General features: G+C 67.5%; 48 protein-coding genes and 1 pseudogene (2 of these 49 cut by a window edge). 23 read left to right on the top strand and 26 right to left on the bottom strand.

The features are described from left to right. From KEC55_RS29245 to KEC55_RS29265, 5 genes and pseudogenes are all read left to right on the top strand, one after another. Positions 1–1199, top strand: a pseudogene (locus KEC55_RS29245) (quaternary amine ABC transporter ATP-binding protein) (its annotated part extends 93 nt beyond the left edge of the window); the annotation flags it as partial. Continuing rightward, positions 1192–2088, top strand: coding sequence for a choline ABC transporter permease subunit (gene choW / locus KEC55_RS29250; protein ID WP_282508564.1), 897 nt, complete (start codon positions 1192–1194; stop codon positions 2086–2088). The pseudogene KEC55_RS29245 and the gene choW, both read left to right, overlap by 8 nt. Before the next feature lie 391 nt (positions 2089–2479). Further along, positions 2480–3478: a GlxA family transcriptional regulator gene (locus KEC55_RS29255; RefSeq protein ID WP_046549694.1), complete on the top strand. Its 999-nt coding sequence runs from the start codon at positions 2480–2482 to the stop codon at positions 3476–3478. Between the two features lie 104 nt (positions 3479–3582). Beyond that, positions 3583–4530, top strand: a complete 948-nt coding sequence (locus tag KEC55_RS29260; protein WP_176048455.1) for a choline ABC transporter substrate-binding protein — start codon at positions 3583–3585, stop codon at positions 4528–4530. Between the two features lie 306 nt (positions 4531–4836). Next, positions 4837–5463 carry a trimeric intracellular cation channel family protein gene (locus KEC55_RS29265; protein ID WP_282508565.1) on the top strand — a complete coding sequence of 209 codons (627 nt, stop codon included), beginning with the start codon at positions 4837–4839 and terminating at the stop codon, positions 5461–5463. A 9-nt stretch (positions 5464–5472) separates the two neighbouring features. On the opposite strand, the gene KEC55_RS29270 is transcribed toward KEC55_RS29265, so the two are convergent. After that, a complete protein-coding gene (locus KEC55_RS29270) occupies positions 5473–5898 on the bottom strand; it encodes a PACE efflux transporter (protein ID WP_282508566.1) in 426 nt (141 codons plus the stop codon). 147 nt (positions 5899–6045) lie between these two features. On the opposite strand from KEC55_RS29270, the gene KEC55_RS29275 reads away from it, so the two are divergent. Further along, on the top strand, positions 6046–6981 hold the full coding sequence (locus tag KEC55_RS29275) for a LysR substrate-binding domain-containing protein (protein ID WP_282508567.1): 936 nt from the start codon (positions 6046–6048) through the stop codon (positions 6979–6981). 74 nt (positions 6982–7055) lie between these two features. Here KEC55_RS29275 and KEC55_RS29280 read toward each other — a convergent pair whose 3' ends face one another. The 3 genes from KEC55_RS29280 to KEC55_RS29290 all read right to left on the bottom strand — a co-directional run bounded on the left by KEC55_RS29280 (position 7056) and on the right by KEC55_RS29290 (position 9321). Beyond that, entirely contained in the window at positions 7056–8204 is a 1149-nt protein-coding gene (locus KEC55_RS29280; RefSeq protein WP_282508568.1) for a WD40/YVTN/BNR-like repeat-containing protein, read from the bottom strand. A 66-nt stretch (positions 8205–8270) separates the two neighbouring features. Next, a complete protein-coding gene (locus tag KEC55_RS29285) occupies positions 8271–8540 on the bottom strand; it encodes a MoaD/ThiS family protein (protein ID WP_282508569.1) in 270 nt (89 codons plus the stop codon). 91 nt (positions 8541–8631) lie between these two features. Then, a complete protein-coding gene (locus KEC55_RS29290) occupies positions 8632–9321 on the bottom strand; it encodes an aspartyl/asparaginyl beta-hydroxylase domain-containing protein (protein WP_282508570.1) in 690 nt (229 codons plus the stop codon). Between the two features lie 210 nt (positions 9322–9531). Here KEC55_RS29290 and KEC55_RS29295 point away from each other — a divergent pair, with 210 nt between their 5' ends. After that, positions 9532–9876, top strand: a complete 345-nt coding sequence (locus KEC55_RS29295) for a DUF4148 domain-containing protein (RefSeq protein ID WP_282508571.1) — start codon at positions 9532–9534, stop codon at positions 9874–9876. A 71-nt stretch (positions 9877–9947) separates the two neighbouring features. Beyond that, the gene (locus KEC55_RS29300) at positions 9948–10223 is read left to right on the top strand and encodes a DUF4148 domain-containing protein (protein WP_282508572.1); all 276 of its coding nucleotides are present in this window, start codon (positions 9948–9950) and stop codon (positions 10221–10223) included. Positions 10224–10400: 177 nt separating this feature from the next. On the opposite strand, the gene KEC55_RS29305 is transcribed toward KEC55_RS29300, so the two are convergent. The 3 genes from KEC55_RS29305 to KEC55_RS29315 form a co-directional block, all read right to left on the bottom strand. Next, on the bottom strand, positions 10401–10928 hold the full coding sequence (locus KEC55_RS29305) for a cytochrome b (RefSeq protein WP_282508573.1): 528 nt from the start codon (positions 10926–10928) through the stop codon (positions 10401–10403). 68 nt (positions 10929–10996) lie between these two features. After that, the gene (locus KEC55_RS29310) at positions 10997–12412 is read right to left on the bottom strand and encodes an ATP-binding protein (RefSeq protein ID WP_282508574.1); all 1416 of its coding nucleotides are present in this window, start codon (positions 12410–12412) and stop codon (positions 10997–10999) included. Further along, a complete protein-coding gene (locus KEC55_RS29315) occupies positions 12409–13068 on the bottom strand; it encodes a response regulator (RefSeq protein WP_176048445.1) in 660 nt (219 codons plus the stop codon). Before KEC55_RS29315 ends, KEC55_RS29310 begins: the two co-directional genes overlap by 4 nt. Positions 13069–13363: 295 nt before the next feature. Here KEC55_RS29315 and KEC55_RS29320 point away from each other — a divergent pair, with 295 nt between their 5' ends. From KEC55_RS29320 to KEC55_RS29330, 3 genes are all read left to right on the top strand, one after another. Continuing rightward, positions 13364–13714, top strand: a complete 351-nt coding sequence (locus KEC55_RS29320) for a hypothetical protein (RefSeq protein WP_282508575.1) — start codon at positions 13364–13366, stop codon at positions 13712–13714. 62 nt (positions 13715–13776) lie between these two features. Next, the gene (hpnI, locus tag KEC55_RS29325; protein WP_282508576.1) at positions 13777–14946 is read left to right on the top strand and encodes a bacteriohopanetetrol glucosamine biosynthesis glycosyltransferase HpnI; all 1170 of its coding nucleotides are present in this window, start codon (positions 13777–13779) and stop codon (positions 14944–14946) included. Further along, complete coding sequence (locus KEC55_RS29330) at positions 14943–16031, top strand: lysylphosphatidylglycerol synthase domain-containing protein (protein ID WP_282508577.1); 1089 nt, start codon at positions 14943–14945, stop codon at positions 16029–16031. Before hpnI ends, KEC55_RS29330 begins: the two co-directional genes overlap by 4 nt. 28 nt (positions 16032–16059) lie before the next feature. Here the strand turns inward: KEC55_RS29330 and denD are convergent, their stop codons facing one another. From denD to KEC55_RS29375, 9 genes are all read right to left on the bottom strand, one after another. Further along, entirely contained in the window at positions 16060–17031 is a 972-nt protein-coding gene (gene denD, locus KEC55_RS29335; RefSeq protein WP_282508578.1) for a D-erythronate dehydrogenase, read from the bottom strand. Between the two features lie 28 nt (positions 17032–17059). Beyond that, entirely contained in the window at positions 17060–17836 is a 777-nt protein-coding gene (gene otnI, locus KEC55_RS29340; RefSeq protein ID WP_282508579.1) for a 2-oxo-tetronate isomerase, read from the bottom strand. Positions 17837–17906: 70 nt separating this feature from the next. Next, positions 17907–19232, bottom strand: coding sequence for an MFS transporter (locus KEC55_RS29345; RefSeq protein WP_059240909.1), 1326 nt, complete (start codon positions 19230–19232; stop codon positions 17907–17909). 119 nt (positions 19233–19351) lie between these two features. Next, the gene (locus tag KEC55_RS29350) at positions 19352–19990 is read right to left on the bottom strand and encodes an aldolase (protein ID WP_282508580.1); all 639 of its coding nucleotides are present in this window, start codon (positions 19988–19990) and stop codon (positions 19352–19354) included. Next, complete coding sequence (gene otnK / locus KEC55_RS29355) at positions 19987–21288, bottom strand: 3-oxo-tetronate kinase (protein WP_282508581.1); 1302 nt, start codon at positions 21286–21288, stop codon at positions 19987–19989. The genes KEC55_RS29350 and otnK overlap by 4 nt, the downstream gene beginning before the upstream one ends. A 19-nt stretch (positions 21289–21307) precedes the next feature. After that, entirely contained in the window at positions 21308–22198 is an 891-nt protein-coding gene (ltnD, locus tag KEC55_RS29360) for an L-threonate dehydrogenase (RefSeq protein WP_059239096.1), read from the bottom strand. Between the two features lie 70 nt (positions 22199–22268). Further along, positions 22269–22973: a FadR/GntR family transcriptional regulator gene (locus KEC55_RS29365; protein WP_282508582.1), complete on the bottom strand. Its 705-nt coding sequence runs from the start codon at positions 22971–22973 to the stop codon at positions 22269–22271. Positions 22974–23205: 232 nt separating this feature from the next. Continuing rightward, a complete protein-coding gene (locus KEC55_RS29370) occupies positions 23206–23991 on the bottom strand; it encodes an alpha/beta fold hydrolase (RefSeq protein ID WP_282508583.1) in 786 nt (261 codons plus the stop codon). Between the two features lie 87 nt (positions 23992–24078). After that, a complete protein-coding gene (locus KEC55_RS29375) occupies positions 24079–24810 on the bottom strand; it encodes an alpha/beta fold hydrolase (RefSeq protein WP_282508584.1) in 732 nt (243 codons plus the stop codon). 181 nt (positions 24811–24991) lie between these two features. Here KEC55_RS29375 and KEC55_RS29380 point away from each other — a divergent pair, with 181 nt between their 5' ends. Then, the gene (locus KEC55_RS29380) at positions 24992–26578 is read left to right on the top strand and encodes a winged helix-turn-helix domain-containing tetratricopeptide repeat protein (protein WP_282508585.1); all 1587 of its coding nucleotides are present in this window, start codon (positions 24992–24994) and stop codon (positions 26576–26578) included. Between the two features lie 47 nt (positions 26579–26625). On the opposite strand, the gene KEC55_RS29385 is transcribed toward KEC55_RS29380, so the two are convergent. After that, positions 26626–27681 carry a GlxA family transcriptional regulator gene (locus tag KEC55_RS29385; protein WP_282508586.1) on the bottom strand — a complete coding sequence of 352 codons (1056 nt, stop codon included), beginning with the start codon at positions 27679–27681 and terminating at the stop codon, positions 26626–26628. Positions 27682–27970: 289 nt separating this feature from the next. On the opposite strand from KEC55_RS29385, the gene KEC55_RS29390 reads away from it, so the two are divergent. The 6 genes from KEC55_RS29390 to KEC55_RS29415 are packed head-to-tail and all read left to right on the top strand — an operon-like array spanning position 27971 to position 35004. Then, positions 27971–29356 carry an L-serine ammonia-lyase gene (locus KEC55_RS29390; RefSeq protein ID WP_282508587.1) on the top strand — a complete coding sequence of 462 codons (1386 nt, stop codon included), beginning with the start codon at positions 27971–27973 and terminating at the stop codon, positions 29354–29356. A 14-nt stretch (positions 29357–29370) separates the two neighbouring features. Continuing rightward, on the top strand, positions 29371–30615 hold the full coding sequence (locus KEC55_RS29395) for a sarcosine oxidase subunit beta family protein (RefSeq protein WP_006480591.1): 1245 nt from the start codon (positions 29371–29373) through the stop codon (positions 30613–30615). A gap of 22 nt (positions 30616–30637) precedes the next feature. After that, positions 30638–30937, top strand: a complete 300-nt coding sequence (locus KEC55_RS29400) for a sarcosine oxidase subunit delta (protein ID WP_011354096.1) — start codon at positions 30638–30640, stop codon at positions 30935–30937. Next, the gene (locus tag KEC55_RS29405; protein ID WP_282508588.1) at positions 30934–33945 is read left to right on the top strand and encodes a sarcosine oxidase subunit alpha family protein; all 3012 of its coding nucleotides are present in this window, start codon (positions 30934–30936) and stop codon (positions 33943–33945) included. The genes KEC55_RS29400 and KEC55_RS29405 overlap by 4 nt, the downstream gene beginning before the upstream one ends. Continuing rightward, positions 33935–34567, top strand: a complete 633-nt coding sequence (locus KEC55_RS29410) for a sarcosine oxidase subunit gamma (RefSeq protein WP_282508589.1) — start codon at positions 33935–33937, stop codon at positions 34565–34567. Before KEC55_RS29405 ends, KEC55_RS29410 begins: the two co-directional genes overlap by 11 nt. Then, complete coding sequence (locus KEC55_RS29415; protein WP_282508590.1) at positions 34564–35004, top strand: dihydroneopterin aldolase; 441 nt, start codon at positions 34564–34566, stop codon at positions 35002–35004. The genes KEC55_RS29410 and KEC55_RS29415 overlap by 4 nt, the downstream gene beginning before the upstream one ends. Positions 35005–35466: 462 nt before the next feature. Here the strand turns inward: KEC55_RS29415 and KEC55_RS29420 are convergent, their stop codons facing one another. Further along, positions 35467–36579 (bottom strand): alkene reductase, encoded by a 1113-nt coding sequence (locus KEC55_RS29420; protein WP_282508591.1) that lies wholly within the window; start codon positions 36577–36579, stop codon positions 35467–35469. Positions 36580–36749: 170 nt separating this feature from the next. On the opposite strand from KEC55_RS29420, the gene KEC55_RS29425 reads away from it, so the two are divergent. After that, positions 36750–37625, top strand: coding sequence for a LysR family transcriptional regulator (locus KEC55_RS29425; RefSeq protein WP_282508592.1), 876 nt, complete (start codon positions 36750–36752; stop codon positions 37623–37625). An 87-nt stretch (positions 37626–37712) separates the two neighbouring features. On the opposite strand, the gene KEC55_RS29430 is transcribed toward KEC55_RS29425, so the two are convergent. From KEC55_RS29430 to osmF, 5 genes are all read right to left on the bottom strand, one after another. Continuing rightward, complete coding sequence (locus KEC55_RS29430; RefSeq protein WP_282508593.1) at positions 37713–38387, bottom strand: lytic transglycosylase domain-containing protein; 675 nt, start codon at positions 38385–38387, stop codon at positions 37713–37715. Between the two features lie 219 nt (positions 38388–38606). Further along, the gene (locus KEC55_RS29435; RefSeq protein ID WP_282508594.1) at positions 38607–39374 is read right to left on the bottom strand and encodes an ABC transporter permease; all 768 of its coding nucleotides are present in this window, start codon (positions 39372–39374) and stop codon (positions 38607–38609) included. Further along, positions 39371–40318: an ABC transporter ATP-binding protein gene (locus tag KEC55_RS29440; RefSeq protein ID WP_282508595.1), complete on the bottom strand. Its 948-nt coding sequence runs from the start codon at positions 40316–40318 to the stop codon at positions 39371–39373. The genes KEC55_RS29435 and KEC55_RS29440 overlap by 4 nt, the downstream gene beginning before the upstream one ends. After that, on the bottom strand, positions 40315–41493 hold the full coding sequence (locus KEC55_RS29445; RefSeq protein ID WP_282508596.1) for an ABC transporter permease: 1179 nt from the start codon (positions 41491–41493) through the stop codon (positions 40315–40317). The genes KEC55_RS29440 and KEC55_RS29445 overlap by 4 nt, the downstream gene beginning before the upstream one ends. Continuing rightward, complete coding sequence (gene osmF, locus KEC55_RS29450) at positions 41490–42413, bottom strand: glycine betaine ABC transporter substrate-binding protein OsmF (protein WP_176048421.1); 924 nt, start codon at positions 42411–42413, stop codon at positions 41490–41492. The genes KEC55_RS29445 and osmF overlap by 4 nt, the downstream gene beginning before the upstream one ends. Positions 42414–42579: 166 nt before the next feature. On the opposite strand from osmF, the gene KEC55_RS29455 reads away from it, so the two are divergent. Then, positions 42580–43509, top strand: a complete 930-nt coding sequence (locus tag KEC55_RS29455) for a 2-hydroxyacid dehydrogenase (protein ID WP_282508597.1) — start codon at positions 42580–42582, stop codon at positions 43507–43509. 21 nt (positions 43510–43530) lie between these two features. Here KEC55_RS29455 and KEC55_RS29460 read toward each other — a convergent pair whose 3' ends face one another. Together KEC55_RS29460 and KEC55_RS29465 are read right to left on the bottom strand one after the other, a co-directional pair. Next, positions 43531–43899, bottom strand: a complete 369-nt coding sequence (locus KEC55_RS29460; RefSeq protein ID WP_282508598.1) for an NUDIX domain-containing protein — start codon at positions 43897–43899, stop codon at positions 43531–43533. 329 nt (positions 43900–44228) lie between these two features. Then, positions 44229–46193 (bottom strand): Xaa-Pro dipeptidyl-peptidase, encoded by a 1965-nt coding sequence (locus KEC55_RS29465; RefSeq protein WP_282508599.1) that lies wholly within the window; start codon positions 46191–46193, stop codon positions 44229–44231. 494 nt (positions 46194–46687) lie between these two features. On the opposite strand from KEC55_RS29465, the gene KEC55_RS29470 reads away from it, so the two are divergent. Next, the gene (locus KEC55_RS29470; RefSeq protein ID WP_282508600.1) at positions 46688–47497 is read left to right on the top strand and encodes a hypothetical protein; all 810 of its coding nucleotides are present in this window, start codon (positions 46688–46690) and stop codon (positions 47495–47497) included. A gap of 8 nt (positions 47498–47505) precedes the next feature. Here KEC55_RS29470 and KEC55_RS29475 read toward each other — a convergent pair whose 3' ends face one another. Continuing rightward, positions 47506–48774 (bottom strand): lipoprotein-releasing ABC transporter permease subunit, encoded by a 1269-nt coding sequence (locus KEC55_RS29475; protein ID WP_282508601.1) that lies wholly within the window; start codon positions 48772–48774, stop codon positions 47506–47508. 282 nt (positions 48775–49056) lie between these two features. On the opposite strand from KEC55_RS29475, the gene KEC55_RS29480 reads away from it, so the two are divergent. Then, positions 49057–55059, top strand: a complete 6003-nt coding sequence (locus KEC55_RS29480) for an MG2 domain-containing protein (protein ID WP_282508602.1) — start codon at positions 49057–49059, stop codon at positions 55057–55059. Positions 55060–55113: 54 nt separating this feature from the next. Continuing rightward, a protein-coding gene (pbpC, locus tag KEC55_RS29485) for a penicillin-binding protein 1C (RefSeq protein ID WP_282508603.1) crosses the window boundary here: on the top strand, positions 55114–57308 show its 5' portion. 217 nt of this gene lie beyond the right edge of the window; only the first 2195 of its 2412 coding nucleotides appear in the window; its start codon is at positions 55114–55116; the stop codon falls past the right edge of the window.

Below are 57308 nucleotides of genomic sequence, written 5' to 3' on the forward strand. Positions count from 1 at the left end.
AGTCCCCGCTACACGAGGAGAAGGTTTCGATGGATGCCCCCAAGGTCGTGGTCGAAGGTCTGTGCAAGGTGTTTGGAAGTAACCCGCAGCAGGCGCTCGACATGCTCGCCGCCGGCGCGACGAAAGACGATGTGCTCAAGCGCACCGGTCAGGTCGTCGGCGTGCACAACGTCTCCTTCGAAGTGCAGGAAGGCGAAATTTTCGTGCTGATGGGCCTGTCCGGCTCCGGCAAGTCCACACTGATTCGCCTCGTGAACCGGCTGGTCGATCCGAGCGCCGGCAAGGTGATGATCGACGGGCTCGACGTCGCGTCGGCGCGCCGCTCGGCGTTGACCGCGCTGCGCCGCAAGGACATGAGCATGGTGTTCCAGTCGTTCGCGCTGATGCCGCATCGCAGCGTCGTGTCGAATGCCGCGTTCGGCCTCGAAGTCGCGGGCATGGGCAAGAAGGAACGCGAGCGCCGCGCGATGGAAGTGCTCGAGCAGGTTGGCCTCGCGCCGTTCTCGCACAAGCTGCCGTCGGAGTTGTCGGGCGGCATGCAGCAGCGCGTCGGCCTTGCCCGCGCGCTGGCCGTGAACCCGTCGCTGATGATCATGGACGAGGCGTTCTCCGCGCTCGATCCGCTCAAGCGCCGCGAAATGCAGGATGTGCTGCTGCAACTGCAGAAGGAACAGCGCCGCACGATCATGTTCGTATCGCACGATCTCGAGGAAGCGCTGCGCATCGGCAACCGCATCGCGATCATGGAAGGCGGCCGCCTCGTGCAGGTGGGCACGCCGCAGGACATCATCGCGAACCCGGCCGACGATTACGTGCGTGCGTTCTTCGACGGTATCGACACCAGCCGCTACCTCACTGCCGGTGACCTGATGCAGACGGGCGCCGTGCCGATCGTGTCGAAATGCGATGCGGCGAACGTCGCGGCGACGCTGAACGGCAGCGCCGAATACGCGTTCGTGCTCGACGCCCAGCGCAAGATCCGCGGCTTCGTCACGCGCGACGCGATCGGCCAGGACACGCCGTCGGTGCGGCCGATCGAAAGCATCCGGCACGATGCGTCGCTCGAACATGTCGTCGCGCGTGTGGTTGCGAGCCCGAATGCATTGCCCGTCGTCGACGACGACGGCTGCTACTGCGGCTCGGTCGATCGTGCGCTCATCCTGAAGGCCATCACGCGTTCGCGAGGCTCCCATGTCTGAAATGATTCCGCTCGGTACCTGGGTCGACCAGGGCGTTCACTACCTGCTCGACCATGACGCGAAGACGTTCGACGCGATTGGTCAGGCGATCGAGGGGCTCGCGGCATTCGTCGAGCACAGCCTGCAGGCGATCCCGATGTGGCTGATGATGGCGATCTTCATCGGCGTCGGACTGTGGCGGGTGGGCTGGCGCTTCGCGCTGTTTACCACCGCGTCGCTGCTGCTGATCTTCGCGACGGGCTTCTGGGATCAGACCGTCATCACGCTCGGCCTCACGCTGTCGTCGACGATCATCAGCCTCGTGCTCGGCATTCCGCTCGGCATCTGGGCCGCGAAGAGCAAGTGGGTCGCTGCGATCGTGCGCCCGATTCTCGACCTGATGCAGACGATGCCGGCCTTCGTCTACCTGATTCCGGCCGCGATGCTGTTCGGTCTCGGCCGCGTGCCGGGGATCCTGTCGACGGTGATCTTCGCGATGCCGCCTGCGGTGCGCCTGACGAGCCTCGGTATCCGCCACGTGAACCGCGAGATCGTCGAAGCCGGCCAGGCCTTCGGTTGCACGCCTTGGCAGCTGCTGTACAAGGTGCAGTTCCCGAATGCGCTGCCGTCGATCATGCAGGGCGTGAACCAGACGATCATGATGGCGCTGTCGATGGTGATCATCGCGTCGATGGTCGGCGCGGGCGGCCTCGGCAACGACGTGCTCGCGAGTATCCAGCGCCTCGACATCGGTCTCGGTTTCGAAAGCGGTCTGTCGGTCGTGCTGCTCGCGATCATTCTCGACCGCATCACCGAAAGCTTCGGCCGTGCGCCGGGCACCGTGAAGGCACCGCTGTTCTCGGGCCTCAAGCAACTGTTTCGCGTGAAGGCCGCACCCGCACAGGCCTGACCGACTGGCGGCCGGAACCCCCGGCCGCTCACCCTGACTGTAGAACACGACTTCCGCGGCTTCGGCCGCGGGGTTAGCTCCCTGCAACCTCCTCTAGGGTCTGTTTCCAGATGGAACGCACATGCGAATGCCCGAAATCGCTCGCAGGGCAAGAAGTGAGGAGCGCCGTTTGGCCGAGCCAAACAAGCGACGAGCGACGCCGCCATGCGGGCGATTTCGGGCATTCCCGCGGAATAAATTTTAAGTTTGGGGTTGCCACGAGAACGGCCGCTCGCTGCGTTGCGCTCCTTGCGAATACGCAGAGTATTCGCAGCGTCGCGCGCCTCGCGAGCGGCCGTTCTCGTGGCAACGCATGTGCGTTCCATCTGGAAACAGACCCTAGGAGACCGATGTGACGTCCGCCGTCGCTGTCGCGCCCGCCGCCTGCGTTTCACCGGTTTCGTCCCTCGCCCATTTCGGCTTCCTGACGCTGCCGAATTTCTCGATGATTGCGTTCTCGAGCGCGGTCGAGGTACTTCGGATGGCGAACTATGTCGGGCGTGCCGATCACTACAAGTGGTCGATCTACTCGCTCGACGGCGCGCCCGCACATGCCAGCAACGGCATTGCGGTGCGGCCCACGCAGGCGCTCGACTACACGAACCTGCCGGACGTGATGATCGTGTGCGGCGGCATCCGCATCCGCGACGTGGTCGACGAGGGCGCGCGCGATACGCTCGCGGCGCTCGCCGAACGCGGGCTGCCGCTCGGCGGCATCTGCACGGGCGCGTACGCGCTGATGTCGAGCGGGCTGCTCGACGGCTATCGCTGCACCGTGCACTGGGAAAACCTGTCCGCGCTGCATTCCGAGTTTCCGCAGGTCGGCTTCGCCGACGAGCTGTTCGTCGTCGACCGCGACCGGCTGACCTGCACGGGCGGCACCGCGCCGCTCGACCTGATGCTGAACCTCGTTGGCATGCGCTTCGGCCAGCAGCTGGCCGCGCAGGTGTCCGAACAGTTCATCCTGGAGCGCATTCGCAGCTCGACCGATACGCAGCCGATTCCGGTCGATGCGCGCGTCGGCTTCTCGCGCGCCGAGCTGATCGAGGTCGTGCGGCTGATGGAGGCGAACATCGAGGAGCCGCTGTCGCTCGAGGAACTCGCACGGCTCGTGCGGTTGTCGCAGCGGCATCTGCAGCGGATGTTCAAGGTGTATCTGAACGTGTCGCCGACCCACTATTACCTGACGCTGCGCCTGAAACGCGCGCGCGACCTGCTGCGCACGACCGACGCGTCGATCGCGCGTGTGACGACGGTCTGCGGCTTTCATTCGCCGTGTCATTTCAGCAAGGCTTACCGCGCGCAGTTCGGCCATGCGCCGAGCTACGAGCGCCGGTTGCCGGGGCGCTGAATCGAAAGGATGATTCGGTCCGCGACGTCGCCGGGATCGCGGCGCGCGGCTTCAATAAACGATCCCGCATTCAAGCAAACGACATCACTTTGAGGAGAAGCAAGATGAAGCGCCTATTGATCGCAGCGGTGTGCGGGATCGGGATAACCGCGCCGATGTCGGCCGTGTATGCGGCCGATCCGCCCGTATGCAAGAACGTGCGCTTCGCGGATGTCGGCTGGTCCGACATCGCGGCGACCACGGGCCTCGCGTCGACGATGCTGCAGGGCCTCGGCTACAGCCCGACGAAGACGATCGCGTCGGTGCCGATCACGTTCGCGGGGATCAAGAGCAAGCAGATCGACGTGTTCCTCGGCTACTGGTCGCCGACGATGGATCCGATCATCCAGCCGTTCACGAAGGCCGGCACGATCAAGGTGCTCTCGACGCCGAACCTGACCGGCGCGAAATACACGCTCGCGGTGCCCGACTACGTCTATCAGGGCGGCCTGAAGTCGTTCGCGGACATCCAGAAGTACGCGGACAAGCTCAACGGCAAGATCTACGGGATCGAGCCGGGCAACGACGGCAACCTGCTGATCAAGAAGATGATCGACGGCAACCAGTTCGGCCTCGGCAAGTTCAAGATGGTCGAGTCGAGCGAGGCCGGGATGCTGATCGAGGTGAATCGCGCGATCCGCGACAAGCAGTGGATCGTATTTCTCGGCTGGGAACCGCATCCGATGAACGTGCAGATGAAGATCGACTATCTGAGCGGCGGCGACGACGTGTTCGGCCCGAACTACGGCGAAGCGAAGGTGCTGACGGCGACGCCGCCCGACTATGCGCAACGCTGCCCGAACGTCGCGAAGTTCGTGTCGAACCTGCAGTTCACGACGACGATCGAAAACCACGTGATGGTGCCGATCATGAACAAGGAAGACCCGAACAAGGCGGCGGCCGAATACCTGAAGGCGAACCCGCAAGCGCTCGACAAGTGGCTCGCCGGCGTGACGACGATCGACGGCAAGCCGGGCCTGCCGGCGGTGAAGGCGTATCTCGGCGTGCATTGAGTCTGAAGCGTCGGGCTTCGCGGCTTCGGCCGGAAGCCCGACGTGTTTTCCGGGCCGGCGGAAGCAGGACGCACATCCTGTTTCCGCCGGCTTTTTGCTGTCCGCTGCATGCCCGGCCCGTCGGTGAACGGGCGATGCGCTAGACTGCTCGATCCCGATCGAGGAGACGGCAATGATCCGCAGTGCGCTTGAGGTATGTGAGGTATCCGGATGGCGGCAGGAAGCCGGCAAGCGGCTGAACGTGACGTCTGCCGGTATCGACGCAGGCTGCAGCCGGACGACGCCGCACCGCGGCCATTCACGCGCATGAAGCGCATCGAGCAAGTCGTGCTTGCCGCCGATCTCGCGGGCACGGCGGTGTTCGCGGTCGAGGGCGCCAATGCGGCGATCGGCGCCGGACTCGACCTGTTTGGCGTGATGGTGCTGTCGCTCGTCGTCGCGCTCGGCGGCGGCGTGATCCGCGATCTGCTGATCGGCGCACGGCCGCCCAGCGCCGTCAGCGACTGGCGTTATCCGGCGCTTGCATTCGCTGCAGGGCTGTTCGCGTTCGTCTTTCATGCGCGGGTGGCCGAGTTCTCGCCGTCGCTGCTCACGACGCTCGATGCGGCCGGCCTCGCGTTGTTCGCGGTCGCGGGCGCGGTGAAGGCGCTCGAATTCCGCGTTCATCCGTTCATCGCGACGCTGATGGGCGCCGTGACCGGGTGCGGTGGCGGCGTCGTGCGCGACGTGCTGCTCGCGCGGATACCGGTTGTACTGGTCACGGATATCTATGCGAGCGCGGCGCTGCTCGGCGCGGTCGTCGTCGTGGCGTGCCGGCGGCTCGGTTGCCCGCCCGTCGTCGCGGCCGTGCTTGGCGGTATCGCCTGCTTTGCGCTGCGGATGGCGGCGGTGCGCTTCGGCTGGCAACTGCCGAAAATTGCCGCCGGGGCGTGAGCACCCGCCTCACGACCCCTTCGTCGCCGCCGGCACGTCGAACACGCGATCGAACGCCCACTGGAACACGAACGCGTAGCAGAAGAAGAACGCGAACAACCCGATATCGACGACGAACGCGTCGACCCACGAGATGTCGAGCCACCACGACACGACCGGCACGAGGATGAAGATCAGCCCGCCTTCGAATCCGGTCGCATGCAGGATCCGCCGCCCGAGCGTACGCGCCGGCTGCCGGCGCGACGCTTCCCAGCGCTCGAACAGCGCGTTGAAGATCATGTTCCACAGCAGCGCAATCGCCGACATCGTCGCCGACAACGCACCCGAATAGGCGAGATCCTGCTTGAAGATCGCCGCGATCGCGGGCGAGATGCAGGAGATGGCGATCGCTTCGTAGAGCACCGCCTGCGTGATCCTGCGCGGTAGGCCTTGCACGTTGTTCCTCCGGTTCGACGGCAATCGCCGAGGCGGCGTGCCGCGACGTCCCGCAAGGCTATCCGCGTTGCACGCCTGCTTCAATTCACCTAATCTCACCCCGATTGAATCGAATTCAACCCGGCCGGATCCGGCCCGCGAGGCCCCGTGTTCTCGAAAATTCCCCTGACCGCATTGCGTGTATTCGAGTCGTCGGCGCGGCTCGGCACGTTCAAGGCCGCCGCGGACGAACTGTCCGTGACGCCGGCCGCCGTGTCGCACCAGATCAAGTCGCTCGAAAGCCGGCTTGGCGTGCTGCTGTTCGAGCGCGGCGCAAGCGGGGTGCGGCTGACGGAGGAGGGGGCGCAACTGTTTCGTACGAGTCACGATGCGTTGCTCGCGTTGAGTCGGGGGCTGGATGCGGTGCGTCCGGAAGCTTCCGGCGAGCGTCCGCTGGTGCTGACCACCACGCCCGCCTTTGCCGCGATGTGGCTGATTCCGCGTCTCGGCGCGTTTCGCCGCGTCGATCCGCACCTGCACATCAAGGTCGAAACCGGCAACACGCTCGTCGATCTCGAACGCGATGCGCGCATCGATCTCGCGATTCGCGCGACGTCGCGCACGTTTCCTGCGCTGCACGAGATTGCGTTGATCGACGAGTACTTCGGCGCGTATGCGGCAGCCGGCTTCGATGCGCATCGCACGGACGAGCCGCTCGACTTGATCGAGACCGTGTGGGATACGCCACTGCCCGTGTCGGTCGACTGGGCGTCGTGGTGTCGTGCGGCCGGCCGCGAAGCGTGGCTCGAACGCGCGGTGTTTCGCCATTACGACGACGAGCATTACGCGTTGCAGGCCGTGCTGCACGGGCAGGGTGTTGCGCTGTTGAGTTCGGTGCTGGCCGCCGAGCACGTCGAGCGCGGTGCGCTGATGCCGATCGAGCCTTCGGTGCGGATCGAGGGCGCGCGTTTTGTCGCGCTGTGCCGGCCCGGGCGTGAGCGCGAGCCGCAGGTCAGGCGGTTTCTCGACTGGCTCGAAGCGGAAATCGCGCAGACGCGTGCGGCGGTGGCGGGGATGACGCCCGGGCGATCGACGAGCGGATGAGCACATTGAGGTGAGAACCGCCGAGCGAGCGGGAACCCGAACGTATCGAGTTCCGGTTGTCCGCCGCCGCGCCGTCACCCGAACCTGACGCAATACACCGGTGGCAAATGCGCCGACACCATCTGCCAGTTTTCACCGCCATCGCCGGACGTCCATAACCCGCCGGTTGTCGATGCCATCGCGAGGCGCGTACCGGAATCGTCCACCGCGAGCCCGTGCCGGTACACGAGGTCGTATGCCGGTGCGGCCGGCAAACCATTCGACAAACTCTCGAAACTGCGCCCGCCGTCGCGCGTGCGCGTGACGACGAACCGCCCGTTCACCGGAATCCGGCATGCATCCTTCACGGCCGGCACGAACCACGCGGTGTCCGGTTCGTGCGGATGCACGGCAACCGCGAAGCCGAAGCTCGACGGTTGCGCCTCGATCCGCCGCCAGTGCTCGGCGCCGTCGGTCGAGCGGAAGATCGCGCAGTGATGCTGCGTCCACAGCACGTCCGGGTTGGCCGCGCACTGCACGACGCGGTGCGGATCCTGCGCGTTGGGTTCGCCGCGCCGCTCGGGCGGCATGTAGTCGGCTTCCATGCCTTCCGCGGTCACGCGCCATGTCGCGCCGCCGTCGGCGGTTTGCCAGACGCCGCCGCACGAAATACCGACCGTCACGTGCCGGCTGTCGCGCGGATCGATCATCACCGAATGGATGCCCGGCGCGTCGTACCCGCCGCCACCCCATTCCGCGCGTTCGGGGCGGTCCCACAGCGCGCGGTTGAGCACCCATGAATCGCCGTGGTCGTCGGAGCGAAACAGCCCGCCGGGGATCGTACCGGCCCACAGCACGCCCGGCTCGTCGGCGCCGCCGGCTTCGAGCGACCAGATCTGCTGAAGTGTCCACGGCGGTTGCGGTGCGCCGGGCGGCTCGTCGTCCGCGTCGGCGGTGCCGGCATGCGCACCGGCGCCGGCGGGCGCCGCGTCGGCCGGTTGCGGCGGGTAGACGGGGACCGCGCATTCTTCCCAGTCGGTGGCGCCGGCTCGCTGCCGATGCAGCTTCACGCCGAAATGGCCGAGGTTGAGCGCCGCATACAGCGTGCCGTCGCGCGGGTCGGCGAGCGCCATGCTGACAGGCTCGCCGATGAAATGCGGTTCGCCCGGCGTCCAGCCGCCGTGGCCGTCGGGCTGCAGGATGAACAGGCCCTTGCGGGTGGCGACGAGCAGTCGATCGTTCATGTGCAATGTCTCCTGAGGGGCGGCCCGGTGTTCGGGCACCGGGTCCTCGTAGATGCATCCGTCCCTTTATCCGCCCGTCAGCGCCTGGACGACATACACGCGGCTGGCGTCGCCCAGCGCATCGGACAGGCGCTGGCGGTCGCGTATCGGCTGGCCGTCGATGAACACCGACAGATGCTTTCGCAGCGCGCCCTGGTCGTCGAGGATGTAGCCGCGCAGCCGTGGCTGTTCGCTGAAAACGGTGTCGAATGCTTCGCCGACCGTGTGCGCGTCGATATCGCGCTCGGGCGTTTCGATATGCCGCTGGATCGATGCGGCGAAGAAGAGGTGCGCCATGGCGGTGGCTGGCAGGAGCCGCGCGGAAGGGACGGTCTGTAGTGTAGGCGATCCGCTGGAAGCGGAAAGTCAGGATGGCGCTGCGTGCGCGCTAAACCGGAATCGATCGCCCGCGGATCCGGATCCCGAGCCGCACGATGCCGATCACCGCATTCGACAGCCACGTGAGCAAACGCGGCATGCCGCGCCGGCGGATATCGAGCAGCAGCACGATTCGCACCGCGTCGCTGTCGTTCCACACCTCGTGCATGAACGTGTCGTCCCACAGCAGGAAACGGCCTTCGTCGAGCCGGTATTCGCGGCCGTCGACCTTCAGCACGGCGGCAGGCGTGCCGTCCGCGCGTTTGGGCATCGACAGTACGAGATAGCCGCGCAGGATGCCGCGAAACGGCCCGCGATGCGGCGGAATGTGCTTGCCGGGCGCAAGGAACGACAGCGACGCGGACAGCACGTCCGGCGATGCCGCGACGATCGATGCGACGGTCGGGCAGCGCGACAGGTTGCGCGGGAATCGTTGGCCGTACGCCTGCATGATGAACATCCGCCAGTCGCGCGCATCGTTGGCCGAGATGTCGTACTGCTCGCGCATGATTTCGTGGAAGCGCGGGATGCGCGGCATGTCGCGCGCGACGGCGAGCGCTTCGGCCTGGATCGCGGGCCATGCGCGCACGAAACGCTCGGCGTCCGGGAACGCGGCCGTGTCGAGCACCGCGCCGCCATCGATATGGCGGTCGTACAGCTTGCGAAGCAGGCCGGCTGCATAGTCGTAAGCGACGGACATGGTCGATCGGAACGCGATCCGTATGAGGTGACGTCAGTCTGCCCGAACCCCTACGGGCGCTGCGTTACGTCAGGTTACGCCCGCTGACGAATGAATGACAGTTTGATGAACACCCGGCACTCGCGGAACGAAAGGCCGGGAATAAACACAGCCCCTCCGTCGTCATACGGGTGTAGCACGTCGTCTCGTTGACTTCTGAAGGAGTGAAACATGAACACGCATTGGCTGGTGGCCGCCACGGTGGTGGCGATGTCCGTCGCGGGTGTCGCGACGCAAGCGTCGGCACAGGCGCTGACGCGCGCGCAGGTCACGCAACAACTGATCGACGCGGAAAACAACGGGTTGCGCTTCGTGACCGACGCGTCGTATCCGGACGTGAGCCCGCTGTTCCGGCAACAGGCCGAACAGATGCCGCAGCGCCAGGCGAGCACGGCGCACGGCAGTGATCCGGCCGTTTCATCCGAAGCCGGCAAACCGGTGACGATGTCGCCCCATCCGCGCGCTGCCGCATGCGTCGGCCCCGCGAGTTTCTGCACGATCTATTTCGGCAGCTGACGTACCCGCCTGCATCCGCAGGTCACGCATTTCCCACGGTTGATCGAAACGCAATATTGAAGGAGTTCATGATGAAAACATATATCGCACTACTGATGATGATCGGTGCGATCGCCGGTCAGTCTGCATTCGCGCAATCGACTGCGCCGCTGACGCGCGCGCAGGTTCGCGACGAACTGATGCGTCTGGAAGCGGCCGGGTATGACCCGGCGAAGGGCGACGACGGCGAGTATCCGGCGGACATCCAGGCCGCGGAAGCGAAGCTTGCCGAGCAGGACCGTGCACGGATGGCGGCGTCGCCTGCACATGTGCCGGCTCCCGGCATGCCGGCGCAAACCAGCAACTAGGTGCCGACATGATCGTGTGTGAAGCCTGGCCGTCGTGTTCGCGGGACCACAAACCGCATGCCCTTCGCGCCACGCGACGTGGACGAAGGGCGCCGGCTGCGATGCCGCTCATAGCACGCCGCTTCGCGCGGCGTCGCGATCAGCTCGTCAACCGGTCGCGATGAGCCGGCAGGCCGGTCACCACGGCATCATGCGCTGCACGACCTGGTCGCGCAGCACGAAGCGGTGCAACAGGGCGGCCGCCACGTGCAGGCAGATGCCGGCGAACAGGACCCACGCGAGGATGCCGTGCACGTCGCCCATCGCGTGACCGAATCCGGAGCCGGCCGCCGACAGCGCCGGCAGCGGAATGACACCGACGAGCGTCACGGCCCACGCGCGTGACGACGCGTTGATCCAGCCGAGCAGCGGCACCGCGATCAGCAGCAGGTAGAGCGCGCCGTGCGTGACGCCCGACAGCGCGCGCATCGCGGGCGACAGGTCGCTGGCCGGCGGGCGATGCGTCGCGCGCCACAGCACGCGGCACGCCATCGCCGCGAGCAGCGCCGTGCCGACGATCAGGTGCGCGGCGATCAGGCCGACCGGCTGCGTGTCGCGATGCACGTCGGGCATCGTCCAGCCGATCGCGTATTGCGCGACGACCAGCGCCACGATCAGCCAGTGAAGAAAACGGGCAACGGCGTCATAGCGGGCGGGTGTGGACATGGAGACTCCTGACGGGTGACAGGGGGTATGGTTCGGGCGGATTCTACGGTCGAATCCTTAACGAAACGTTAAGCGCGCGGCATCGATCCACCTGCATCCGCCGACGGCAGCGTGATCGCCACGCCGAGGCCCTGGCTGCCGATACCGGACTCGAACTGCACGGTGCCGCCGAAATATTGCGCGATGCGTGTGACGATCGACAGACCGAGCCCGCTGCCGGGCGAGTGCGCACCGCTGCCGCGATAGAAGCGGTCGCCGAGCCGTTCGTGCTCACCGGGCGCGACACCGGGCCCGTCGTCGCGCACGACGATGCGTTGCAGTGCGCCGTCGTCGTCCACGCCGAGCTCGATGCGCCCGCCGTGGCGGCCGTACTTGACGGCGTTGTCGACGAGATTGTCGAGCAGGATGCCGATCAGGATTGGATCGGCGTCGATCGCGCGCATTGAGAGATGGCCGGCGACGATGGCGATGTCCTTGTCAGCCGCCTTCGCCAGATGGCGGTCGATCGCCGCGTCGACGAGTTTGCGCACGACGACCGCGCGCGTCGGAATGCGTTCGTATTCGTCGAGCCGCGCGAGCAGCAGCAACTGTTCGGCGAGCCGCGCACTGCGGTCGACGCCTTGCACGACGCGCTGCATCGCCAGCTGCTTGCGCGCCGGATCGTCGGTCGCGATTGCCACCTGCGCCTGCACCTTGATCGCGGCGAGCGGTGTCTTGAGTTCGTGCGCGGCATCGGACGTGAACGCGCGTTCGCGCACGATCGATTGCCGTAGCCGCGCGAGCAGGCGGTCGATCGCGTCGACCAGCGTGCGCACTTCGTCCGGGACGGTCGTGATGGCGAGCGGTTCGAGCGATCGTGCATCGCGCGCGCCGATCAGCGTGGACAGCGTCTTCAACGGCGCGAGACTGCGTCCGATCGTGACCCAGAGCAGCAGCGCGAGCACCGGCAGCGCGACGATCAGCGGCAGGACGATGCCGCGTGCGATGCCGGTCGCCAGATCGCTGCGCGTATTGACGGTCTCCATCACGCGCACGCGGCGTCCCGACGTGTTCTCGCGCAGCGTATACGTGCGCCACTGGGCATCGCCGATCACGATCGTCCGCGGGGCGTCGTGCGCGTCACGCGCATCGGGCAACCCCGCCGCGGCAGCGGGAAGGCTCGACGCAACGACGTTGCCTTGTGCGTCGCGCACGTCGAACAGCACGTCGCGCGGCAAGCGGTCGCCGTCGCTGTCAGGCCCGGATCGCGATGCGCCGAACGACAGTTCGACCCGCGCGTCGGGCGGCACGCGGGCAAGGCGGTCGAGATCGGCCGGTGCGAGATTGACCAGCAGCGACGCGTATTCGGCGAGACGGGCATCTTCCCATTCGCCGATCTCGCGTGTCGCGTAGTGGATGCTGCCGAACACGGCGACGAGCCAGACGCCGGTCACGCAGCCGATCGCCATCAGCGACACGCGGCGTCGTATCGAGCGGGCGATCATTGGAGATCGACGACGTAGCCGATGCCGCGGACGGTGCGGATCAGTTCCGCGCCGAGCTTCTTGCGCAGGTTCGAAACATGGACCTCGATCGCGTTGCTTTCGATGCCTTCCTGCCAGCCGTACAGGCTGTCCTCGAGGCGCGCGCGAGACTGCGGAACGCCCGGGTGGCCGACGAGCTGAACGAGGATCGCCCACTCGCGCGACGTGAGCGCGATGCGCGACGCATCGCGCGTTACCGTATGCGCGGTCAGGTCGATCGTGATGTCGCGCCACACGATTTCATCGCCGGCCCGGCCCTGCGAGCGTCGCACGAGCGCGCGACAGCGGGCGAGCACCTCGGACAGCTCGAACGGTTTCGCGAGATAGTCGTCCGCGCCGTCGTCGAGGCCGCGGACGCGGTCGGCCACGGTGCCACGCGCGGTCAGCACCAGCACGGGAACCGTATCGCCCGCATCGCGCAGCGCGCGCAGCAGTTCCGTTCCCGATTTACCGGGCAGGCCGAGATCGAGTACGACGAGCGCGAAGCGCGTCGTCGCGAGCGCGGCGGCGGCCGCGTGGCCGTCGCGCAACCAGTCGACGTGATAACCGGCCTGGCCGAGGCTGATCTCGAGGCCGCTGCCGATCAGGTCGTCGTCTTCAACAAGGAGGAGTCGCATGGTCGATTCGTGTGCAGGCAACCGCGATTGTACGAGCCTGACCGCGCGGGCCGTGCAACGGAATGTAATCGGGCCCCGTTCGAATGCCGCGCGATTCTGAAGAACGCTTAAGGTTTGGCGCCGGCAATCCCGCTACCATCGGCCACAACATTTCTCGGGTGGTTCTCCGCATCCCCTGATCCCGAACCGGGTCGGGCGCCTCCGGCACGAGCCGGATGGGCCCGCCCGCCAATCCGCGACCCTTTCGATCGACCTACGGTCGATGCGTGTCGCCCGTACGGGAGGTTCATTCCTGATGGCACCCTCGACGATCGAGCGATGGCGCGCCCACCTGCTGATCGCCGCACTGGCCGGCATGTTCATCCAGTGTTTCGTGCTGGTTTCGCTGCTCGCATGGCGCGTACCCGAAGCATTTTTCACCACGATGACGTTTCGCATCTGGATCGTCGTGGCGGTCGCCACCGCGATCCTGTCAGCCCGTAAGCTTGCCGGCGCGGCGTTCAAGGGCGCGGTGGCATGCGGCTACGTGCGCGTGACCGGAATCGATCGCCGCACGGTAGTTGTGTCATCTGATTGCGCGTATCGTCGCTTGGTCGTCCTTCATATCCGGCTCAACGGGAACCGGTACGGCGGCGCGCACGGGTGAGCCCGCGTGCGCACGGCCGTTCCCGGGCGTCGCGGTCGTACGGGTCACCACTGGGGAGAAGCATGGTTTTGCTGCATGTGCTGCACGCGCTGGCCGGCGCAATGTCGATCGTCTGCGGGCTGGGCGTGTTGCTGGGGATTGCGTACACGATCACGGCCAGCGTGCTGGTCGGCCGGTTCTTTTCGCGAGCGGCGGCGGAGCCGCGCGCGTTTCCGGGCGTCACCGTCGCGAAGCCGCTGCACGGCGACGAATGGGATCTCGTACAGCATCTCGAAAGCTTCTTCGTGCAAGATTATCCCGGGCCGGTCCAGCACCTGTTCGGCGTGCACGATGCGTGCGACGCCGCACTGGCGGCCGTCGAGACGCTGCGCGCACGCTACCCGGACGCAAACATCAAGGTTGTGGCCGATGCGCGGCTGTACGGGCCGAACCGCAAGATCGCCAATCTCGTGAACATGCTCGAACACGCGGAGCATTCGGTACTCTGTCTCGCCGACAGCGACGTGGTGGTCGAGCGCGATTATCTGCGCGCCGTCGTTGGCGCGCTACAGCAGCCGGATGTCGGCATCGTGACGAGCGTGTATCGCGGCGTCGCATCGCCGGGTTTCTGGCCCGGAGTCGCCGTTGCGATGACGAACTACCATTTCCTGCCGGGCGTGATCACCGGGCTCTTCATCGGGCGCGCGCGGCCGTGCTTCGGTCAGACGATTGCGATCACGCGCGCGACGCTCGAGCGCATCGGCGGGCTGGCGCGTTTCGCGCATCACCTGGCGGAAGATCACGCACTCGGCGAAGCGGTGCGGCAAGCGGGCGCGCAGGTCGTCATTCCGCCGTTCGTCGTCGGCCATGCGTGTGTCGAGGAGACGTTCGCCCGGTTGTACGCTCACGAATTGCGCTGGAGCTGCACCATTCGCGCCGCGGACCGGCTCGGTCATGCGGGGTCGGTGCTGATGCACCCGCTGCCGCTCGCGTTGCTGGCGTTGCTGTTCTCCGGCGGCGCGGCCGCCGCATGCGCGCTGACGGTCGCGGCGCTCGCCGCGCGGGTGCTGCTGATGGTGAAAACGAGCCGCGCGACCGGCGCCGGCCTGCGCGGCGCATTCTGGCTGCCGTTCGTCGATCTCCTACAGTTCTTGGTGTTCGTGTCGAGCTTCTTCTCGTCGCACGTCGTGTGGCGCGGCACGCGTTTTCGCGTCGACCGGGAAGGCCTGCTGTCGCCGGCGGGTGAATCGTGACCACCGGGACGCACACCGACGCCGCCCGTGCGGACCCGGGCGCCTCGCGCGGCGACGCGCGGCTCCGACATGTAGGACGCGCCGCCGCGCTCGGCGGGCTGGCGCTCGCGGTGTGGCTGATCTGGCGCGAACATCCGCTGGATATCCTTCATCGCTTGCAGATCGCCGGTGCCGGGCTGCTGGTCGCCGCGCTCGCGCATATCTTGCCGATGCTCGCGAATGCGTGGGACTGGCGGATGCTGATCCGCGGCCCGCGCCGGCCGTCGTTCATGACGATGCTCAAGCTCGTGTGGATCCGTGAATCGATCAACGGGTTGCTGCCGGTCGCGCGCATCGGCGGCGAGATCGTGTCGTTCGGCTTGCTGCGGCAGGCCGGCGTGCGCCCCGCGACCGCCGTGGCGAGCCTCGTCGCCGACATGCAGCTGACGCTGATCAGCCAGTTGATCTTCGCGCTGGTTGCGATCGGCTACGTGCTCGAACACGTGTCGTCCGACGCCGCACGGGTGGCCGGGAACCTCGCGATCGGCATGGCCGCGCTGGTGCCGGTGCTGCTGCTGTTCGCGCTGGTGCAGCATGCGCGGCCGTTCGAGCGCGCGATGCGCGTGCTCAACCGCGTCACGAGCGGCAAGGTGGTGGCGCTGGTCGGCGAATCGGCGCGTACCGATCAGTCGATCCGGTTGATCTGGAGAAAGACGGGTGTCGTCGTGCGCTATCTGGGGATCTGGCAGACGCTGCAGTTCGCGGGCTACGCGCTGGAAATCTGGCTGGCGCTGTATTTCCTCGGCGCCGATCCGACCTTTGCGCAGGCGCTGGCGATTGAGGCGCTGATCCAGCTCGTGAGCAGCATCGCGTTCCTGATGCCGGGTGGCCTGGGTGTGCAGGAGGGCGGGTTCGTGCTGATCGGCGGGTTGCTCGGGTTCGACCCGCCGACCTGCCTGGCACTGGCCGGCGCCCGCCGCGTGCGCGACCTGCTGTTCTATCTGCCGGGCCTGCTCGCGTGGCAGTGGGCGGCCGGTTCGTCGAACCGGCCGGGTGGCACGAAACCCGCGTCGTTGCCGATCGGGGAATCCCCCCGGCCGCGCTGACGCAGCCGGGCGCGACGCGGCGCGCGATTCAGCGCCGTTCGTCGGCGATATGGCTGCGGATCACATCGGCGAACGACGTATCGCCCTTCAGTCCGAGCGCTTCCGCACGCGACGTGTCCCAGCGGCCCGGCCAGCTGCCGACGATCTTCTCGACACGCTCGTCGGGCGCATGACGGATCCGCTTCACGACCTCGTCGCCCGCGACTTCGCGCAGCGCTTCGATCATCTCGTCGACCGAGACCGACAGGCCCGGCAGGTTGATCACGCGCTTGTTGCCGAGCTTCGCGCTGTCGATCTCGCAACCGGCGACGAGCGCTTCGATTGCGCCGCGCGGCGACAGCAGCCACAGCCGCGTCGAACCGGGCACCGGGCATACGCTTTCCTCGCCGTTCAGTGGCTCGCGGATGATGCCGCTCGCGAACGACGATGCCGCCGCGTTCGGCCGGCCCGGCCGCACGCTGATCGTCGGCAGCCGCAACACGCGGCCGTCGACGAAGCCGCGCCGCGCGTAGTCGCACAGCAGCAGTTCGGCGATGGCCTTCTCGGCGCCGTACGACGATTGCGGATTCAGCGCGGTGTCGTCCTGCACGACGTCGGGCAGCGCGCCGCCATAGACCGCGACGGAACTCGTGAACACGACGCGCGGCTGATGGCCGCGTGCCCGGCACACTTCGAGCAGCGTGCGCGATGCGTCGAGGTTGATCCGCATGCCGAGATCGAAATCGGCTTCGGCCTGCCCGCTGACGATCGCGGCGAGGTGGAAGATCGCGCCCGTCTGCGTGTCGATCGCGCTTTCGAGTACCGCGCGATCGGCGATGTCGCCGACGATGGACGTCACGCGCGCATCGCCGAAGTCGCTGCCCTTGACGACGTCGAGCAGCACCAGCTCGTCGATCTTCTCGCCGCGGCCGTCGGGGCCGGTCAGTTCGCCGCGCTCGAGCAGCTTGCGCGCGAGACGCTGGCCGAGAAAGCCGGCGCCGCCGGTGATCAGTACTTTCATGTTCTTCACCCTCAAAGGAATACGGGAATTACAGGTACGGCCTGACCCAGCCGAGGCCTTCGGACGTGCCGGCCTTCGGGCGGTATTCGCAGCCGATCCAGCCGTCGTAGCCGAGCGTGTCGATCAGCGCGAACAGGTACGGGTAGTTGAGTTCGCCGATATCCGGCTCGTGGCGTTCGGGCACGCCGGCGATCTGGATGTGGCCGATGCCCGCGAAATCGCGCTTGAGCTTCATCGCGAGATCGCCTTCGACGATCTGGCAGTGGTAGCAGTCGAACTGCACCTTCAGGTTCGGCGCGCCGACTTCCGCGCAGATCGCCTGCGCGTCGTCCTGGCGGCTCAGGAAGTAGCCGGGCATGTCGCGCTGGTTGATCGGCTCGATCAGGATCGTGACGCCGTGCGCGGCAGCGGCCTGTGCCGCATGGCGCAGGTTCGCGAGGTAGGTGTCGCGATGGCGCGCGCGGTCGGCGCCCGGCGGCACCATGCCGGCCATTACGTGCAGCTTCTTGTTGCCGAGCACGCGTGCATAGTCGAGCGCCTGGTCGATGCCGCGGCGGAACTCGTCCTCGCGGCCCGGCAGCGACGCGATGCCGCGTTCGCCCGCGGCCCAGTCGCCCGGCGGCGCGTTGAACAGCGCCTGTTCGAGGTTGTGCGCGTCGAGGCGCGCGCGAATGTCCTCGGCGGCGAAGTCGTACGGGAACAGGTACTCGACGGCCTTGAAGCCGTCGTACGAGGCAGCGGCGAAGCGTTCGAGGAACGCATGCTCGGTGTACATCATCGAGAGGTTGGCGGCGAAGCGTGGCATGGCAGCGGGTCCTGTGAATGAGTGGGGCGGGGCGCACGGCGCCCCGCGTCGAATTGTGCAGTTCGCCGGATCAGCGGTTCACGAGTTTCGCGGGCGTGAGCCACACGGCGATCGCGCCGATCACGAGCATCGCGGCCAGCACGTACATGCCGGACGACGTGCTGTGCGTGACGTCTTTCAGGTAGCCGATCACGTACGGGCTCGCGAATCCGGCGAGGTTGCCGACTGAGTTGATGATCGCGATCCCGGCCGCGGCCGCGGAGCCCGCGAGGAACGCGGTCGGCAGCGACCAGAACAGCGGCGCGCAGGTCAGCACGCCGCCTGCCGCGAGCGACAGGAATACGATCGACACCGCCGTATTGTGCGAGTACGACGCGGCAACCGCAAACCCGACCGCGCCCATCAGCGCCGGCACGATCAGGTGCCAGCGGCGTTCGCGGCGCTTGTCCGCGCTGTGGCCGAACAGGTTCATCACGACGATCGCGACGAGGAACGGAATCGCCGACAGCAGGCCGATCTGGAGCGTATCGGTGATACCGGTCGATTTCACGAGCGTCGGCATCCAGAACGTGAGGCCGTACTGGCCCGTGACGAACGCGAAGTAGATCAGCGACATCCACCACATGCGCGGGTCCGAGAACACGGCCTTCAGCGAATGGCCGTGCTTCTGCTGTTCCTGCGGCTGCGCGGCGATCTCGTCCTCGAGCAGCTGCTTCTCGCGCTCGTCGAGCCACTTCGCGCCGCGGATGCTGTTGTCGAGATACAGGATCGTCGCGATGCCGACGAGCACGGCCGGCACGGCTTCGATCATGAACATCCATTGCCAGCCGTGGAAACCCGAGCCGCCGTGGAAGCGCTCCATGATCCAGCCCGACAGCGGGTTGCCGAAGATGCCCGACACGGGAATCGCGGACATGAACACCGCGATGATCTTCGCGCGGCGATGCGACGGGAACCAGTACGTGAGGTACAGGATCACGCCCGGATAGAAGCCGGCTTCCGCGAGGCCGAGCAGGAAGCGCAGCACGTAGAACTGCGTCGGCGTCTTCACGAACGCGAACAGCGCGGACAGCAAGCCCCACGTGATCATGATCCGCGCGATCCAGATGCGTGCGCCGAGGCGGTGCATCAGCATGTTGCTTGGCAGTTCGAACAGAAAATAGCCAAGAAAGAAGATGCCGGCGCCGAGCCCGAACACGGTTTCGCTGAACGCGAGATCCTGCGACATCTGCAGCTTCGCGAAGCCGACGTTCACGCGGTCGAGATACGCGACCACGTAGCAGAGCATCAGGAACGGCACGATGCGCCAGAACACTTTCTTGTAGGTGCGGTCGAGTTCGGCCGCATGGGCGGGCGCGGCGGGCGAGCGGCTTGCGGCCGCGTCGAGAGCAGTCATCGTCGTCTCCATGAATATCGTGTGCCGGCGGCGCGTACGCCGCCGGATCGTGTGTGTGCTGGCGGAAGGGCCCGCGCACACGGCGGGCATGGGAATCGGTGCGTGTCGCGCGCGTCGGGCTACCAGCGCGCGCCGAAGGTCTGGCGCAGTTCGTCGAGCGCCGCTTCGGACAGCGGCGCGGGCTTCGGCTGCGTCATCAGCCACAGCCGTGCCGTTTCCTCGAGTTCTTCGAGTGCGTACGATGCTTGCGATACCGACGGCCCCCACATCACGGGGCCGAGGCGGTCGAGCAGCACGCCGCGCACCTGATCGGCCCGCGCCGCGACTTCGGCCGCGACGGCCGGGTCGCCGGGTCGGCGGTAGCGGATCAGCGGAATGTGGCCGACCTTCATCACGTAGTACGGTGTGATCGGCGGCAGCACGTCGGTGTCGCGCCACACGCCCGCGAGCGTCAGCGCGACGAGGTGCGTCGAATGCGTGTGGACGACGCCGTTCGCTTCCGCGTTGCGCGCATAGATGCCGCGATGCAGCGCGAGCGTCTTCGACGGCTTGCCGCCCGATACCGGCTGGCCGTCCGTGCCGACCTTCGCGATGTCGTTCGGGTCAAGCCGGCCGAGGCATGCATCGGTCGGCGTGATCAGCCAGCCGTCGGGCAGGCGCGCGCTGATGTTGCCGGCGCTTCCGACTGCGTGGCCGCGCGCGTACAGGCTGGCACCGACGATGCAGATCTCTTCGCGCAGTTTCGCTTCGTCGCTCATCGTGCGGCTCCGTCCAGCGCGCGCAGCGCCTTGTCGAAAAAGTCCGTCGTGCCGAAGTTGCCGGATTTCAGCGCGAGGCCGAGCGGCTGCGCGTCGATGGTGGCCGTCGCCGGCACGCCCGGATCGATCTGCGCGCCGATCTGCAGCGACTTCACGTCGAGCGCTTGCACGACCGCGCCGGACGTTTCGCCGCCGGCGACGACGAACTTGCGCACGCCGAGTTCGCGCAGGCTGCGTGCGATCGCCGCGAGCGTGCTTTCGACGAGATGGCCGGCTGCTGCGACGCCGAGCGTTTGCTGCACGGCCTTCACTTCATCGGGCGTCGCGGTTGCGTAGATCAGCACGGGCTGCGGCAGGTGCGAGCGCGCGAACGCGAGCGCCTGGTCGACGACGGGTTCGCCGCGCGATGCCGCGAGCGGATCGATGCGGAAGCTCGGCCGCGTCGCGCGCCACGCGGCGACTTGCGCGTTGGTAGCCTTCGACGCGCTGCCGGCGAGCACCGCCGACAGCCCGTCGATGCGCGGCAGCGACGCCGCGTTGTCGCGTTCGGGCAGTTGCTCCGCGCGGCGGAAGTTCGCGGGCAGGCCGAGCGCGATGCCCGAGCCGCCGGTGACGAGCGGCAGGCCCGCGCACGCTTCGCCGAGCACGTAGAGGTCGCGGTCCGACAGCGCGTCGGCGATCGCGAAACGCACGCCTTCCGCGCGCAGCTGCTCGATCCGCGTACGGACGGCAGCCGCGCCGAGCGCGATCGTGTCATGGCGGATCAGGCCGACCGCCGAGGTCGTCTGATGCTGCAGCACGCGCACGAGGTTCGCGTCCTTCATCGGCGTGAGCGGGTGGTTCTCCATCCCCGATTCGTTCAGCAGCACGTCGCCGACGAACAGGTGGCCGCGATAGATCGTGCGGCCGTTCTCCGGGAACGCCGGGCACGCGATCGTGAAGCCGCCGCCGGCCGCGTCGAGCAGCGCATCGGCCACCGGCCCGATGTTGCCCGCGTCGGTCGAGTCGAACGTCGAGCAGTACTTGAAGAAAAACTGGCGACAACCCTGCGCGCGCAGCCATTCGTACGCGGCGAGCGATTGCGCGACGGCGTCGGCCGCCGGGATCGTGCGCGACTTCAGCGCGACGACGATCGCGTCGGCGTCGATGGCCGTGTCGGCCGCGGCGCCGTCGGCGGGCACGCCGATCGTCTGCACGGTGCGCATGCCGCTCTTGACGAGCATGTTCGCGAGATCGGTCGCGCCGGTGAAATCGTCGGCGATACAGCCGAGCAGGGGACGGGAAGCGGAAGCGGTCATGGCAGGAGCGTCGTTCGAATCAGCGGGCGGGCGGCAGCGTGATGCCGGGGAAAGTCTTGATCACGGCGGAATCGTCCTCGCCGCCGTGGCCGGCGCTCGACGCGCTCATGAACATCTGGTGCGCGGTGGCCGACAGCGGCAGCGGGAACTTGCTGCGGCGCGCGGTATCGAGCACGAGGCCGAGATCCTTCACGAAGATGTCGACGGCCGACAGCGGCGTGTAGTCGCCGTTCAGGATGTGCGGCACGCGGTTCTCGAACATCCACGAATTGCCGGCGCTGTGCGTGATCACGTCGTACAGCGCGTCGGCGTCCACGCCTTCGCGCAAACCCAGCGCCATCGCTTCGGCGGCCGCGGCGATGTGCACGCCGGCCAGCAGCTGGTTGATGATCTTCACTTTCGAGCCGATGCCGTGTGCGTCGCCGAGGCGATAGACCTTGCCGGCGATCGCGGCGAGCACGTCTTCGCAACCCGCGTACGCGGCGGCCGGGCCCGACGTCATCATCGTCATCTCGCCGGAGGCCGCACGCGCAGCGCCGCCCGACACGGGCGCATCGAGCATCTGCAGGCCGGCGGCCTCGATGCGTGCGCCGAGCGCGACCGCGAATTCGGGCGCGACGGTCGCGCTCGCGATCACGACGCCGCCCGGCTTCATCGCCGCGACCGCGCCGTGCTCGCCGAACAGCACCGTTTCCGTTTGGGCGGCATTGACGACGAGCGTGACGACGACGTCGCACTGCGCGCCGAGTTCGGCCGGCGTCGCGCAGGCCACGCCGCCTTCGGCGGCGAACGCCTGCAGCACGGTGTCGCGCACGTCGCATGCGTGGACGCGCAGGCCGGCGCGCAGCAGCGAGCGTGCGACGCCGAGACCCATCGCGCCGAGGCCGATGACTCCAACATTTCGTGACATGGTCAACCTTGATCGATTCGGGAGAGGTTCGAGATGGCGGCGGCGCCCGATCGGGCAGTGGCCGCCGGCTTCAGCAGATGCCGGCTTCCGCGAGACGGCGGGCGGCGTTGTACATGTGCGTGCGCGCCGCGTTGCGGGCGGCCATCGGGTCGCGTGCACGGATCGCGTCGGCGATCGCCGCATGTTCCTCGCGCACCTGGCGCGAGAAGTCCTCGCGCGTCGCTTCGTTGCGCCGCGTGACCTTCACGCCGGCTTCGAGGTACTGGTTCAGGAACTGCAGCGTCTTCAGGAAATACGGGTTGCCCGTGACGGCCGCGATCGTGCGGTGGAACGCGACGTCTTCGGCGACGCCGTCGCGCCCTTCGGCCACTGCATCGTCGATCTTGCGCAGCGCATCGTCGATGTCGGCCATGTCTTCATCGGTGTGATGCAGGGCCGCTTCGGCCGCGACCTCGGCCTCGATCGCGCGGCGCACTGCGAGCAAGTGCGGCAGCGAGGTGGCCTCGACCGCTTCCGCGTAGTCGATCCGCAGCGGCCGGATCGCGCCGTGCTGGTTCACGAACACGCCGCTGCCCTGGCGCGGCTCGACCACGCCTTCGTTCTTCAGCCGCGAGATCGCCTCGCGGATCACGGTGCGGCTCACGCCGAATTCCTGCGCGAGCACGGCTTCCGTCGGCAGCTTGCCGCTAGCCGAGAAACTGCCGGCTTCGATCTGCTTGAGCAGTTGCTGCGCGACATGGTCGCTCATCGCACGGGCGGGAATTTTCTCGAACATGGCGCTCTGGTTTGTAAGGTGATGTGGTCATCATACAAATTTGAGCGTGACGGAGCATCCGGGATAACCCTCGGTTAACGGGGTGCAACGTCGGTCAAGTTGATTGGAACCGGTTTCAATTGATTTCAATTCAGCGGGCGAGCGTGTGTGCGGCACTCGTCGAAGCAGGCCGAGTGCGACAAGGCGCCCTTCGATACGACTCTCGAAGGGCGCCGCGTGCCGGGTGCCGCGCTCAGTTTTTCGCGGCGGCCGCCTGCACGATCAGCGTCGCGACGGTCGCGGGCTTCGACTCGTACACGGCATGGCTGCCCGCCGTTTCGACGACGGTGGCGCCGGCGCGCCTGGCCATCGCGCGCTGCGCATCCGGCGGGATCATCCGGTCGTCGCGCGTGACCAGATACCAGCTCGGCTTCGCGCGCCACGCGGGGGAGGCCACTTCGCCGGCGAGTGCATCGACGCCCCACGGCACCTGCGAATTGGCGAGGAAGGCCGCGCGTTCGGGCTTCACGTCGCCGGCGAAGGACGCGGCGAACTTCGCCTTGTCCAGCATCAGGAAGCCGTTGACCGGCGGCAGGATCGGCGGGGGCGACGCGCCCGGCGGCGGGTTGGCGATCAGCTTCTGTACGGACTCGCCCTTGTCCGGCGCGAACGCCGCGATGTAGACGAGCCGAGCGACCTTGGGATCGTTGCCGGCCTCCGTGATGACCACGCCGCCGTATGAATGACCGACCAGCACCACGGGGCCGTCCTGCGCATCGACGACGGCCTTCGTCGCGGCCACGTCGGCGGCGAGCGTCGTCGTCGCGTTCTGCACGACGCTCACGTTGAAGCCCTTGGCCTTCAGGAGCTTGTAGACGGCTTCCCAGCCGCTGCCGTCGACGAAGCCGCCGTGCACCAGCACCACGTTGTTGACCGGTTCGGCGGCGGCGGGGCTTGACGCGACAATGCCGATCGTCAGCGACATCGCGCCGAGTGCGCCGAGCACGGCGCGCCGGAGGGAGAGGGAATTAGGCTGCATGAGATGCCTCTTCTTGAAAGTTGAATCGAGAGGTGCGCCGCCCGCGTGCGGGGCGGCGCGATACCGATTGCGCTTGCGCGGCGGAATTCAGCGCCTGGACGTCGCGACCGCTTCGGCAGCCGCGTCGACCAGCTCGGCCACGCCGCCGGGCTGCGACACGTAGATCGCGTGGCTGCCGTCCAGCTCGACCGCGGTGGCCCCTGCACGCGTTGCCATCGCGCGCTGCGCGTCGGGCGGGATCATCCGGTCGTCCTTTGCGACCAGGTACCAGCTCGGTTTCGTCTTCCAGGCCGGCGCGGTGGCCGCGCCATTCAGCGCGTCCAGCCCCCACGCCACCTGCGACGCGGCCATGAAAGCCGCCTGCGCGGGCTCGAGGTCGGCCGCGAACGCGTCGGCGAATTGCGCCGGGTCGAGCAGCAGGAATCCGTTCGGCTGAGGCAGGATCGGCGGAACCGGCGCGCCGGGCGCGGGATTCGCGATCAGCGACGCGACGGACTCGCCGGTCTCCGGCGCGAACGCCGTCACATAGACGAGCCCCGCGACCTTCGGATGGTTGCCAGCCTCGGTGATGACGACGCCGCCATACGAATGGCCGACCAGGATGACCGGCTTCTCCAGCGCGTCGATCACCGCATGTGTCGCGGCGACGTCGCCGGCAAGCGACAGCGTGGGGTTCTGGACGATGTGGACGTCGTAGCCGTCACGCGTCAGGATCCGGTAGACGCCTTCCCAGCCCGAGCCGTCGACGAAACCGCCGTGTACGAGCACGACGGCCGTCCGGCTCGCGACCGACGGCGCGGGCGATGATAAGCTTCCCATTTCGTTTGCCTCTCCAGGTGATCGATGCAGTGGTCGTATTTCTGCGGCCGCCGGTCGGGGTAGTCGTGCCGGGGCAAGCTGCCGCAGTGACACGCAGTATCGAGATGGCGAGCGCCGGCGTATCGAAGGATCGCCGAATAAAATCCAAAACATTCCTGAAGCCGCCGCGGCATGGAGACGTATGCTGGGACAGCGTTTCACCTTCGGCCCGTTCCTGCTCAATCTGGACAACGGGACACTGCTGCGGGACGGAGAGCGCGTGGCGGTCGGGCATCGGGGCATCCTGCTGCTGGCGGCGTTGCTCAGGCGGCAGGGCGAGATCGTCACCAAGGCGGAACTGATGGATGCCGCGTGGCCAGGGGTTGCCGTCGAGGAAAGCAATCTGTCGGTCCAGGTCGCGCTGCTGCGCAAGGTGGTGGGCGCCACGCCCGAAGGCGACGCGTGGATCGCCACCATTCCGCGCATCGGCTATTGCTTCAAGGGCGCTGTTGCCGGTGCCGGCGAAGCCGCCGGCCGGCCCTCGTCCACCCCTTCATTACGGTCGTCGCCCACGCCGTCGCTCGCGATCCTGCCGTTCGCCAGCCTCGGCAACGATGCGGAGCAGGATTGCTTCGCCGACGGGCTCGCGGACGAGATCATCACGACGTTGTCGAAGATCCCGAGCCTGGTCGTGATCGCGCGAAGCTCCAGCTTCGCGTACAAGGGCGCGCCGACCGACGTGCGCCGCATTGCAAGCGAGCTCGGTGCGCGCTACATCGTCGACGGGAGCATTCGGCGCAACTGCAACCGTATCCGCGTGGTCGCGCAGCTGAGCGACGGGACGAGCGGCAACCAGCTGTGGGCCGAGCGTTACGACCGGGAGCTTCACGACATCTTCGCGGTGCAGGACGAGGTCGCCCGCAGGATCGTGGCCGAGCTGAGCGCGGCGTTGAACCCGGTCGAGGTCGCGTTGTGGCCGGGCGCTGAGTCCGGGGGCGGAACGACCCACATGGAGGCGTACCGGTGCTTCCTGAGAGGCCGGGCGATGCAGCGGGGCGCGACGCAGAATGCCGCGGTGTTTGAGCGCTCGAGCGACCTGTTCCGGCGGGCGATCGCGCTCGATCCCGACTATCCGGCGCCCTATGCGGCGCTCGGCATGGCGCTTGCGCATGCGTATTTCAACCGCTGGACCGACGATCCCGGACGCGCGCTCGCCGAGGCCGACGAACAGGTCGGCCAGGCGCTCGTGCGCGATCCGGGCGACCCGTTCGCGCATGGCGTGGCCGCCTTGGTCGCGATGTACCGGAAAGACTTCGAGCGCTGGGCAGCTGAAGTCGACGCGGCGCTGGCGCTCAATCCGAACTTCGCGCCGGCGCTGTCGCTGCGGGCCACGCTGAACATCTACACGGGGCACCCCCGGGCGGCGATCCAGGATCTCGAGCGCGCGATGCGGCTCGATCCGTATTTCACGCAGGGGTATCTGCACCATCTCGGTGTCGCGCATCTCGTCGCGGGCGACTATGAAGCAGCCGTCGAGATCCTGCGCGAGCGGATCCTGCTGGTTCCCGAGACGGACATGAGCCGCGCGTATCTCGCGTCGGCGCTCGGCAACCTCGGATATATCGACGAGGCGCGCGACGTCTGGCGCGCGCTGCTCGCGATCAACCCGGCTTACTCGTTCACCGAGCGCATCGTCTGCATGCCGTTCCGGAACCCGGACGATCTCGCGCGCATCGCACGGGGGCTCGAGCGCGCGGGGCTGCCGACCTCTCCCGATCCGCAGCGCTGAAACCCGGTCATGCGAGTGCGTGGGTCCGCGGCGGCCGCCCGTAGCGGTCAATCCACCTCTTCGTTGACGACATCAGGTGCCGGCGCCGCCGCTTCCCCACCACGCTCCCGATAAGTCGCCGGTGGCACGCCAAACTGCTTGCGGAATTCGCGCCCGAGGTGCGATGCGTCGGCGAATCCGCAGCTCGACGCGATATCGGCGACGGTGCGATCCGAACTCGTCAGCAGCCACGCGGCCGTGCGCAGCCGCACCTGCTTCGCGAATGCCTGCGGGCTCTTGCCCGTCTCGGCCTTGAACAGCCGCTCGAGCTGCCGCGTCGACAGGTCGAGCTTGTTCGCGAGTTCGTCGAGCGACAGCGCGCGCCCGACATGCTGTTCCATCAGGAGAATCGCGCGCTTGACCTTCGGGTGCGTCGCCGGTTCGAGGCCCGGCGGATGCGGTTGCGGCGCGTTGCCTTTCTGCATCTCGCCGACGAGCAGGATGCGCAGCGCCTTCTGCACCGTGGCGTGATCGAAATGGCGCAGCAGGATGGCCGCCGCGACGTCGATCGACGCGCGGCCGCCCGAACAGGTGATCCGGCGCTGGTCGATCACGAACAGCCGGTCGGCGATCAGCAGGTCGGGATCGGCTGACGGAAAGCGCTCGATGAAATCCCAGTAATGGAACCAGCTCACGCAGGTGCGGTAGCCGTCGAGCACGCCGGCGCGCATCAGCGTGAACACGCCGGTGCAGATGCCGACGACGGTCGCGCCGCCGGCCGCCGCGTGGCGGATGAAGTCGAGCGTTTGCGGGCCGGCCTGCGGCCCCGAATGCAGCAGCCCGCCGACCACCACCACATAGTCGAACGGCTCGGCCGCGTCGAAGGTCTCCCAGGGAGTGATCTGGATCCCGCAGCTCGCGCGCACCGGCGCGAGCGTTTCGCCGATCACGCTCCATGCGCACCGCACGGGCTTGCTGTAGTCGCCGTCGTCGGCCGACAGCCGCAGCATGTCGACGAAGCCGGAGAAGGCCGTCAGCGTGAAGTTCGGCAGCAGCACGATGCCGAAGCGGATGCGCCGCGGCGCGGGTTCTGCGAGGGGGGAAGCGGGTACGTCGGGTGTCATCGCGGCCAATCTCGTCACGCCGGGCAGGCGGTCTCACTCGTTTCACTCTGGTTGCGGGTACGGCTGCCGAGGCGGCGCGGATGAAGCCAGCGTCGCCGATCGGCCCCGGCCGGACTTGTGGTTTTTCGTCGCGAACCATCGCCAAAACGCACTTTCGGGCCGGCCGGCACGGTGCTTGGCGGCGGTATCCCACGCCGATGCCGTTTTTGTTCTATCGGCCGATTTTACGCTTTGGTGTACTGGCGTCCAATCAACGTCACTCAACGCGTGAAAGCGCAAAGGCAGCCAGATGAACGTCAGCGCGTTCGACCTGTTCAAGATCGGTATCGGCCCGTCCAGTTCGCATACGGTCGGCCCGATGATCGCCGCGTGCCGCTTCGCGTCGCACGTCGAGGACGCGAACCTGCTCGGCTTCGTGCGCCGCGTGCGGGTCGAGCTGTACGGCTCGCTCGGCGCGACCGGCAAGGGCCACGGCACCGACAAGGCCGTGCTGCTCGGCCTCGAGGGCCACCTGCCCGACACGATCGACCCGGACCTGATCGAGCCGCGCCTCGCCGCGATCCGCGCGGAGAAGTCGCTGTCGCTGCTCGGCAAGCAGACGGTGCGTTTCGAGGAAAAGGAACACATCGGCTTCTATCGCAAGCTGATGAGCGGCACGAGCATCGTGCACCCGAACGGAATGCGCTTCCAGGCCTTCGACGAGCACGGTCAGTTGCTCGTCGAGAAAGAGTATTACTCGGTCGGCGGCGGCTTCGTCGTGAACCGCGACGGCGATCGCGTGAACGGCGTGCGCGCGGCGGTCGAGGTGCCGTACCCGTTCCGCACCGGCGACGACCTGATGCGCCAGTGCCGCGAACACGGGCTGTCGATCGCCGAACTGATGATGCGCAACGAATGCGCGCTGCGCTCCGCCGACGAAGTGCGCGCCGGGCTGCTCGCGATCTGGCGCACGATGGCCGCCTGCGTCGAGCGCGGCTGCAAGGTCGAGGGCGACCTGCCGGGCCCGATGCGCGTGAAGCGCCGCGCGGCCGAGATGAATCGCCACCTGCGTGCCCGTTCGGAAGAGTCGCTGCGCGACCCGCTGTCGATGCTCGACTGGGTCAACCTGTATGCGATGGCCGTGAACGAAGAGAACGCGGCCGGCGGCCGCGTGGTCACCGCGCCGACCAACGGCGCGGCCGGCGTGATCCCCGCGGTGCTGCACTACTACGTGAAATTCGTGCCGGGTTCGAACGAAGCCGGCATCGTCGAGTTCCTGCTGACGGCCGCGGCGATCGGGATCATCTACAAGGAAACGGCGTCGATCTCCGGCGCGGAAGTCGGGTGCCAGGGCGAGGTGGGCGTCGCCTGCTCGATGGCCGCCGCCGCGCTCGCCGCCGTGATGGGCGGTACGCCCGACCAGGTCGAGAACGCGGCCGAGATCGGCATGGAGCACAACCTCGGGATGACCTGCGACCCGGTCGGCGGGCTCGTGCAGATCCCGTGCATCGAGCGCAACGCGATGGGTGCGATTAAGGCGCTGAACGCGTCGCGCATGGCGCTCAAGGGCAACGGCCAGCACTACGTATCGCTCGATTCCGTAATCAAGACGATGCGCGAAACCGGCGCCGACATGAAGACGAAATACAAGGAAACGTCGCGCGGCGGTCTCGCCGTGAACGTCATCGAATGCTAACGAAGGACCACACCATGAGCCGCTACTCGATATTCAGCCTGTTCCGCAACGGTCTCTCGTATCACGAGAACTGGGAAAAGCAGTGGAAGAGCCCGGAGCCGAAGAAGGAATACGACGTCGTGATCGTCGGCGGCGGCGGCCACGGCCTGGCGACCGCGTACTACCTCGCGAAGGAGCACGGCATCACGAACGTCGCGATCCTCGAGAAGGGCTGGATCGGCGGCGGCAACACCGCGCGCAACACGACGATCGTGCGCTCGAACTATCTGTGGGACGAATCGGCCGCGCTGTACGAGAAGGCGATGAAGCTGTGGGAAGGGCTGTCGCAGGACCTGAACTACAACGTGATGTTCAGCCAGCGCGGCGTGATGAACCTGGCCCACACGCTGCAGGACGTGCGCGACACCGAGCGCCGCGTGAACGCGAACCGCCTGAACGGCGTCGACGCGGAATTCCTGACGCCCGCGCAGATCAAGGAAATCGAGCCGACCATCAACCTGAACAGCCGCTACCCGGTGCTCGGCGCTTCGATCCAGCGTCGCGCCGGCGTCGCGCGCCACGACGCGGTGGCCTGGGGCTTCGCACGCGGCGCGGACCGCGCGGGCGTCGACATCATCCAGAACTGCCAGGTGACAGGCATTCGTCGTGAAGGCGGCGCGGTGGTCGGCGTCGATACGGTGAAGGGCTTCATCAAGGCGAAGAAGGTCGCGGTGGTCGCGGCCGGCAACACGACGACGCTCGCCGACATGGCCGGCGTGCGCTTGCCGATCGAAAGCCACCCGTTGCAGGCACTGGTGTCCGAGCCGATCAAGCCGGTCGTCAACTCGGTGATCATGTCGAACGCGGTGCACGCCTACATCAGCCAGTCCGACAAGGGCGACCTCGTGATCGGTGCCGGTATCGACCAGTACACGGGCTTCGGCCAGCGCGGCAGCTTCCACATCATCGAGAGCACGCTGCAGGCGATCGTCGAGATGTTCCCGGTGTTCTCGCGCGTGCGGATGAACCGCCAGTGGGGCGGCATCGTGGACGTGTCGCCGGACGCGTGCCCGATCATCACCAAGACCGACGTGAAAGGCCTCTATTTCAACTGCGGCTGGGGTACGGGCGGCTTCAAGGCGACGCCCGGCTCGGGCTGGGTGTTCGCGCACACGATCGCGCGCGACGAACCGCATCCGCTGAACGCGCCGTTCGCGCTCGACCGCTTCTATACGGGCCACCTGATCGACGAGCACGGCGCAGCCGCCGTCGCGCACTGAACCGACCATTGGAGAAAGAAACATGCTGCTGATCGAATGTCCGTGGTGCGGGCCGCGCGCCGAATCCGAGTTCTCGTGCGGCGGTGAAGCCGACATCGTGCGCCCCGTCAACAACGAGAACATGACCGACCGCGAATGGGGCGAATACGTGTTCATGCGCGAGAACAAGCGCGGGCTGCACAAGGAGCAATGGCTGCATGCGCAGGGCTGCCGCCGCTGGTTCAAGGCCACGCGCGACACGGTGACCTACGATATCAAGGGCTACGAAAAGTTCGGTGGCGAAGCTGCCGGCAACGCACACGAAGAGGGCACGAGCAAATGAGCCAGAAAGACCGCCTCGGCACCGGTGGCCGCATCAATCGCGCGATTCCGCTGACGTTCACGTTCAACGGCCGCACGTATCAAGGCTTCCAGGGCGACACGCTCGCGTCCGCGCTGCTTGCGAACGGTGTGCACTTCGTCGCGCGCAGCTTCAAGTACCACCGTCCGCGCGGGATCGTGACGGCGGATGTGGCCGAACCGAATGCCGTCGTGCAGCTCGAATCGGGCCCGTATACGGTGCCGAATGCACGCGCGACCGAGATCGAGCTGTACCAGGGGCTCGTCGCGACGAGCGTGAACGCCGAGCCGACGCTCGAGAACGACAAGTACGCGATCAACCAGAAGTTCTCGCGCTTCATGCCGGCCGGGTTCTACTACAAGACGTTCATGTGGCCGCGCAACATGTGGCCGAAGTACGAAGAGAAGATCCGCGAAGCGGCCGGCCTCGGCAAGGCGCCCGAAGTGCTCGACGCCGATCGCTACGACAAGTGCTACGCGCATTGCGACGTGCTCGTGGTCGGCGGTGGCCCGTCGGGCCTCGCCGCCGCGCATGCGGCCGCGACGGCCGGCGCGCGCGTGATTCTCGTCGACGACCAGCGCGAACTCGGCGGCAGCCTGCTGTCGTGCCGCGCCGAGATCGACGCGAAGCCCGCGCTGCAGTGGGTCGAGAAGATCGAGGCCGAACTGCGCAAGCTGCCCGACGTGACGATCCTGTCGCGCAGCACCGCGTTCGGTTATCAGGACCACAACCTCGTGACGGTCACGCAGCGCCTGACCGATCACCTGCCGGTATCGATGCGCAAGGGTACGCGCGAGCTGCTTTGGAAGGTCCGTGCCAAGCGCGTGATCCTCGCGACCGGTGCGCACGAGCGTCCGATCGTGTTCGGCAACAACGACCTGCCGGGCGTGATGCTGGCTGGCGCGGTATCCACGTACGTGCATCGCTTCGGCGTGATGCCGGGCCGCAACGCGGTCGTGTTCACGAACAACGACCGCGCGTACCAGACCGCGATCGACCTGAAGGCATGCGGCGCGAAGGTGACGGTCGTCGATTCGCGCGCGTCGTCGAACGGTGCGCTGCCGGCCGCTGCGAAGCGGCAGGGTGTGACGGTGATGAGCGGCGCGGTCGTGACGGCCGCATCGGGCAAGTGGCGCGTATCGTCGGTCGACGTCGCGTCCCTCACGAACGGCCAGGTGGGCGGCAAGCTGCAGACGCTGCCGTGCGACCTCGTCGCGATGTCGGGCGGCTTCAGCCCCGTGCTGCACCTGTTCGCGCAGTCGGGCGGCAAGGCGTGCTGGAACGACGAGAAGGCATGTTTCCTGCCGGGCAAGCCCGTGCAGGCGGAAGCGAGCATCGGCGCGGCGGCCGGCGAATTCGGCCTGGCACGCGCGCTGCGGCTCGCGGTCGACGCAGGTGCGGAAGCCGCGAAGGCCGCGGGCTACGTGGCCGCGCAGCGCCCGGTCGCTCCGCAGGTGGCCGAAGCAGTCGAAGGCGCACTGCAGCCGTTGTGGCTCGTCGGCAGCCGTGAGGCCGCGGCACGCGGGCCGAAGCAGTTCGTCGACTTCCAGAACGACGTGGCGGCCGCCGACATCCTGCTCGCCGCGCGCGAAGGCTTCGAGTCGGTCGAGCACGTGAAGCGCTACACGGCGATGGGCTTCGGCACCGATCAGGGCAAGCTCGGCAACATCAACGGGATGGCGATCCTCGCGGGTGCGCTCGGCAAGACGATTCCCGAAACGGGCACGACGACGTTCCGCCCGAACTACACACCCGTGTCGTTCGGTACGTTCGCGGGTCGCGAGACGGGCGATTTCCTCGACCCGATCCGCAAGACCTGCGTGCACGAATGGCACGTCGAGCACGGCGCGCTGTTCGAGGACGTCGGCAACTGGAAGCGGCCGTGGTATTTCCCGAAGAATGGCGAGGACCTGCATGCGGCCGTGAAGCGCGAATGCCTGGCGGTGCGCAACAGCGTCGGCATCCTCGATGCATCGACGCTCGGCAAGATCGACATCCAGGGCCCCGATGCGGTGAAGCTGCTGAACTGGATGTATACGAACCCGTGGAACAAGCTCGAAGTGGGCAAGTGCCGCTACGGGCTGATGCTCGACGAAAACGGGATGGTGTTCGACGACGGCGTGACCGTGCGCCTCGCCGACCAGCATTTCATGATGACGACCACGACGGGCGGCGCGGCGCGCGTGCTCACGTGGCTCGAACGCTGGCTGCAAACCGAATGGCCCGACATGAAGGTGCGGCTGTCGTCGGTCACCGATCACTGGGCGACGTTCGCGGTGGTCGGCCCGAAGAGCCGCAAGGTCGTGCAGAAGGTGTGCCAGGACATCGACTTCGGCAACGAGGCGTTCCCGTTCATGAGCTACCGGAACGGCACCGTTGCCGGCGCGAAGGCGCGCGTGATGCGGATCAGCTTCTCGGGCGAGCTGGCCTATGAAGTGAACGTGCCTGCGAACGCGGGCCGCGCGGTGTGGGAAGCGCTGATGGCGGCCGGCGCCGAGTTCGACATCACGCCGTACGGCACCGAGACGATGCACGTGCTGCGCGCGGAGAAGGGCTACATCATCGTCGGCCAGGATACCGACGGCTCGATCACGCCGTACGACCTCGGGATGGGCGGGGTCGTCGCGAAGTCGAAGGACTTTCTCGGCAAGCGCTCGCTTGCGCGGTCGGACACCGCGAAGGAAGGCCGCAAGCAGTTCGTCGGCCTGCTGACCGAAGACGAACAGTTCGTGCTGCCGGAAGGCGCGCAGATCATCGCGAAGGACACGCAGGTGTCGGCGGTCGATCCGACGCCGATGATCGGCCACGTGACGTCGAGCTACTACAGCCCGATCCTGAAGCGCTCGATCGCGCTCGCGGTGGTGAAGGGCGGCCTGAACAAGATGGGCGAGAGCGTCGTGATTCCGCTGGCCAACGGCAAGCGCATCACCGCGAAGATCTCGAGCCCGGTTTTCTACGATACCGAAGGGGTGCGCCAGCATGTGGAATGAAACGAGAAACCAGACGCAGGTAGCGGGCGCGGGCGGCGTGACGCTTGAATCGCCGTTCGTCGGCGCGGCCGACGTGCTGAAGCCGCACCAGGCGCGCGCATCGAAGAAGTTCGCGCTGCGCGAGCGGCCGTTCCTCGATCTCGTCAATGTGCGCGGCGAGTTGGGCGATCCGGCATTCGTCGCCGCGTTCGAGCGTGTGGTCGGTTGCCGCCCGCCCGCGGCGCCGAACACGGTTGCGCGCGGCGCCGAGTACGACGTGCTGTGGCTCGGCCCCGACGAGTGGCTCGTGCGCTCGAACGGGCCCGTTCAGGCCGGCGTGCTCGAAGCGAAGCTCGCGGAAGCCGTGCAGGGTTCGTATGCGGCGGCCGTCGATGTCGGCAGCGGCTATACGGTCGTCGAGATCAGCGGCGAACGCGTGCGCGACGTGATCGCGCGCGGCTGCCCGCTCGATCTGCATCCGCGCGTGTTCAAGCCGGGCCAGTGTGCGCAGTCGCACTACTTCAAGTCGCCAATCACGCTGATCCCGACCGGCGACGACACGTTCGAGATCGTCCTGCGTCGCAGCTTCGCGGACTATTTCGTGCGCATCATGCTCGACGCCGCGGCGCCGCTCGCATCATGAAGCCGTTCGACGAACCGTTCGTGGCGATCGACGCGCCGCGCCTGCGCGGGCGCGGCTGGAGCGTGTTCGTCGACGAACTGAAGGTGCCCGCGCGGATCGGCATTCATGCGCACGAGCACGAAGCGCCGCAGCCGATCGTGATCGATGCGCGGCTCGGCTATCGCTGCGAGCCGAGCGAGCAGGGCGAGTGGATCGATTACGACGGCTATTGCGCGCGCCTTGCCGCGTTCCTGTCGCACAAGCCGCATACGCGGTTGCTGGAGACGCTCGTCGCCGATATCGCGGTGCTGTCGTTCAAAGAATGGCCGGCGCTGGAATCGTTGATGCTGTCGGTGTACAAGCCGAAGATCCGGCCCGGTACGAAGCGCGTCGGCGTGTCGCTCGACTGGACACGCGGCGATTACCTACGGTGGACGGGGGCGGCGGGGCAGCTGTGAGCGGGCGGGGCGGAGAGGCATTCCGCCTGCGCGATTGCACATTGTTCCTGGAATATCGGAACAATGGCACGCTGGTGGTTGCCGCTTGTCTTTATTCTTGAAATATCGGAACAATACTGGAACATCACGCACACTCGCACTCGGCCCGGTAGACACGCAAGGCCATGCCGTTTTGCGGGTCGCCGAAAAGTACGTCGAGCGCGAGAGCCGGCTCGAAGTCGATACATGCTCGGATCACACGTCACCCGCACAACGCCGTAACGTTACGCTCGACTATCGCGATGGCGCCTACCGTATTCCGGACGCCATGCGATATGCCGATTGATCGGCCGCTTCCGCTCCGTTCAACGTGACAGGTGGCGAGCAATGAGACGTTCGGTGTTTGACGGATATCGCGCGGTTCACCGGCGATAGTTGCGAAACAGTTCAGGCGTGTCGCAGCTATCGCCCCGTGCAATCGCGTCAAGCCGCAGCCGCCCCATCCAGCGCCGGATAATCCACATACCCACGTGCATCGCCGCCGAAGAACGTGTCGCGTTGCGCGTCGTTCATCGGTGCACCCGTCTTCAGGCGCGTGACGAAATCCGGATTCGCGAGCACCATCTGGCCGTACGCTTCGAGATCGGCGAGACCCGTCGCGACATCCGTGCCGATCGCATCGCGCGTGCGGCCCGGCCGGTTCACGATCAGCGTGCCGTTCCAGTGTGCGCGCAGGTCCGCAAGCAGCGGCTCGTCGCCCCCGTGCATCACGTGCAGGTATGCGAGGCCGAGGCGGTTGAGCTGCGCGGTCAGGTGGCGATACAGGTCCGCGCTTTCCGGACCTTCGTCGATGCCCCACAGCGTGGTGCCGGGCGACAGGCGGATCGCCGTGCGATCCGCGCCGATCTCGTCGGCGATCGCCTCGGCCACCTCGATCGCGAAGCGCGCGCGGTTCTCGATCGAGCCGCCGTACGCGTCGGTGCGCGTGTTCGCGTTCGGCGCGAAGAACTGCTGGACCAGATACCCGTTCGCACCGTGGATCTCGACGCCATCGGCGCCGGCCTCGATCGCGCGGCGCGCGGCGATACGGAAGTCGTTCACGGTGTCGCGCACTTCGTCCGTCGTCAGCGCGCGCGGCGTCGGAATCTCCTGCATCCCTTTCATCGTGAACATCGGCACGCCCGGTGCGATCGCGGAAGGCGCGACGCCCTGGCGATGATGCGGCGTATTGTCGGGGTGCGACATGCGCCCCACGTGCATCAGCTGGATGAACAGGCGGCTGCCGCGTGCGTGCACGCGCTCGCTGACCGCCTTCCAGCCGGCGACGTGCGCATCGGTGTAGATGCCGGGCGTCGTCAGGTAGCCCTGGCCGTCGTCCGACGGTTGCGTGCCTTCGCTGACGATCAGGCCGAGGTCCGCACGCTGCGCATAGTATTCGGCGGCCAATGCGCCGGGCGTGCCGTCGAATGCGGCGCGGCTGCGCGTCATCGGCGCCATGACCAGGCGGTTCTGCAGGTCGTAGCGGCCGACGCGGACCGGAGCGAACAGTCGCGGCGCTTCCTGGCCGGCTTGAGCGGGAACGAAAAGCTGTTTCATCGCGTATTTCCTCATCGAAGTTCAGGTGACGGCACCGGGGCGGTGCCGCATCGGGCGAGGGTCGCGCAGGTCGCGCCGGCCGTGACGCCATACCCGCATCATCCATTGCTCCTTTTTCGAGATAAAGTGGGTGTCATGGAGAACATTGATCCATTGATGGAGCATTCGAGATGGAACTGCTGAACGACATGGCGTTGTTCGTGGAAGTCGTGAAGGCGCGCGGCTTTCGCAGCGCCGCGCAGGCGCTGGGAATGCCGAATTCGACGCTGTCGCGGCGGATCGGCGCGCTGGAAAAGGCGATCGGCTTGCGGCTGCTGCACCGCACGACGCGCCGCATCGAGCTGACGGAAGCCGGGCAGCTGTATTTCGAGCGATGCAAGCGCATCGTCGACGAGGCGCGGCTCGCGCACGAGCAGCTCGGCGGGCTGCTGGCCGAACCGGCGGGCGTGCTGCGCGCGTCGTTCCCGGTCGATTTCGCGGTGATCTACCTGACGCCGCTGCTCGTCGAATTCGCGAACCGCTACCCGAAGCTGACCTTCGATTTCGAGCTGACGTCACGGCGCGTCGACCTCGTGAGCGAGCCGTTCGACGTCGCGATCCGGATCGGCGAATCGGCGGATTCGCAGCTCGTCGCGCGGCGCCTCGCGACGTTCCGCAACTACCTGTATGCGTCGCCGCGCTATCTCGAACGCGCGGGCGAGCCGCTCGAACCGGGCGACCTGGCGCAGCACCAGTGCATGAGTGTGCAGCGCCTCACCGCGTGGACGCTGCGTCGCGGCGAGCAGGCGGTCGACGTGCCGGTGGGCGGTCGGTTCGTCGTGAACAGCGTGGGCATGAACCGCCAACTGGCCGTGCACGATGCGGGGATCATCCAGCTGCCGGAGGAAGTGGTGGCCGACGATGTCGCCGCCGGCCGGCTGCGGCGCGTGCTGCCTGAATGGGAGGGCGCGCTCGTGCCCATCTTCGCGATGACCGAAACGCGTTTGCTGCCCGCGAAAACGCAGGTTTTCATCGAGTATCTGCGCGCGCATTTCGCGCAGGCATGACAGGTGCCCGGCGGCGGTCGCTCTTGCGCAGGTGACGTGCTTCCGCTTGCGCGGGACCGCAGGCGGACGCGGGTATGGAAGCGGGAATTACTGGCTGTTGCGCGCCGACGCAGGCGGCGACGTATCGCTGACCGGTATCAGGCGGCCCTTCGTGTCGCTCGGCGCCTTGGCGGCTTTCGCGTCGTCGTCGGGCTCGAGCACGAACCGGAACGAATCGACCCGCTGCATCACTTTCGCCGCGTACGCGTTCGACCCGCCATAGCTCTTCAGCCCGGCCTGCACGTTGCCGCCGGCCGCCTTCACGTAGCCCGACAGGATCGCGGAACCGGCTTCGACGTTCGCGTTCGGCTCGGTCAGATCCTTCACGTTGCGCAGCAGGCCGCGGTGTGCGGCCGGCACGACCTGCATCAGCCCGGTCGCGCCATGCTGGCCGCGCGCCTTTTCCTGGAAGCGCGATTCGATCGAGATGATCGCGTAAACGAGTGCGGGAGGAAGCGAATATTTCGTCGCAGTGACGCTCACGATGTCGGCGAGCTTCGTGGCTCGTTCCTTCGCCACGCCGAATTTCTTCGTCAGGTAGGTCGTGATGCGGCGGTTTGCTTCGTTCGGCTGATCGTTGGCGTTCGCAAGCGGCGCGGAGGCGACGGACGGCGCTGATGCCAGTGCGTCGGGCGCGGATGCAGGCAGCGCGAGCGCTTGCTGCGCCGATGCCTGATGCGCGATGCCGAGCGAAAGCACGATCAGCGAGAGAAACCGTCGCATGGTGAAGTGCGGGGAAATGGGAGGCGCATAGTATATCGACCAATCAACACGGGTTGTCGAACGTCGGCTCGAATGAAAGCAGCATGTAGGTTTGTTTCGGCGCGTAACGATGCGGTGGGGCGATCGTTGCGCGGACACGCATCGTAGTCCGGATAGACGCCGTTCAATCTCGCGCTGACGTTATTTAACACGCGCGCAAGGTGTGCTGCGCCGCAAACCTTACGCGCGACGCGCGGTCGCCACCCGTGCCAGTGCACCGATCGCATCGCTGACGAGCACCGCGAGCAGCCCGACGATCACGCCGCCCTGCAGCACGAACGCGGTGTTCGACGTCTGCAGGCCCGCGATGATCACGTCGCCGAGCCCGCGCGCGGCGACAGTCGAGCCGATCGTCGCGGTGCCGAGATTGATCACGACCGCGAGCCGGATGCCGTTGACGATCACCGGAAACGCGAGCGGCAGCTCGACCGACACCAGTTGCTGCCAGCCGCTCATCCCCATTCCGCGCGCGGCATCGACGACGTCGCGCGGCACGTCTTCGAGCCCTGCGATCGTGCTTTCGAAAATCGGCAGGAGCCCGTACAGCACGAGCGCGATCAGTACGGGCTTCAAGCCGAAGCCGACGGCCGGCACGGCCAACGCGAGCACCGCGACCGGCGGGAAGGTCTGGCCGATGTCGACGACGCTGCGCGCGACCGGCAGGAAATCCGCGCCGGCCGGCCGCGTGACGAAGATCCCGGCCGCGACCGCGACGATCGTGCCGATCAGGCTCGACAGCGCGACCGTGCCGAGATGGGCGAGCGTGAGATCGAGCAGGCTCGCGCGATCGTAGATCACGGGTGCGCCGTTGTCCGCGAACGGCGCGAACACACCCTGCAGCCACGCGGGGCGCAACAGCAGCACGAGCAGCAGCGCGAGCGCGGCCGCGCGGGCGACGTACGCGGGAAGTGCCGAACGCGTCGGCCGCATGCTGCCATGCGCCGTCATGCGGGCTTCCTCGCATGCGCGCGGATCGCGTCGAGCGTGATGCGGCGCGCGCCGTGTTCGTTGCGTGCGTTGCCGTCGTCGACGGGCAGTGCATCGACACCGCGCCACAGCAGCTCGGACACCGCATCGCGCAGCGTGCGCGTCGCGGCGATCGGTTCGCCGTCGGCATGGCCGGGTTCGGCCACCGTATCGATCGGCGTCAGCGCGAGCAGGCGCAGCGGTCGGTCGACGCCCGCGACGAGTTGCTCGACGACGCCGGCCGCCGGCTTGCCGAGGATCTCGGCCGGCGGCGCGACCTGCAGCAGCTTGCCGTTGTCCATCACCGCGATCGTGTCGCCGAGCTTCAGCGCTTCCTCGATGTCGTGCGTGACGATCACGATCGTGATGCCGAGGCGGCGCTGCAGTGCGAACAGGTCGTCCTGCGCCTTGCCGCGAATGATCGGGTCGAGCGCGCCGAACGGTTCGTCCATCAGCAGCATCGCGGGCTCGGCCGCGAGTGCGCGCGCGACGCCGACGCGCTGCTGCTGGCCGCCCGACAGTTCGTGGGGCAGCTTGTCCGCGAACTCGGCCGGCGCGAGATGGAACAGGTCGAGCAGTTCGTTCACGCGCGCGTCGATGCGAGCGGACGACCAGCCGAGCAGGCGCGGCACGGTCGCGATGTTGCGCGCGACGCTCCAGTGCGGGAACAGTCCATGCCCCTGGATTGCATAGCCGATGCCGCGCCGCAGTTGCTCGGGGGCGACGGTCGCCGTATCGACGCCATCGATGCGGATCGTGCCGCTGGTCGGCGCGATCAGCCGGTTGATCATGCGCAGGAGCGTCGACTTGCCGCTGCCCGATGCGCCGACGAGCGCGGTGATCGTGCCGCGCTGTATCGTCAGCGACACGTCGTCGACGGCGATGACATCGCCGAAGCGTTTGCCGGCGTGTTCGATCTCGATCATCCTGCACGTCCCTTCGCGAGCGACGTCGCGGCTTCGAACACGACGGCGGCCGCCAGTGCGAGCGCGATCGTCGGGATCGCGCCGAGCAGCACGAGATCGGCGGCCGACTGCCCGATCCCCTGGAAGATGAAGGTGCCGAATCCGCCGCCGCCGATCAGTGCGGCGACCGCGGTCAGGCCGATGTTCTGCACGAGCACGATGCGCACGCCGCTCAGGATCACCGGCAGCGCGAGCACGAGATCGACACGCAGCAGCCGCTGCGCACGGGTCATGCCCATCGCACGGGCCGCTTCGGTCACGTGCGGCGGCACCTGCCCGAGCCCGACCACGACACTCGATGCGATCGGCAGCAGCGAATACAGGAACAGCGCGAGCACGGCCGGCGCCACGCCGATCCCGCGGATGCCGAGCGCGGCCGCGAGCGGCACGTGCGCGGCGAGCAGGCCGAGCGGCGCCATCATCAGCCCGTACATCGCGATGCTGGGGATCGTCTGCACGACATTGAGCACGGGCATCGCGACGGTGCGCACGGCCGCGACCCTTGCGCATGCGATGCCGAGCGGCAGGCCCGCGACGAGCGCGGCGGCCACCGAGCCGCCTGCCAGCGACACGTGACGGATCGCCTCCCGCCAGAAATCGTCGTTGCGCACCGCGTATTCGCGCATCACCGAGAGGCTGTCCCACCAGCCGCTTGCGAGCGGCGCCGAAATCGCTGCTATCGCGACGACGAGTGCGACGAGTCGCCGCCACGGGCCGAACGCGAGGCGTGCAAGTGCGTCGGCGATCAGCACGGCCCAGGCGAACAGCAGCAGCCAGACGCCTGCGTCGGGCGAGACGCGCGCGAGCATGTCGTCGGGTGCGACGACGTGCGTCGCGGCCGCGCCGACCGCATACGCGAGCGTCGCGAGCCCCGCGCAGCCGGCCGCGAGCCGCCAGGCGGGACGGCTCGCCGTCATCACCCAGAGCGCGCCGGCGGTCCACAGCGCGGCGAGCGCGGCACCCTGCATCGGCGGCAGCGCGGCGAACACCGACAGCCCGGTGCCGGCCGCGATCCGGTTCGGCCGCAGCACCGCGAACGAGAGGCCGAACACGGCGACGATCGTCAGTACCCCGATCAGGATGCCGACCTTGTCAAGCGTGACGCGCCGCGCGGACGCCGCCGCGCGACCCGTCATTTCACGAAGCCCTTCGCTTTCAGGTAGCTTTTCGCGACGCCGGCGGCCGGCTCGCCGTTGATCTGGATGCGCGCGTTCAACGACTGCAGCGTCTTCAGGTCGAGGCTCGCGAATACCGGTTTCAGGTAGTCGGCGATCTGCGGATGCGCCTTCAGCACGGCTTCGCGGATCACCGGCGCCGGCGCGTAGACGGGCTGCACGTGCTTGTCGTCGTCGAGCACCGCGAGGCCGCTCGATGCGATGCCGCCGTCGGTGCCGTAGACCATCGCGGCATTCACGCCGTCGGTCTGGTTGGCGGCGGCCTTGATTGTCGCGGCCGTGTCGCCGCCGGACAGCACGACGAGTTGCTCGGGCTTCAGCTTGAAGCCGTACGCTTTCTCGAACGACGGCAATGCGGAAGCGCTGTTCACGAATTCGGCCGATGCCGCGAGTTTTACCTTGCCGCCGCCGGCCACCCACTTGCCGAAATCGGAGAAGGTCTTCAGGTGCTGCGATTGCGCGACGGGCGCGAGCAGCGCGACGCCCCATGTGTTGTTCGCGGGCGCCGGCGCGAGCCACACGAGATGGTTCGCCGCGTAGTCGAGTTTCTTCGCGGCGTCGTAGCCCTGGCTCGCGTTCTTCCACAGAGGATCGTCGGCCTTGTTGAAGAAGAACGCGGCATTGCCCGTGTATTCGGGGTAGACGTCGATCTCGCCGCTCGTGAGCGCCTTGCGCACGATCGGCGTGGTGCCGAGCGCGATCTTTTCGGTGACGGGGATGCCGTGGGCCTTCAGCACTTGCGCGATGAGGTTGCCGAGCAGGTTGCCTTCGGTGTCGATCTTCGACGACACCACGACGGGCGTGTCGGCGTGCGCGCCGGGCGCGACGAGGGCGGCGGCGAACGCGAGGCCCAGGATCCGGGCGGGCAGGGCGAGCTTCATCAGGGCCAATCTCCAGGACGGGGGCGTACGCCGAAAGTTACTTGACTGAACGGGCTTTGGCAAACCGCGTGCGGCGGCGTGTCCACAGACCGTGTGGGGATAACCCGCATCCGCCACCTGCGCTTGTTACACTGAAATTCGTTCCTGCCTGCGGACACTTGCTGACATGAAGCCCGAGCTGCTGGTCCTCATCGTATTGCGCGGCGACGCGCACCGCGAGATCGCCGCGTCGTTCGACGTGCGCTACGCCCCGACTGCCGAAGAACGCGAACGCGCGATCGCCGAACACGGTGGCACGATACGCGCGGTGCTGACCAACGGCAGCACGGGGCTCACGGCCGCCGAGATCGACCGGCTGCCGCAGCTCACGTTCGTCAGCGCGCTCGGCGCGGGCTACGAGCACATCGACGTCGCGCATGCGAAGGCGCGCGGCGTCACGGTGGTCACGGGCGCGGGCACCAATGACGATTGCGTGGCCGATCACGCGTTCGCGCTGCTGCTCGCGGCGGTGCGCAACGTCGTGCAGCTCGATGCGAAAACCCGTGCCGGCGTGTGGCGCGAAGGGTTGCCGATGCCGCCGAACGTGTCGGGCAAGAAGCTCGGCATCGTCGGGCTCGGCAAGATCGGCGAGAAGTGCGCGCGTCGCGCGGCCGGCTTCGACATCGAGATCGGATATCACAACCGGTCGGAGAAGCCCGTTCCTTACCGCTATTTCGATCGAGTCGATACGCTCGCGCAGTGGGCCGATTTCCTGATCGTCGCGACGCCGGGCGGCGCGGGCACGCGGCACCTGATCGACCGCACCGTGCTCGATGCGCTCGGCCCCGGCGGTTTTCTCGTCAACGTGTCGCGCGGCAGCGTTGTCGATACCGCTGCTTTGGCAGATGCGCTGCGCGAACGGCGCATCGCGGGCGCGGGGCTCGACGTGTACGAAGGCGAACCCGAGCCGCCACGCGCGCTGACGGATCTCGACAATGTCGTGCTGACGCCGCACATGGGCGGCTGGTCGCCCGAGGCGCTCGATCGGTCGGTGCAGCAGTTTCTCGACAACGCGGCGCGGCATTTCGCGGGGCAGCCGGTGTTGACGCCGGTGTGATGGCCGCGGGGCGGGCGCGGATCAGCCCGCCTGCCTGCAGAATGCCCAATAGAACTCCGGCAGGTTCGCCGGCCTGTCGGCATCGAGGTCGATCCAGCCGAACTGGTTGTGCTCGTCGCTCAGTACGATGTCGTGACGATCGACCTGACACTCGAAGCACACGATGAGCACGCGCTTGCCCGGCACGACCTCGCACGAGCGGCTCGCGACGTAGCGGAGCGCCGACGCGACGATCCCGCATTCTTCCCGTACTTCGCGCGTGACGGTTTCCTCAAGCGATTCGCCCGCTTCGGGCCAGCCGCCCGGCAACTCCCATTCGTCGCGTGGATTGCGCAGGAACAGGACCGAGCGTCCGTCACGGACGATGGCTTTCGCGCTGAGGGGGATCATATGGGTTCACCGTTTGCGTTCGACTGTCGCAGCCTATAGGGCCAGGGCCTGTTCACGCTAATAACGGGCTTGCGAACGTGCCTTGCCGGCTGCAGTGCAAGAAGCAAGGAGCGCCGTTTGGCCGAGCCAAACAAGCGACGCGCGACGCCGCAATGCGGCCGGCAAGGCACGTTCCCCTGTTTGGAAAAAAATCATTCGTGGGGCCAGCGCAAGCCCGTTATTAGCGTGAACAGGCCCTGGGTGCTCCCTTTTTGCAGCGATCCCCCGCCTGCGCCAACGAGTGCGCAGACGGGGGAGGTGGCGCCGTTACGCCGGCAGCCGGCGTGCGATTACACGCCCGCCGACGACGATGCCAGCGGCACCGTCACCGACGTGCCGGCCGGATCGAGCGTCAGGCCCGTGCCCGGCGTCGGCCGCAGCGTAGCCTCGTAGTCGCTGGACAGGACGACGAGCCCGAGCCGGTGGCCGGCTTCCAGCTTGTAGTCGCGCGGCATGAACGTCAGCTTCAGGTCGTACGGCAAGCCGGGCAGCACCGGTTCCGACAGCCACTCGGACAGCCGGTTGCGCGGGTCGGTCCAGGCACGCGTGACAATCGTGGCCGTGCCGTCCGGCGCGCGATCGACCAGCAGCGCCGTTACGTTGGCGACGCCCGTGAAGGTCAGCCTGACGCGGGCGGTCGCGGCGCCGGAGAGGCGTGTCGCGGCCGTCAGCGGCGCGGTTTCGAAGCGGCTGCGGTTTTCACCCGTCGGCGTGTTCGCCAGCGTGAGCGCCGGAATGCGCGCATCGTCGGTGAAGCGCGTGAGCGGGCCGCCGGACGGCAGCCGCAGCAGCGTGCCGGTGCCCGCGCCGTCGCCGCCCGCGAAGTACGTGACCGGCGTCGCACGGCGTGCGGCCCAGTCGGCCTCCTTCAGCAGCGTGCCGTCGGCCTGCTCGATCACCGCGCGCGGATCGCGTTCGACGCCGTTGTTGTAGCCGATCAGGTAGCGCGTGAACCAGCGGTTCACCTCCGCGGTCCACGCTTCGCCCATCGCCGGCACGCGCGTCGGGTCGGTGTGCTTCAGGCGGTGCAGCCACAGCTGCGTCGGCACGCCCTGGCGCCGCATCGCGAGATACCACGATGTCGACTGGTCGACGCGCACGTTGTCGTCGGTCAGCCCCTGCGCGACGAGTGCCGGTGCAACCGCGAGCGCGGTCGGGATGTCGCGCGCGGCCCAGAACGGCGAGTAGTCGCCGGTCTTGCGGTCTTCCTGCTGCAACGCTTCGTCGATCAGGTGCGTGCAGCGCTCGGGATGCGCGTTCGTCAGCAGCGCCTTGATGTACACGTCGACGTCTTCGCCCTGATAGCCTTCCGGCGCGCGCACGAGCCCGCCCGAGCGGTAGTAGCCGTACATGTTCGTCAGCCCGGCGATCGGTACGATCGCGTCGAGCCCGCGCGTGCGCAGGCTTGCGACCATCTTCGGCAGCGTGCCGTCGTACGACACGCCGTACATGCCGACGTGGCCCGTCGACCAGTTCGCGACGACCGTCTTGCCGTTCGCGTCCTTCGCGGTCGCGTCGCGGCCGAGCCAGCGGATCACCGACGCCATCGCGACCGATTCGTCGCGCGTCAGGATCGTCGGGCAGCCGTCCGAGCCGGCGGTGCCGAGCGAATCCGCGTAGACGATCGTGAAGCCGCGCGGCACGAAGTAGCTCTCGATCCACGAGCGGCCGGCGGCGGCCGCTTCGACCTGCTGCAGCATCCGCGACTGCGGTGCGGCGGCCATGATGCGCGTGGACGCCGATGCCGGTGCGCCGGCAGCCGCGGCCGGATGCGGCGTGCCGTCGAGTTCGACGTCGACGTTGTGGTCGGGGCTGTCGGCAAGCCCCGCGTAGTACGGGCTTGCGAGCACGATGACGGGCGTGCGTGCGCCGTTCGCGGTTTCGGACGGCCGCACGATGCGCACATGGATGCGGTCGCGCGTGCCGTCGCCGTCGGAATCGACCGGCGTGTCGACCCACGCGTTTTCCTCGATCGTGCCGCCCGACAGCGACGGCTGCACCTGGCCGTTGCTGATCACCGGCTTGTAGCGTCCGTTGCTGGCCGGATTCGCGTACGGGACCCCGGACGGCGACACGTGCGACGCAAGCGACTGCGCATCGGCTGCCGCTGCGGCGGCAGCCCCCTCCTGTTGGCCCTGCGCGAGTGCGGATACACCCGCCACGCTGCCGTCGTCGCCGCCGCACGCGGCGAGCGTCGTGGCGGCCACGAGCGCGGGAAGCCACGCGCGCCGGAATCCGGTTCGATGAATGTTCATTGAATCGACCTCGTCTCTTGTGATTGTCTGGAACCGGCGCGGCTCGCGATACACCCCCTGCGGCCTGGCCGGGTACTGCGTCGGATGAAGCGGAACTGCACCATCAAAAGCGGCGGACGGGACGCACGGGCGTCTCGCCCCGAACGGAACGCGTCAGCGCGGCGGCACCACGGAGTGAATGCAGGAGTGCGAATCAAATGTGGGCATGCCCGAGCTTCCTTCAGGTTTCAGATGAAACGGAACGGCACGATGCGATGAGGCGGGAATGTTGCGAACGGCGGTGCAGCAACGGCAGGAAAGCGCGACGCGAGTCGGCGTGGCTGGCCGGATTGCTTTCCGGAAGCTTGCGCAAAAGTTATCTCAGTGAAATGTTCGTGTCAAACTTTTTTAGTTTTAATCAAACAAAGTTTCAGCATGGGTGCGGGCTGCCTTCTCAACTTTCGTGGCATCCGACCGTAAACCGTGACAAACAGTCTTAAAGAAGAGAGAGGGCAATGACGATTTCGGTCACGGCAGCGGGCGGCCTGTCGCTCGCGCAGATGGCACAGGCGGCGCTCGACGGGCGCCAGGACACGGATGCGACGGGCTCGGGGAATCCGCCAGGCCAGCCGCTTACCGTCAGGGCGCTGGATCCTGAAGCGATGCAGGCGGCGCTGACGAAACAGTTGTCAATGGTCGGCGACCTGACGATGAAGCTGCGCGGCGTGACCGACCCGCTCGCGGCGAGCATGCAGGAGATCGTCGCGAAGCGCCCGGACCTGGCGGACGCGTCATTCGACTTCACGACCGACAACGGCCAGATCAAGGTCGAATCGACGAGCCTTGCGGAAACCGATCGCGCCTGGATCGAGTCGACGCTGAACGCGAATGCCGGCCTCGTGCTCGCGACGAACGCGTTTCACGAGCAGGCAGTCGACCTCGCCGCGCAGGGGGCGGCCGTGCGTGGCGACACGTTCACCGACAGCGACCGCGCGGCGGCCGGCCGGAACGCCGATGCGCGCTTTCATTTCATGAGCCTGCTCAACGCGTCCGTCGCGCGCAACCAGCCGCTGGCGTCCGGCGAGCACCTCGTTGCGCAAGACGGCACGCCGCTGACGGTCGGGCAGTCGGCCGGCACCGCGCGCGGCACGCTCGCGTTGCTGAATACGGCACGCCAGCTGTCGTCGGGCACGGCGATCCTGGTCGACCGGTCAGGTCGCGAGACAGCCGGCATGCGTGCCGAACTCGTCGACGTCGGCCTCGACGTGCTTGCCGGCTACACGCCGGACGGCAGCAGCAGCGTCGGTTTCCACGAGACGGCCTAACGCGCGGCTTATTCGTCGCGCAGGGCCTCGGCCGGCCGCACGCGGGCGGCGCGCCAGCTCGGGTACAGCGTCGCGACGCACGACATCAGGAACGCGGCCGCGGCGATCTCGATCACGTCGACCGCCGCGAGCTTCGACGGCAGCGAGCTGAGGAAGTACACGGACGGCGTCAGGAAGTGGATGCCGAGCAACCGTTCGATCGCCGGCAGCACCCACGGGATGCTGACCGCGATCGCGCAGCCGAAGGCGACGCCCGCGAGCGTGCCGGCGAGGCCGATCGTCATCCCCTGGATCGCGAAGATCTTCATGATCGACCGCGGCGGCGCACCGAGCGTGCGCAGGATCGCGATGTCACCCTGTTTCTGCGTGACGGTCATCACGAGCGACGACACGAGGTTGAACGCGGCGACCGCGACGATCAGCATCAGGATCAGCGACAGCATCCGCTTCTGCAGCCGCTCGGCTTCGAACCACGTGCGGTTCTGCCGCGTCCAGTCGCGGATGTACAGGTCGCCCGACAGCGAGCGCGACAGCGCGAGCGCGATCTCCGGCGCGCGCTGCAGATCGTCGAGGCGCAGCCGGACGCCGGTCGGCGCGGGCACGTTGAACAGTTTCTGCGCGTCGCGGATATGGATGTACGCGAGCGCGCTGTCGTACTGGTAGTGGCCCGACTCGAACGTGCCGACCACGTTGAACTGGCGGAACTGCGGCAGCGCCTCGCCGATGCGCGCGGTGTTGCCGGGCGCGAAGAACGTGATGCGGTCTCCGATCTTCACGTGCAGCGCATCGGCGAGCGCCGAGCCGAGCACGATGCCCATCTCGCCCGGCACGAGCGCGTCGAGGCGGCCGGTCTTCAGCTTGCGCGCGATCTCGGACACGCGCGGCTCGAGCACGGGGTCGATGCCGCGCAACGCGACGCCCGTCACGCTGCCCGCGTTCGTCAGCAGCGCCTGCGCGTCGACGTACGGCGCGATCGCCCGCACGGCTGGGTTCTGCAGCGATTCGTGCGCGGTGAGCCGCCAGTCGGGCATCGCGCCGGACGGCGAGAAGATTTCCACGTGTGCGAGCACCGACAGCATCCGGTCGCGCACTTCGGTGCGAAAGCCGTTCATCACCGACAGCACGACGATCAGCGCGGCGACGCCGAGCGCGATGCCGGCCATTGCGGCGCCGGCGATGAACGACACGAAGCCGTCGCCGGCCGAGCGCCGGCCGCCGCGCGCGTAGCGCAGCCCGATCTGCCATTCGAACGGGAGTTTCAAGCGGTTTCCTTTCATTTCGATTCGATCCTGCCGAGCCGCGCATTCTAGCGAACGCGGCGCGGCCGTGTGCAGAGGTCGCGCCATGGACCGAAATCCGCCCGACCGGTCGGTCATCAAGCGGCGTTGCGTGCTGGCACACCGATATTTCCATCGTTTCGGGTCTGATCGATAATGGCGGCCAGCATCCGGTCGAACATACCAAGCAATACGGCGCAACCGGGCCGCGCCGTCACAGACCCATAACAATTCGGGGAAGGTTGCCGCGTCGGCAGCATGTCCTTGACAAGGAAATAACAAATGGATTTGCTGCGCTTCCTGCTGCTCCTGCCGATTCGCGTCGCAGGTTTCGTGTGGTGGCTGCTCGGCTGCGCGCTGCGGCCGCTGGTCGGCGACGTGTCGTGGACGGCGCCCGCGTGGATGGGCATCACCGTCGCGGCCGTGCGCCGCCGCCCGTGGCATGCCGGCGGCCTCGTGCTGCTCGCGGCCGCGCTCGGCTACGGCGGGTACTGGTTCAAGCACCGCCCGAAGCCGCCCGAGCCCGAAACCGTCAGCTTTACCGTGAAGGCGCCGGCGATCACGACCTACGAGGTCGACGACACCGACAAGCCGAAGATCACCGTGCATCCGCTCGAAGTCGTGTTCGCGCAATCGGCCGCGCCGATCGAGCAGGTCGGCAAGCCGGCCGGCGACGGCATCGAGATGACGCCCGCACTGAAGGGCACGTGGGAGTGGGTCGACGACAAGACGCTGCGCTTCACGCCGGCGGCCGACTGGCCGGTCGGCGCGCACGTCGAGGTGCGTTTCGCGGTGCACCGCGTGTTCGCGCCGCAGGTGACGATGCATGACGACCGATTCTCGCTCGACCTGCCGGCGTTCGCTGCCACATTCGGCAACAACGAGTTCTACCAGAACCCCGACAATCCGGCGGAGAAGCAGGCGCTGCTGCAGTTGCGCTTCAACTACCCGGTCGATCCGGCCGAATTCGAGAAGCGCATCGGCCTCGTGCTGGTCGGCCGCGATGGCAAGACCGCGTCGCCGCTGCGCTACACGGTCAACTACGACAAGATGAAGACGGGCGCGTGGGTCTACTCGCAGCCGCTCGAGATCCCGCGCGATCCGTTGTCGGTGCGGCTCGACGTCGACAAGGGCGTGAAGAGCGCGCGCGGCGGCAACGGCACGCCGGACGTGCTGCACGCGTCGGTCGGCGTGCCGGGGCTGTACAGCCTGTCGATCGGCAACGTCGCGCCGACGCTCGTCGACAACGAGCGCTATGAGCCCGAGCAGGTGCTCGTCGCCGAAACGTCCGACGGCGTGCGCAGTGCCGATCTCGCCGCGCGCGCGAAGGCGTGGGTGCTGCCGAAGCGCAAGCCGGGCGTCGATCAATCCGACGACGATCCGCCGTACGAATGGAACGTGGCCGACATCAGCGATGCGGTGCTGAAGCAGTCGAAGCCGCTGCCGCTCGAAGCGGTGCCGACCGAGAACGATTTCGCGACGCTGCAAAGCTTCAAGTACCACGCGACGCCGGGCGAGCGCGTCGTCGTGCGGTTCGAGGGCGACCTGAAATCGGCGGGCGGCTACCTGCTCGGCAAGCCCGTGACGAGCGCGTTCACGGTGCCCGACTATCCGAAGCTGCTGCGCTTCATGGCCGACGGCTCGCTGCTGTCGATGAGCGGCAGCAAGCGGTTGTCGGTCGTGTCGCGCAACCTGCCGGGGATGAAGGTCGAGATCGGCCGCGTGCTGCCCGACCAGATCCAGCATCTCGTGAGCTTCAACAACGGCACGTACGCGCGGCCCGAGCTGTCCTATTCGTTCAGCGAGGACCACATCGTCGAGCGCTTCGTGCAGACGCGTGCGTTCCCGGCCGGCGAGCCCGGCAAGGCGCATTACGAAGGCATCGATCTTGGCCAGTACCTGAAGGGCGGCAAGCGCGGCGTGTTCCTGCTGCACCTGTCGAAGTACGATCCGGCGGCCGAGAAGAAGAAAGCCGACGACGCGAAGGACGGCGATGCATCGTCCGGCGACGGCGGCCAGGATCAGTCCGACAACGCCGATTCGGGCGACAGCAGCGGCAACGGCGATGACAGCGACCGCGCGCTCGGCGATACGCGCCTGATCGTCGTGACCGATCTCGGGATGCTGGTCAAGCGTTCGCTCGACGGCAGCCAGGACGTGTTCATCCAGTCGATCCGCACGGGCAAGCCGGTTGCGGGCGCAACGGTTTCGGTGCTCGCGGTGAACGGCCAGGCGCTGTTCACGCAGACGACCGCTGCCGACGGCGTCGTGCATTTCCCCGCGTTCAAGGGGCTCGACCGCGAGAAACGTCCGCAGCTGTATGTCGTGAAGAAGGACACCGACCTGTCGTTCCTGCCGGTGGCCGGCCGCGACCGCCAGCTCGATTTCTCGCGCTTCGACGTCGACGGCGAGCGCAACGCGACCGGCCAGGGGCAGCTCTCCGCGTACCTGTTCTCGGATCGCGGCCTGTACCGGCCCGGCGATCCGTTCCACATCGGCCTGATCGTGCGCGCGGCCAGCTGGGCGCGCAGCCCGGCCGGCGTGCCGCTGCAGGCGGAAATCGTCGATCCGCGCGGCATCACCGTCGAGCGCAAGCCGGTGACCGTCGACGCGACGGGCTTCACCGAGCTCGGCTACACGACCGCCGAAACGGCGCCGACCGGCACGTGGACGGTCAACCTGTATATCGTGAAGGACGGCCAGCCGGGCGCCGAGCCGATCGGCAGCACGACCGTGCAGGTGAAGGAGTTCCTGCCCGACCGGATGAAGGTCGACGCGAAGCTGTCGCAGCAGGTCGTCGAAGGATGGGTGAAGCCGAAGGGGCTGAAGGGCATCGTCGATGCGCAGAACCTGTTCGGCACGCCGGCGGAGAAACGCCGCGTCGCGGCGACGCTGACGCTGCGCCCCGTGTGGCCGTCGTTCCGCAGCTGGCAGGGCTATCACTTCTTCGATGCACGCCGTGCGAAGGAGGGCTACACGACGACGCTGCAGGACGGCACGACCGACGACCACGGCCATGCCGAGTTCGACCTCGATCTCGACAAGTACGCGGACGCGACCTACCAGCTGTATTTCCAGGCGAAGGCCTATGAAGCGGAAGGCGGGCGCAACGTTGCCGCGAACGCGCAGACGCTCGTGTCGAACAACGACTGGCTCGTCGGCTACAAGTCGGTCGACGATCTCGGCTACGTGAAGCGCGGCAGCCCGCGCACGGTGCGGCTCGTCGCGATCGATCCGGGCGCGAAGGCGATCGATGTGAAGGACCTGCGCGCGCAGCTCGTCGAGGAGCGCTACGTGTCGGTGCTGACCAAGCAGGATTCCGGCGCGTACAAATACGATTCGCGGCTGAAGGAAGTGCCGGTCGACGAGAAGCCGCTGGCGATTCCGGCCGCAGGGCTCGACTTCGCGCTGCGCACCGACAAGCCGGGCAGCTATGCGCTCGTGATCCGCCGCGCGGACGGCACCGCGGTGAACCGGATCGAGTATTCGGTCACCGGCGCCGCGAACGTCACGCGCTCGCTCGACCGCAACGCCGAGCTGCAGGTGAGCCTCGCGAAGCACGACTTCAAACCGGGCGAGCAGGTGGAGATCGCGATCCGCGCGCCTTACGCGGGCAGCGGCCTGATCACGATCGAACGCGACAAGGTGTATGCGCACGCGTGGTTCCATGCGGACACGACGAGCTCGATCCAGCACATCACGGTGCCGGCCGGCTTCGAAGGCAACGGCTACATCAACGTGCAATACATCCGCGACCCGTCGTCCGACGAGATCTTCATGAGCCCGCTGAGCTACGGCGTCGTGCCGTTCTCGGTGAACCTCGACGCGCGCCGCAACGCGGTGAGCGTCGATGCGCCGGCGCTCGTGAAGCCGGGCGATACCGTCAACTTCACCGTGCATTCGGCGAAGCCCGCGAAGGTCGTCGTGTTCGCGGTCGACGAGGGCATCCTGCAGGTCGCGCGCTACAAGCTCGGCGATCCGCTGAAGTTCTTCTTCCGCAAGCGGATGCTCGAAGTCGGCACGTCGCAGATTCTCGACCTGATCCTGCCGGACTTCGAGAAGCTGATGGCGATGGCCGCGCCCGGCGGCGACGCCGACGATGCAATCGGCCGTCAGCTGAACCCGTTCAAGCGCAAGCGCGACAAGCCGGTCGTCTACTGGTCGGGGATCGTCGACGTGAACGGCGAGTCGCGGTTGAGCTATACGGTGCCCGACTACTTCAACGGGAAGCTGCGCGTGATGGCCGTGTCGGTGTCGCCGGACCTGGTCGGCACGTTCGAAGGTGCGACAACGGTGCGGGGCGATTTCGTGCTGTCGCCGAACGTGCCGACGACGCTCGCGCCGGGCGACGAGGCCGACGTCAGCGTCGGTGTCGCGAACAACCTGACGGGCGTCGGCAATCAGCCGGTGCCGGTGGCCGTCACGCTGAAGACGGGCCCGCAGCTGCAGGTGATCGGGCCGGCGACGCAGAACGTCGCGCTCGCGCCGCAGCATGAAGGCGTCGCGATGTTCCGTGTGAAGGCGACCGATACGCTCGGCTCGGGCGCGCTGTCGTTCGGCGCGCGCTATGGCGCGAAGGGGGCGCAGCAGCGCGTCGACGTGTCGGTGCGGCCGGCCGCCGCGTTCCGCACGCAGCTCGACATCGCGCGCGTCGATCCGGGCAAGAAGGCGAGCGTGCCGAACCTGCGGTCGATGTACGACGCGTATGCGTCGCGCGACGCGAGCATCTCGACCGCGCCGCTCGTGCTGTCCGAGGGGCTGTCGTCGTATCTCGTCAACTTCGACCACTACTGCAGCGAGCAGATGGTGAGCGCGGTCGTGCCGCGCGTGTTCGCGGCGAAGTGGCTGTCGGTGCGCGCGCTGACGAGCGCGATGCATGCGCCCGAAGCCGGTGCGGATGCGGCGAACGCGAGCGCGATCACGCAGTTCCTCGGCGTGCTGCGCAGCCGGCAGAACGCGCAGGGCGGGTTCGGGCTGTGGGGCGCGACGCCCGATGCCGATCCGTTCGTGTCCGCGTATGCGATGCACGTGCTGGTCGACGCGCGCGATCGCGGTGTTGCGGTGCCGAAGGACATGCTCGACGCGGGCAATGCGTATCTGCAGAAGCTCGCCGCGAACGATTCGCTCGGCTCGCTCGACCTGCTGCGGCAGCGCGCGTACGCGGTCTACCTGCTGACGCGCCAGGGCAACGTGACGACCAACAGCCTCGCGGCCGTGCAGAAGCGGCTGCAGGATGCGTACCCGAAGGACTGGAAGAACGATCTCGCGGCCGCGTGGCTCGCCGCGTCGTATCAGTTGCTGAAGCAGGACAAGGAGGCCGCCGCACTGATCGCGGGCCCGCAGGCGTTGCTCGAACGCAAGCGCGCGTCCGACGGCGATTACGTGACGGGTTACTACATCGACCCGCTGACGCGTGACGCGAGCGTGCTGTACCTGCTCGCGAAGCACTTCCCGGATCGCGTGAGCAAGCTGTCGCCGCGCGCGATGGACAACATCGCCGCGCCGCTCGTCGACAACCGCTACAACACGCTGTCGTCGGCGATGACGATCCTCGCGCTCGACGCGTACGCGGCGTCGAACGCAGGCCAGCTCGACCAGCTCGCGATCGACGAGGTGCGTGCGGGTGTCGGCGCGAAGGACGTGTCGTCGATCCAGGCGAACCTCGTACGCTCGGGCACGTGGGCGGCCGGCGCGTCGCGCGTCGACTTCGTGAACGGCAGCGCGTTGCCCGCATGGTGGGTCGCGAGCCAGTCGGGCTACGACCGCGGCACGTCGACGAAGGCGATCAAGAGCGGGCTGGAGATCGTGCGCGACTACACCGATACGGACGGCAAGCCGCTGGACAAGATCACGGTCGGCCAGGAGATCGACGTGCACCTGAAGATCCGCGCGACGGGCTCGGCGAACGTTGGCAACGTCGCGATCGTCGACCTGTTGCCGGGCGGCTTCGATCCGGTGATCGCGCCGCCGCCCGCGACCGACGCGCAGGATGGCGACAGCAACGGCGATGGCGGCGCGTCGGCGCCGGTGGCCGATGCACCGTGGCGTTCGCCGATCGGCGTAAAGGGTTCGACGTGGCAACCGCAGTTCGCGGATGTGCGCGAGGACCGCGTGGTGATCTACGGCACCGCGACCACCGACGTGCGCGAATTCGTCTATCGGATCAAGGCGAGCAACGCGGGCCGCTTCGTCGCGCCGCCCGCGTACGGCGAGTCGATGTACGACCGCCGCGTGCAGGCGCAGGCGCCGGGCGGCATGGCACTGACGGTGGAGCGCGTGCGATGACGATCCGGCTGCTACAGCGTCGCAGGCCGTGTCGAACGCGCGGAGCACCCGCGCGTGGCTGAAGCATCCGTGCTCCGGCGCGCGCTGCACGGCGCCGGCCGCTGGCTGCATCGCTGGCAGAACTGGCTCGTCGGCGCGCTGCTCGTGTTCGGCTCGCTGGCCGCGTGCCGGCTGTGGCCGCATCCGCCGCTGCGCGACTGGAAGCCATCGTCGGTTGCAGTGACGGACGCGCAAGGCCGGTTGCTGCGCCTGACGCTCGCGAAGGACGACCGCTACCGGCTGTGGGTGCCGCTCGACCGGATGTCGCCGCAACTCGTCGAAGCCGTAATGCTGCACGAGGACCGCTGGTTCTGGTGGCATCCGGGCTTCAACCCGTACGGGCTCGCGCGCGGCGTGTGGATCACGTACGTGCGCGGCGGCAATCCGCAGGGCGGGTCGACGCTGACCATGCAGCTCGCACGCTCGCTGTGGAAGCTGAACACGCGCACGCCGGCCGGCAAGCTCGTGCAAGTCGCGCGCGCGATGCAGCTCGAACTGTTCTATTCGAAGCGGCAGATCCTCGAAGCCTATCTGAACGACGCGCCGTACGGCCGCAACGTCGAAGGCGCGGGCACCGCGAGCGTCGTCTATTTCGACCGGATGCCCGATGCGCTGACGCTGCCCGAAGCGCTCGCGCTCGCGGTGATTCCGCAGGATCCCGCACGGCGCGTGCGCGGCGGGCAGGACGAGATCAATCGCTCGCTCGCCACGTCGCGCAACCGGCTGTATGCGCGCTGGCTGACGAAGCATCCGGGCGATGCGTCGCTGAAGCCGCTGTTCGCGTTGCCGCTCGCGATGCGGCCGCTGTCCGCGCTGCCGTTCGACGCGCCGCATGCGGTCGACCAGGCGCTCGCGGCGCGCAGCGCGTGGCGCACGACGTCGGGCAGCGCGGCAGGCGACGGCGATGCCGGTGCGCGGCTCGTGACGACGCTCGATCTCGATCTGCAGCGCACGCTCGAGCGACAGATCGCGCGCTATGTCGCACGCAACGACACGCGCGGCGTGCGCAACGCGGCGGCCATCCTCGTCGATACGCGCGACATGGGTGTAAAGGCGCTCGCCGGCTCCGCGAACTTCTTCGACCGCACCATCGACGGGCAGGTGAACGGTACGCTCGCGCGGCGCTCGCCGGGCTCGACGCTCAAGCCGTTCATCTATGCGCTCGGGTTCGACCAGGGTGTGCTGCATCCGCAGACGGTACTGCGCGATGTGCCGACTTCGTTCGGCCCGTATGCGCCGGAAAATTTCGACGGCCATTTCCTCGGGCCGATCACGGCAACCGACGCGCTGAACCGCAGCCGCAACGTGCCGGCCGTATGGGTCGCGTCGCAGCTCAAGTCGCCTGATCTGTACCAGTTCCTGCAGGAAGCCGGCGTGCGCCGGCTTGCGAGCGCACAGCACTACGGGCTCGCGCTCGTGCTCGGCGGCGGCGAGGTGACGATGCAGGATCTCGCGGCGCTGTACGCGATGCTCGCGAATCGCGGCGAACTCCGGCCGCTGCGGCTGCGCGCGGACGAGCCGGCGCTGCCCGGCCGGCGCTTGCTCAGCGCCGACGCGAGCTACATGACGATGGACATGCTGCGCCAGCACCTGCGTCCCGACGAGACGAGCGGCGCACAGCCGTCGAGCGTGCCCGTGTACTGGAAGACCGGCACGTCATGGTCGTTTCGCGATGCGTGGACGGCCGGCGTGTTCGGCCCGTACGTGCTGGTCGTGTGGGTCGGCAATTTCGACAATTCGACGAATACGGCGTTCGTCGGCGTCGATGCGGCCGCGCCGCTGTTCTTCCAGGTCGTCGACGCGATGAATGCCGAGCGCGCGCTCGTCGAGCCGCCGCGCGCGATGCCGCCGCGGCTGAAGCGCGTGCGGATCTGTCTCGCGAGTGGCGATCTGCCGAACGAGTGGTGTCCGCAGCAGGGCTGGACGTGGTTCATTCCCGGCACGTCGCCGATTCGCGTGAGCACCGTGCACCGGCCCGTCGTGATCGACGATGCGACGGGGAAGGCCGCATGCCCGCCGTACGATGGCAAGCGCACGCATACGGAGATCTTCGAGTTCTGGCCGTCGGATCTGCAGCAGGTGTTCGCGCAGGCTGGTGTGCCACGCAGGCGGCCGCCGCAGAATGCGGACTGTCGCGATGCCGGGCAGGTCGAAGGCGATCCGCCGCGGATCACGTCGCCGCTGCGCGGCAGTACGTATGCGATGCGCGT

The organism is Burkholderia cepacia (genome assembly GCF_029962485.1).
In the GTDB taxonomy this organism is placed as follows: Bacteria; Pseudomonadota; Gammaproteobacteria; order Burkholderiales; family Burkholderiaceae; genus Burkholderia.

Excerpts from the sequence above, each read along its gene's own strand:
- choW (WP_282508564.1), top strand. The coding sequence starts at position 1,192 with ATGTCTGAAATGATTCCGCTCGGTACCTGGGTCGACCAGGGCGTTCAC.
- KEC55_RS29260 (WP_176048455.1), top strand. The coding sequence starts at position 3,583 with ATGAAGCGCCTATTGATCGCAGCGGTGTGCGGGATCGGGATAACCGCG.
- KEC55_RS29265 (WP_282508565.1), top strand. The coding sequence starts at position 4,837 with ATGAAGCGCATCGAGCAAGTCGTGCTTGCCGCCGATCTCGCGGGCACG.
- KEC55_RS29280 (WP_282508568.1), bottom strand. The coding sequence starts at position 8,204 with ATGAACGATCGACTGCTCGTCGCCACCCGCAAGGGCCTGTTCATCCTG.
- KEC55_RS29285 (WP_282508569.1), bottom strand. The coding sequence starts at position 8,540 with ATGGCGCACCTCTTCTTCGCCGCATCGATCCAGCGGCATATCGAAACG.
- KEC55_RS29290 (WP_282508570.1), bottom strand. The coding sequence starts at position 9,321 with ATGTCCGTCGCTTACGACTATGCAGCCGGCCTGCTTCGCAAGCTGTAC.
- KEC55_RS29295 (WP_282508571.1), top strand. The coding sequence starts at position 9,532 with ATGAACACGCATTGGCTGGTGGCCGCCACGGTGGTGGCGATGTCCGTC.
- KEC55_RS29300 (WP_282508572.1), top strand. The coding sequence starts at position 9,948 with ATGAAAACATATATCGCACTACTGATGATGATCGGTGCGATCGCCGGT.
- KEC55_RS29305 (WP_282508573.1), bottom strand. The coding sequence starts at position 10,928 with ATGTCCACACCCGCCCGCTATGACGCCGTTGCCCGTTTTCTTCACTGG.
- KEC55_RS29310 (WP_282508574.1), bottom strand. The coding sequence starts at position 12,412 with ATGATCGCCCGCTCGATACGACGCCGCGTGTCGCTGATGGCGATCGGC.
- KEC55_RS29315 (WP_176048445.1), bottom strand. The coding sequence starts at position 13,068 with ATGCGACTCCTCCTTGTTGAAGACGACGACCTGATCGGCAGCGGCCTC.
- KEC55_RS29320 (WP_282508575.1), top strand. The coding sequence starts at position 13,364 with ATGGCACCCTCGACGATCGAGCGATGGCGCGCCCACCTGCTGATCGCC.
- hpnI (WP_282508576.1), top strand. The coding sequence starts at position 13,777 with ATGGTTTTGCTGCATGTGCTGCACGCGCTGGCCGGCGCAATGTCGATC.
- denD (WP_282508578.1), bottom strand. The coding sequence starts at position 17,031 with ATGAAAGTACTGATCACCGGCGGCGCCGGCTTTCTCGGCCAGCGTCTC.
- otnI (WP_282508579.1), bottom strand. The coding sequence starts at position 17,836 with ATGCCACGCTTCGCCGCCAACCTCTCGATGATGTACACCGAGCATGCG.
- KEC55_RS29345 (WP_059240909.1), bottom strand. The coding sequence starts at position 19,232 with ATGACTGCTCTCGACGCGGCCGCAAGCCGCTCGCCCGCCGCGCCCGCC.
- KEC55_RS29350 (WP_282508580.1), bottom strand. The coding sequence starts at position 19,990 with ATGAGCGACGAAGCGAAACTGCGCGAAGAGATCTGCATCGTCGGTGCC.
- otnK (WP_282508581.1), bottom strand. The coding sequence starts at position 21,288 with ATGACCGCTTCCGCTTCCCGTCCCCTGCTCGGCTGTATCGCCGACGAT.
- ltnD (WP_059239096.1), bottom strand. The coding sequence starts at position 22,198 with ATGTCACGAAATGTTGGAGTCATCGGCCTCGGCGCGATGGGTCTCGGC.
- KEC55_RS29365 (WP_282508582.1), bottom strand. The coding sequence starts at position 22,973 with ATGTTCGAGAAAATTCCCGCCCGTGCGATGAGCGACCATGTCGCGCAG.
- KEC55_RS29370 (WP_282508583.1), bottom strand. The coding sequence starts at position 23,991 with ATGCAGCCTAATTCCCTCTCCCTCCGGCGCGCCGTGCTCGGCGCACTC.
- KEC55_RS29375 (WP_282508584.1), bottom strand. The coding sequence starts at position 24,810 with ATGGGAAGCTTATCATCGCCCGCGCCGTCGGTCGCGAGCCGGACGGCC.
- KEC55_RS29380 (WP_282508585.1), top strand. The coding sequence starts at position 24,992 with ATGCTGGGACAGCGTTTCACCTTCGGCCCGTTCCTGCTCAATCTGGAC.
- KEC55_RS29385 (WP_282508586.1), bottom strand. The coding sequence starts at position 27,681 with ATGACACCCGACGTACCCGCTTCCCCCCTCGCAGAACCCGCGCCGCGG.
- KEC55_RS29390 (WP_282508587.1), top strand. The coding sequence starts at position 27,971 with ATGAACGTCAGCGCGTTCGACCTGTTCAAGATCGGTATCGGCCCGTCC.
- KEC55_RS29395 (WP_006480591.1), top strand. The coding sequence starts at position 29,371 with ATGAGCCGCTACTCGATATTCAGCCTGTTCCGCAACGGTCTCTCGTAT.
- KEC55_RS29400 (WP_011354096.1), top strand. The coding sequence starts at position 30,638 with ATGCTGCTGATCGAATGTCCGTGGTGCGGGCCGCGCGCCGAATCCGAG.
- KEC55_RS29405 (WP_282508588.1), top strand. The coding sequence starts at position 30,934 with ATGAGCCAGAAAGACCGCCTCGGCACCGGTGGCCGCATCAATCGCGCG.
- KEC55_RS29410 (WP_282508589.1), top strand. The coding sequence starts at position 33,935 with ATGTGGAATGAAACGAGAAACCAGACGCAGGTAGCGGGCGCGGGCGGC.
- KEC55_RS29415 (WP_282508590.1), top strand. The coding sequence starts at position 34,564 with ATGAAGCCGTTCGACGAACCGTTCGTGGCGATCGACGCGCCGCGCCTG.
- KEC55_RS29420 (WP_282508591.1), bottom strand. The coding sequence starts at position 36,579 with ATGAAACAGCTTTTCGTTCCCGCTCAAGCCGGCCAGGAAGCGCCGCGA.
- KEC55_RS29425 (WP_282508592.1), top strand. The coding sequence starts at position 36,750 with ATGGAACTGCTGAACGACATGGCGTTGTTCGTGGAAGTCGTGAAGGCG.
- KEC55_RS29430 (WP_282508593.1), bottom strand. The coding sequence starts at position 38,387 with ATGCGACGGTTTCTCTCGCTGATCGTGCTTTCGCTCGGCATCGCGCAT.
- KEC55_RS29435 (WP_282508594.1), bottom strand. The coding sequence starts at position 39,374 with ATGACGGCGCATGGCAGCATGCGGCCGACGCGTTCGGCACTTCCCGCG.
- KEC55_RS29440 (WP_282508595.1), bottom strand. The coding sequence starts at position 40,318 with ATGATCGAGATCGAACACGCCGGCAAACGCTTCGGCGATGTCATCGCC.
- KEC55_RS29445 (WP_282508596.1), bottom strand. The coding sequence starts at position 41,493 with ATGACGGGTCGCGCGGCGGCGTCCGCGCGGCGCGTCACGCTTGACAAG.
- osmF (WP_176048421.1), bottom strand. The coding sequence starts at position 42,413 with ATGAAGCTCGCCCTGCCCGCCCGGATCCTGGGCCTCGCGTTCGCCGCC.
- KEC55_RS29455 (WP_282508597.1), top strand. The coding sequence starts at position 42,580 with ATGAAGCCCGAGCTGCTGGTCCTCATCGTATTGCGCGGCGACGCGCAC.
- KEC55_RS29460 (WP_282508598.1), bottom strand. The coding sequence starts at position 43,899 with ATGATCCCCCTCAGCGCGAAAGCCATCGTCCGTGACGGACGCTCGGTC.
- KEC55_RS29465 (WP_282508599.1), bottom strand. The coding sequence starts at position 46,193 with ATGAACATTCATCGAACCGGATTCCGGCGCGCGTGGCTTCCCGCGCTC.
- KEC55_RS29470 (WP_282508600.1), top strand. The coding sequence starts at position 46,688 with ATGACGATTTCGGTCACGGCAGCGGGCGGCCTGTCGCTCGCGCAGATG.
- KEC55_RS29475 (WP_282508601.1), bottom strand. The coding sequence starts at position 48,774 with ATGAAAGGAAACCGCTTGAAACTCCCGTTCGAATGGCAGATCGGGCTG.
- KEC55_RS29480 (WP_282508602.1), top strand. The coding sequence starts at position 49,057 with ATGGATTTGCTGCGCTTCCTGCTGCTCCTGCCGATTCGCGTCGCAGGT.